General features: G+C 67.8%; 48 protein-coding genes (2 of these 48 running past the window's edge). 27 read left to right on the top strand and 21 right to left on the bottom strand.

The window, feature by feature from the left end; genetic code table 11:
* Window positions 1-392: the beginning of an N-6 DNA methylase gene (locus tag QMO76_RS01015; RefSeq protein ID WP_306359213.1), read on the bottom strand. Its footprint begins 1,642 nt before the window's first position; the window shows 392 of its 2,034 coding nt (coding positions 1-392); it begins with the start codon at window positions 390-392; the stop codon falls past the left edge of the window.
* A 156-nt stretch (window positions 393-548) separates the two neighbouring features.
* Between QMO76_RS01015 and QMO76_RS01010 the strand changes: the two genes are divergently transcribed.
* From QMO76_RS01010 to QMO76_RS00985, 6 genes are all read left to right on the top strand, one after another.
* Window positions 549-1,097 (top strand): hypothetical protein, encoded by a 549-nt coding sequence (locus QMO76_RS01010; protein ID WP_306359212.1) that lies wholly within the window; start codon window positions 549-551, stop codon window positions 1,095-1,097.
* A gap of 91 nt (window positions 1,098-1,188) precedes the next feature.
* On the top strand, window positions 1,189-1,908 hold the full coding sequence (locus QMO76_RS01005) for a DUF4352 domain-containing protein (RefSeq protein WP_306359211.1): 720 nt from the start codon (window positions 1,189-1,191) through the stop codon (window positions 1,906-1,908).
* Window positions 1,909-1,984: 76 nt separating this feature from the next.
* On the top strand, window positions 1,985-2,443 hold the full coding sequence (locus tag QMO76_RS01000; protein ID WP_306359210.1) for a hypothetical protein: 459 nt from the start codon (window positions 1,985-1,987) through the stop codon (window positions 2,441-2,443).
* A 49-nt stretch (window positions 2,444-2,492) separates the two neighbouring features.
* The gene (locus QMO76_RS00995) at window positions 2,493-3,758 is read left to right on the top strand and encodes a DNA sulfur modification protein DndB (RefSeq protein ID WP_306359209.1); all 1,266 of its coding nucleotides are present in this window, start codon (window positions 2,493-2,495) and stop codon (window positions 3,756-3,758) included.
* A gap of 207 nt (window positions 3,759-3,965) precedes the next feature.
* The gene (locus tag QMO76_RS00990; protein ID WP_306359208.1) at window positions 3,966-4,487 is read left to right on the top strand and encodes a DUF4365 domain-containing protein; all 522 of its coding nucleotides are present in this window, start codon (window positions 3,966-3,968) and stop codon (window positions 4,485-4,487) included.
* 296 nt (window positions 4,488-4,783) lie between these two features.
* The gene (locus tag QMO76_RS00985; protein ID WP_306359207.1) at window positions 4,784-5,608 is read left to right on the top strand and encodes a hypothetical protein; all 825 of its coding nucleotides are present in this window, start codon (window positions 4,784-4,786) and stop codon (window positions 5,606-5,608) included.
* On the opposite strand, the gene drmC is transcribed toward QMO76_RS00985, so the two are convergent.
* From drmC to drmD, 5 genes are read right to left on the bottom strand one after another with little or no spacing between them, the layout of a single operon-like run.
* Window positions 5,605-6,354: a DISARM system phospholipase D-like protein DrmC gene (gene drmC, locus QMO76_RS00980; protein WP_306359206.1), complete on the bottom strand. Its 750-nt coding sequence runs from the start codon at window positions 6,352-6,354 to the stop codon at window positions 5,605-5,607. The two genes, QMO76_RS00985 and drmC, sit on opposite strands and share 4 nt — an antisense overlap.
* Complete coding sequence (gene drmB / locus QMO76_RS00975; protein WP_306359205.1) at window positions 6,329-8,356, bottom strand: DUF1998 domain-containing protein; 2,028 nt, start codon at window positions 8,354-8,356, stop codon at window positions 6,329-6,331. The genes drmC and drmB overlap by 26 nt, the downstream gene beginning before the upstream one ends.
* The gene (gene drmA / locus QMO76_RS00970; protein ID WP_306359204.1) at window positions 8,353-12,021 is read right to left on the bottom strand and encodes a DISARM system helicase DrmA; all 3,669 of its coding nucleotides are present in this window, start codon (window positions 12,019-12,021) and stop codon (window positions 8,353-8,355) included. The genes drmB and drmA overlap by 4 nt, the downstream gene beginning before the upstream one ends.
* Before the next feature lie 53 nt (window positions 12,022-12,074).
* Complete coding sequence (locus tag QMO76_RS00965) at window positions 12,075-16,109, bottom strand: Eco57I restriction-modification methylase domain-containing protein (RefSeq protein WP_306359203.1); 4,035 nt, start codon at window positions 16,107-16,109, stop codon at window positions 12,075-12,077.
* Window positions 16,106-19,306, bottom strand: a complete 3,201-nt coding sequence (gene drmD, locus QMO76_RS00960) for a DISARM system SNF2-like helicase DrmD (protein ID WP_306359202.1) — start codon at window positions 19,304-19,306, stop codon at window positions 16,106-16,108. The genes QMO76_RS00965 and drmD overlap by 4 nt, the downstream gene beginning before the upstream one ends.
* Before the next feature lie 186 nt (window positions 19,307-19,492).
* Between drmD and QMO76_RS00955 the strand changes: the two genes are divergently transcribed.
* On the top strand, window positions 19,493-20,572 hold the full coding sequence (locus QMO76_RS00955; RefSeq protein ID WP_306359201.1) for an XRE family transcriptional regulator: 1,080 nt from the start codon (window positions 19,493-19,495) through the stop codon (window positions 20,570-20,572).
* Window positions 20,573-20,584: 12 nt separating this feature from the next.
* Window positions 20,585-22,813 carry a 3'-5' exonuclease gene (locus tag QMO76_RS00950; protein ID WP_306359200.1) on the top strand — a complete coding sequence of 743 codons (2,229 nt, stop codon included), beginning with the start codon at window positions 20,585-20,587 and terminating at the stop codon, window positions 22,811-22,813.
* A gap of 56 nt (window positions 22,814-22,869) precedes the next feature.
* On the opposite strand, the gene QMO76_RS00945 is transcribed toward QMO76_RS00950, so the two are convergent.
* Window positions 22,870-25,695, bottom strand: a complete 2,826-nt coding sequence (locus tag QMO76_RS00945) for a DUF262 domain-containing protein (RefSeq protein WP_306359199.1) — start codon at window positions 25,693-25,695, stop codon at window positions 22,870-22,872.
* A 266-nt stretch (window positions 25,696-25,961) separates the two neighbouring features.
* Here QMO76_RS00945 and QMO76_RS00940 point away from each other — a divergent pair, with 266 nt between their 5' ends.
* The gene (locus QMO76_RS00940; RefSeq protein WP_306359198.1) at window positions 25,962-26,291 is read left to right on the top strand and encodes a hypothetical protein; all 330 of its coding nucleotides are present in this window, start codon (window positions 25,962-25,964) and stop codon (window positions 26,289-26,291) included.
* Between the two features lie 187 nt (window positions 26,292-26,478).
* Here the strand turns inward: QMO76_RS00940 and QMO76_RS00935 are convergent, their stop codons facing one another.
* Window positions 26,479-26,688 (bottom strand): DUF397 domain-containing protein, encoded by a 210-nt coding sequence (locus QMO76_RS00935; protein WP_306359197.1) that lies wholly within the window; start codon window positions 26,686-26,688, stop codon window positions 26,479-26,481.
* On the bottom strand, window positions 26,685-27,575 hold the full coding sequence (locus tag QMO76_RS00930) for a helix-turn-helix transcriptional regulator (RefSeq protein WP_306359196.1): 891 nt from the start codon (window positions 27,573-27,575) through the stop codon (window positions 26,685-26,687). The genes QMO76_RS00935 and QMO76_RS00930 overlap by 4 nt, the downstream gene beginning before the upstream one ends.
* Window positions 27,576-28,127: 552 nt before the next feature.
* Between QMO76_RS00930 and QMO76_RS00925 the strand changes: the two genes are divergently transcribed.
* Window positions 28,128-28,301 carry a hypothetical protein gene (locus tag QMO76_RS00925; RefSeq protein ID WP_306359195.1) on the top strand — a complete coding sequence of 58 codons (174 nt, stop codon included), beginning with the start codon at window positions 28,128-28,130 and terminating at the stop codon, window positions 28,299-28,301.
* 106 nt (window positions 28,302-28,407) lie between these two features.
* On the opposite strand, the gene QMO76_RS00920 is transcribed toward QMO76_RS00925, so the two are convergent.
* Window positions 28,408-28,617 (bottom strand): hypothetical protein, encoded by a 210-nt coding sequence (locus tag QMO76_RS00920; RefSeq protein ID WP_306359194.1) that lies wholly within the window; start codon window positions 28,615-28,617, stop codon window positions 28,408-28,410.
* A 262-nt stretch (window positions 28,618-28,879) separates the two neighbouring features.
* Here QMO76_RS00920 and QMO76_RS00915 point away from each other — a divergent pair, with 262 nt between their 5' ends.
* Window positions 28,880-29,452, top strand: a complete 573-nt coding sequence (locus QMO76_RS00915) for a DUF6461 domain-containing protein (protein WP_306359193.1) — start codon at window positions 28,880-28,882, stop codon at window positions 29,450-29,452.
* 22 nt (window positions 29,453-29,474) lie between these two features.
* On the opposite strand, the gene QMO76_RS00910 is transcribed toward QMO76_RS00915, so the two are convergent.
* Window positions 29,475-29,984, bottom strand: a complete 510-nt coding sequence (locus QMO76_RS00910) for a hypothetical protein (RefSeq protein WP_306359192.1) — start codon at window positions 29,982-29,984, stop codon at window positions 29,475-29,477.
* Window positions 29,985-30,307: 323 nt separating this feature from the next.
* Between QMO76_RS00910 and QMO76_RS00905 the strand changes: the two genes are divergently transcribed.
* Entirely contained in the window at window positions 30,308-30,646 is a 339-nt protein-coding gene (locus QMO76_RS00905; protein WP_306359191.1) for a helix-turn-helix domain-containing protein, read from the top strand.
* A gap of 15 nt (window positions 30,647-30,661) precedes the next feature.
* Here QMO76_RS00905 and QMO76_RS00900 read toward each other — a convergent pair whose 3' ends face one another.
* Window positions 30,662-32,074, bottom strand: a complete 1,413-nt coding sequence (locus tag QMO76_RS00900) for a hypothetical protein (RefSeq protein ID WP_306359190.1) — start codon at window positions 32,072-32,074, stop codon at window positions 30,662-30,664.
* Between the two features lie 329 nt (window positions 32,075-32,403).
* Between QMO76_RS00900 and QMO76_RS00895 the strand changes: the two genes are divergently transcribed.
* Window positions 32,404-33,237, top strand: a complete 834-nt coding sequence (locus QMO76_RS00895; protein WP_306359189.1) for an SDR family oxidoreductase — start codon at window positions 32,404-32,406, stop codon at window positions 33,235-33,237.
* 258 nt (window positions 33,238-33,495) lie between these two features.
* Here the strand turns inward: QMO76_RS00895 and aztD are convergent, their stop codons facing one another.
* From aztD to aztB, 3 genes are read right to left on the bottom strand one after another with little or no spacing between them, the layout of a single operon-like run.
* Window positions 33,496-34,665 carry a zinc metallochaperone AztD gene (gene aztD / locus QMO76_RS00890; protein WP_306359188.1) on the bottom strand — a complete coding sequence of 390 codons (1,170 nt, stop codon included), beginning with the start codon at window positions 34,663-34,665 and terminating at the stop codon, window positions 33,496-33,498.
* Window positions 34,666-34,710: 45 nt separating this feature from the next.
* The gene (gene aztC, locus QMO76_RS00885) at window positions 34,711-35,613 is read right to left on the bottom strand and encodes a zinc ABC transporter substrate-binding protein AztC (RefSeq protein WP_306359187.1); all 903 of its coding nucleotides are present in this window, start codon (window positions 35,611-35,613) and stop codon (window positions 34,711-34,713) included.
* Entirely contained in the window at window positions 35,610-37,610 is a 2,001-nt protein-coding gene (aztB, locus tag QMO76_RS00880; RefSeq protein WP_306359186.1) for a zinc ABC transporter permease AztB, read from the bottom strand. The genes aztC and aztB overlap by 4 nt, the downstream gene beginning before the upstream one ends.
* Before the next feature lie 51 nt (window positions 37,611-37,661).
* Here aztB and aztA point away from each other — a divergent pair, with 51 nt between their 5' ends.
* Entirely contained in the window at window positions 37,662-38,378 is a 717-nt protein-coding gene (gene aztA, locus QMO76_RS00875; RefSeq protein ID WP_306359185.1) for a zinc ABC transporter ATP-binding protein AztA, read from the top strand.
* On the opposite strand, the gene QMO76_RS00870 is transcribed toward aztA, so the two are convergent.
* Window positions 38,356-39,387 carry a ParA family protein gene (locus tag QMO76_RS00870; protein ID WP_306359184.1) on the bottom strand — a complete coding sequence of 344 codons (1,032 nt, stop codon included), beginning with the start codon at window positions 39,385-39,387 and terminating at the stop codon, window positions 38,356-38,358. The two genes, aztA and QMO76_RS00870, sit on opposite strands and share 23 nt — an antisense overlap.
* A 145-nt stretch (window positions 39,388-39,532) precedes the next feature.
* Here QMO76_RS00870 and QMO76_RS00865 point away from each other — a divergent pair, with 145 nt between their 5' ends.
* Entirely contained in the window at window positions 39,533-40,204 is a 672-nt protein-coding gene (locus tag QMO76_RS00865) for an alpha/beta hydrolase (protein ID WP_306359183.1), read from the top strand.
* Between the two features lie 292 nt (window positions 40,205-40,496).
* On the opposite strand, the gene QMO76_RS00860 is transcribed toward QMO76_RS00865, so the two are convergent.
* A complete protein-coding gene (locus QMO76_RS00860) occupies window positions 40,497-41,126 on the bottom strand; it encodes a GNAT family N-acetyltransferase (RefSeq protein ID WP_306359182.1) in 630 nt (209 codons plus the stop codon).
* A 93-nt stretch (window positions 41,127-41,219) separates the two neighbouring features.
* Between QMO76_RS00860 and QMO76_RS00855 the strand changes: the two genes are divergently transcribed.
* Window positions 41,220-42,041 (top strand): TetR/AcrR family transcriptional regulator, encoded by an 822-nt coding sequence (locus tag QMO76_RS00855; protein ID WP_306359643.1) that lies wholly within the window; start codon window positions 41,220-41,222, stop codon window positions 42,039-42,041.
* Here the strand turns inward: QMO76_RS00855 and QMO76_RS00850 are convergent.
* Complete coding sequence (locus QMO76_RS00850; RefSeq protein WP_306359181.1) at window positions 42,038-42,601, bottom strand: RNA 2'-phosphotransferase; 564 nt, start codon at window positions 42,599-42,601, stop codon at window positions 42,038-42,040. The genes QMO76_RS00855 and QMO76_RS00850 overlap by 4 nt on opposite strands.
* Before the next feature lie 341 nt (window positions 42,602-42,942).
* On the opposite strand from QMO76_RS00850, the gene QMO76_RS00845 reads away from it, so the two are divergent.
* Window positions 42,943-44,445, top strand: a complete 1,503-nt coding sequence (locus tag QMO76_RS00845) for a leucyl aminopeptidase (protein WP_306359180.1) — start codon at window positions 42,943-42,945, stop codon at window positions 44,443-44,445.
* A gap of 142 nt (window positions 44,446-44,587) precedes the next feature.
* Window positions 44,588-45,070, top strand: a complete 483-nt coding sequence (locus QMO76_RS00840) for a co-chaperone YbbN (protein ID WP_306359179.1) — start codon at window positions 44,588-44,590, stop codon at window positions 45,068-45,070.
* A 4-nt stretch (window positions 45,071-45,074) separates the two neighbouring features.
* Here QMO76_RS00840 and QMO76_RS00835 read toward each other — a convergent pair whose 3' ends face one another.
* Window positions 45,075-45,398, bottom strand: coding sequence for an oxidoreductase (locus tag QMO76_RS00835; RefSeq protein ID WP_306359178.1), 324 nt, complete (start codon window positions 45,396-45,398; stop codon window positions 45,075-45,077).
* A 548-nt stretch (window positions 45,399-45,946) separates the two neighbouring features.
* Between QMO76_RS00835 and sucB the strand changes: the two genes are divergently transcribed.
* The 8 genes from sucB to QMO76_RS00795 all read left to right on the top strand — a co-directional run bounded on the left by sucB (window position 45,947) and on the right by QMO76_RS00795 (window position 55,242).
* Entirely contained in the window at window positions 45,947-47,302 is a 1,356-nt protein-coding gene (sucB, locus tag QMO76_RS00830; protein ID WP_306359177.1) for a 2-oxoglutarate dehydrogenase, E2 component, dihydrolipoamide succinyltransferase, read from the top strand.
* 2 nt (window positions 47,303-47,304) lie between these two features.
* A complete protein-coding gene (locus QMO76_RS00825; RefSeq protein ID WP_306359176.1) occupies window positions 47,305-48,198 on the top strand; it encodes a TIGR01777 family oxidoreductase in 894 nt (297 codons plus the stop codon).
* 134 nt (window positions 48,199-48,332) lie between these two features.
* On the top strand, window positions 48,333-48,500 hold the full coding sequence (locus QMO76_RS00820) for a hypothetical protein (RefSeq protein WP_306359175.1): 168 nt from the start codon (window positions 48,333-48,335) through the stop codon (window positions 48,498-48,500).
* Between the two features lie 88 nt (window positions 48,501-48,588).
* Window positions 48,589-49,101 (top strand): GNAT family N-acetyltransferase, encoded by a 513-nt coding sequence (locus QMO76_RS00815; RefSeq protein ID WP_306359642.1) that lies wholly within the window; start codon window positions 48,589-48,591, stop codon window positions 49,099-49,101.
* Window positions 49,098-49,910 (top strand): lipoyl(octanoyl) transferase LipB, encoded by an 813-nt coding sequence (gene lipB, locus QMO76_RS00810; RefSeq protein ID WP_306359174.1) that lies wholly within the window; start codon window positions 49,098-49,100, stop codon window positions 49,908-49,910. Before QMO76_RS00815 ends, lipB begins: the two co-directional genes overlap by 4 nt.
* Before the next feature lie 43 nt (window positions 49,911-49,953).
* Window positions 49,954-51,066: a lipoyl synthase gene (lipA, locus tag QMO76_RS00805; RefSeq protein ID WP_372341864.1), complete on the top strand. Its 1,113-nt coding sequence runs from the start codon at window positions 49,954-49,956 to the stop codon at window positions 51,064-51,066.
* 156 nt (window positions 51,067-51,222) lie between these two features.
* Window positions 51,223-53,424 carry an elongation factor G-like protein EF-G2 gene (locus tag QMO76_RS00800; RefSeq protein WP_306359173.1) on the top strand — a complete coding sequence of 734 codons (2,202 nt, stop codon included), beginning with the start codon at window positions 51,223-51,225 and terminating at the stop codon, window positions 53,422-53,424.
* A 330-nt stretch (window positions 53,425-53,754) separates the two neighbouring features.
* Window positions 53,755-55,242 (top strand): alpha/beta hydrolase, encoded by a 1,488-nt coding sequence (locus QMO76_RS00795; protein ID WP_306359172.1) that lies wholly within the window; start codon window positions 53,755-53,757, stop codon window positions 55,240-55,242.
* Between the two features lie 34 nt (window positions 55,243-55,276).
* Here QMO76_RS00795 and QMO76_RS00790 read toward each other — a convergent pair whose 3' ends face one another.
* Both QMO76_RS00790 and QMO76_RS00785 read right to left on the bottom strand, forming a co-directional pair.
* On the bottom strand, window positions 55,277-55,921 hold the full coding sequence (locus QMO76_RS00790; RefSeq protein ID WP_306359171.1) for a response regulator transcription factor: 645 nt from the start codon (window positions 55,919-55,921) through the stop codon (window positions 55,277-55,279).
* Between the two features lie 80 nt (window positions 55,922-56,001).
* Complete coding sequence (locus QMO76_RS00785) at window positions 56,002-57,240, bottom strand: sensor histidine kinase (protein ID WP_306359640.1); 1,239 nt, start codon at window positions 57,238-57,240, stop codon at window positions 56,002-56,004.
* A 328-nt stretch (window positions 57,241-57,568) separates the two neighbouring features.
* Here QMO76_RS00785 and QMO76_RS00780 point away from each other — a divergent pair, with 328 nt between their 5' ends.
* Window positions 57,569-57,671 carry the start of a DUF4191 domain-containing protein gene (locus QMO76_RS00780; RefSeq protein WP_306359170.1) on the top strand. 641 nt of this gene lie beyond the right edge of the window, so only the first 103 of its 744 coding nucleotides appear in the window; the start codon lies at window positions 57,569-57,571; its stop codon lies off the right edge, out of view.

The raw sequence follows: 57,671 nt of genomic DNA, 5'->3' as shown, positions 1-57,671 counted from the left end.
GCGGTGGCACGCTCCATGACCCCTGCGGCCGCCGCCAGGAGGTCGGCCGGGCCGGCGGCCCCACCGCTGCCGCCGACGTCCCCGTCGGCCGCTGTCCGCCAGCTGCCGTCGACCCGACGCAATGCCGCCAGCAGTCGCGCCACCGCGTCCGGCGTGGCCGCCGTCCGCAGCAGGGTGCGCAATTCGGTCGTCGGCGCTACGGCCATCTCGACCCCGTGGTCGTCCAGCCATTCCCGCACCTGGTGCAGGTCGAAGGCGGGACGTGCCTCGGTCCCCCCGATCGGAGCGGGGAAGTCGGCATGTCGCCGACGCCAGTTGCTGACCGTGGCCCGAGTGACACCGGCCAGCCTGGCGATCTCCGCGGCACTCACCACGGATTCGAGCTTCGACATGTCCCTCCTCTCGTGTACGTTCCACCACCCTGCGGCATGTCGAAGCGAAAATCAATCCAGGAAATTCCTGTAGACAATGTTTTCACTCTCATCTACAGTTTTCCACCATCGAGGCACCGATCGATTCACCAACAGGTTCACAGCTCGGAGATCGTCATGACCAAACATCGCCGCGCGGCCCGTCGCGGACGTCGTCGGGAGTACCGGTTCGCGGTACGCAGCGGCGCGGAGCTACGACAGCGACCCGTCCGCGTTCCGACTACCCGCTGCGCCGTCGGCAAGCGCCGGTACTTCCTGCGGATGGATGCCGAACTGGTGCTGGCCGGTATCGATCACACCGATCCCGCACGGCGAGAACGGCGCTCGTATCGATGTCAGGTCTGCGACGGCTGGCACCTGACCAGCTGGACGGTCGAGCAGTTCAGCGCCCGCCGGATGGTCGCGCAGGGGGCGACCATCCGGCGGCGGACGGCGACGGCATCGGCTCGGCCCCGCGCACTCCTCGACCTCTCGTCGATCACCGTCGATCCGACGGGGGTGCCGACCCCGGCGGAAGTGGCGCGGCGCACCGCACCGTCGGCCAGGGCTGCCGTGTCCGCCCCGACCGCGCCCGGGACACCGTGTCCCAGCTCATCGCACACCAGTGCACGGGCTCGGTTCCGCGTCATGGTGCGCCATCTGGTCCGGCGCATCCGCCGGATCTGAAACCACCGACGGCGGCGACCGCCGCGACGACCACCGACAGATTCACCCCCGCCGATGCCGCGCGCATCGCGAACCCGAGACGAAGGATCCCATGAACCACCCGCAGCAGCCGTACCAGCAGCCTCCTGTCCCACCGCGGCAACCCCACGTCCCACAGCAGCACTACCAGCGGGTCCCGGTCCCACCGCCCGGCTACCCCGCGCCGCCCGGGAAGTCGAACACCCTCAAGATCATCCTCATTGTTCTCGCGGGCATCGTGGTGCTCTGCGGTATCGGCGGGGTTCTGAACAGCACCGGCGACAAGGCAGCGGAGAACGGCTCCCCCGGTGACACGCCCGCCGCGGCCCCCGATCCGGGCGACGCACCCGCCGCGGCGCCTGAGCCCGGCATTGTCCCCGACGCCGGGCACCCTGCGCCCGGCCTCAACGTCCCCGTCCGCGACGGCAAGTTCGAATTCATCGTCACCGATGTCCGTTCCGGCATCACGGAGGTAGGCGACAACCCGTTCACGCGCAAGCAGGCGCAGGGTGCGTTCACCATCGTCTCGCTGTCGGTTCGCAACATCTCCGACGTGCCCGACAGCTTCGCCCCCGGCAGCCAGGATCTCTACGACACCGAGAATCGCAAGTTCGACAACGATTCCATGGCCGCCATGAACCTCCAGGCTGAAACAAGCCTGTACGCGAGGATCAACCCGGGCAACTCGATCACCGCCCAGCTGGTCTACGACCTGCCCGCGGGCTCCGTCCCCGACCACATCGTCCTACACGACTCGATGTTCTCCGGCGGCGTGAAAGTTTCGCTGCGCTAGCGGTTCACGTTCGCCTCCGCCCAGCTCGCCGGGTCCGCGCCGATCGCGGCCCGGCAACCGACCTCAGGCCAGAATCATGCAGACATTCCCTCGCTTCATCGCATCCGCGGCGTCCACCGCCGTCGTACTCGGCTGCCTCACCGCGTGCACGTCCGCCACAACGACCGCACCGACTCCCACCACCCCCAGGACCCAGGTCTCGACCAGTCGACAAGCGCCGCCGACACCAACGGTCGCCTACGACGTCCCCACCCACGCGAGCATCGAGCCCGAGCTGACCATCACCGACAAGCAGTGCTTCGGCTCGGCGGGCTGCAACTTCGAATACGAACTCGCCATCGCCGCGATCGGACCCGCGAACTTCGACCCCGCCGAGCGGTACCGGGTCACCATCGTCATCGACGAGGGCACCTCGTGGGAGCGCATCCACTCGCTGGAATTGACGGGCACCCGAACCGACGTGGTGACGGGACGCGTCAGCAGCGACACGCACAGCACGCCGGTAGCCGCGATACAGCGGATCACCCCGCTCTGAACACGTCGCCGAACCCATTCCAGTTGCCGAACCGATTCCAGGAGATCCCATGACCATCGCCATCAACCCCCAACTGCTGTCCAAGCCCCAGGATTCCAGCACCTATCTCGCATTGAAGACCACGCAGGGCGGCCGCTCGGTGTACTCGACCCGCGTCCCGCTCCTCGACCTCCCGACCATCCTGCCGGTTCCCGACCCCAATAATGTGGACAAGGACAACCGCAAGGTGGATCGCCTGCACGCCAAGCACTTCGGCGAATACCTCGACGCCAAACAGGACTGGGTCGCGCCCGCGCTGCTGGCCCGCGACGGCGGCGGCTGCGTCTTCCAGCCCGCCGACGACGAGGGCCGGGTCGGCTACCTGACGGTGCCGTGGGCCATCGGCGGCATCGCCACCCTGCGCACCATCGACGGACAGCACCGGGTGCTGGGCGTCTCGATCGAGAAGCAGCGCATCACCGACGCCATCTCCGGCATCGACCGGGAGCTGGCGCGGAAGGTCAGCGTCGACAAGGCCGCTCGCCTGCAGTCCGAGCGCGACAAACTCGTGCAGCAGATGAACCGGCTCAAGCGCGAGTACGTCGGCGTCGACATCTACGTCGAGCCCGATCCGATCAAGGCGCAGCAGATGTTCGTCGATGTCGCCGACAACGCCAAGGGCATCAGCAGCGCCGTCCGCGCCCGCTTCGACAATGACAAGGTCGCCAACCGCACGCTGTCCGATGTCATCGACCACCCGCTGTTGAAGGGCCGGGTGGACGCCGAACAGGACCGCATGACAGTGAAGAACCCGAACCTGTTGGGCGCCAAGCACGTCGCCGACATCACCCGGGCCGTCATCGCCGGACCCGGTCGCAGCATCAGCAAGAAGGCCGAGCAAACGCTCACCGACGGCGCGGTCATCGAGAAGGTCAGGGATTTCCTCGACGTCATCTCCATGGCGTTCACCGATCTCGCCGCCATGGCCGAACAGGACGCCGACACCGAACGCGCCACCGGCGAACCAACCCAGGCCCAGCGTCTGCGCCGTACCTCTCTGCTCGGCTCGGTGGGCATGCTGCGGGTCCTCGGCGGGGTGTTCCGCGAACTGCGCTCCGGCGACAATCCCGTCGAACTAGACGACATCACCGAGTTCTTCAAACGCCTCGACCCGCACATGTCCGCACCCGTCACCGAAGCCAGCCTGTGGCGCACCAGCGACGCCCACGCCGACTTCGAACCCCAGGCCGCCGCGCCGATCATGCGCACCCAGAACATCGTGCACCTGGTGGAGGTGATCACCCGGTGGTACCGGAGGCCACCGAGCGGGCTGTGAGCGGAGGTACGCGATAGATCCGGGTGGGAATCCGCCGGTCTCGCGCGTCGGCGTCGAGACCGCCGGATTCAGCTCTCCGCTCGGTCGCATGAACGCGAACACCGCGCGTGGCTGCCGTCCAAAACGCGACCGGCGGTTTCTCACAATGCCGCGTCCCGCTCGCCTAATGCAGGCAAGAGATCTTGATTGTGGGGTGGAGGCGGTGTCATGACTGACCAACGGTTCCGGGACAGCAATCCGCACCAAGGTCACTATGACGAGGCCTTCGTGTATGCCCTCGCGGCTGCCGCCGGGCTGCAGGTCGCGAAGTTCGATCCCGACTTCTCCGGCGTCGATCTGCACCTGAAACTACCCGGTGCGACCAATGGCAATTTCCCTTGCGTGGAGATGCAGGTGAAGAGTTGGTCGCAACCTGTGAGACGGAACGGGCACTTTCGCTACGACCGCCTCAACGAGAGACAGTTCAATGCGCTCGCCGGGGCGCAACGCGTCCCGCGCTTTCTGGTCCTGGTGATCGTGCCTCCAGCGGCCAGCGACTACACGGTCGCGGCACCTGCTCGACTGACGCTCGCGCATGCCGCCTACTGGCAGGATCTGTCCGGCGAAGAGCCGATCGCGAACCCGAGTCGCGACCGGTATACGAGAGTACTCGTCCCCGAGACCAACCTGCTGACCGTTACATCGCTGCTGAAGCTCGTCCACTCCGCCGGGGCGGTGATCAAGCCATGAAGAACCTGCCTGCCGACATCGATCCCGGCGCACTGAGCGGCTACCTCGCCAGCCACGGTTGGCGACTCGAGGGAAGGTGGCGCGGGGCGAACGTGTGGGAATCGAACGGTGATCAGCTGCTCGTCCCGACGGAACTGGAGTACCCGGATGACGAGGCGCTGCTTCGCACTGCGGTACGAACGCTGGCGGAACGCGAGAACCGGCAGGACTACGAAGTCCTGCTCGACATCGCCGAACCGGCGATGGACGTGCCATCGTTTCGACTGCACCCCGGCACCACCACCGGCACCATCCCCATGCCGCTGGCGCTCAAAGCGATGCAGGGAATACACGATCTGCTGAAGACCTCCGCGCTGAGCGTGGAACGCGGTCCCCATCTGCATTTCACGGGGCGCTCGCCGCAGGTTGAGCAATCCCTCGAACGGGTCCGAATCGGCACGACGCGGCCCGGCAGCTACATATTCGACGCACGGGTGCCGATCGAACCACCCGCTCGACTGACGATCGACGCGTTGCCGAGTCCCTTGTCCGGCCGAGCGGTGATGACACGCCTCTACACATCGACCGCGGCGGTACACGCCGCCGCCGATCACACCGCCCAGGGTCAGATCGACTACGGTCCCTTCGTCGAAGCGAGCGGTGTGGGCGTCTCGTCGAACCTGTGCGCGGCCATCGGCCGCCTGGCGGGCGGCATCACAAAGTGTCGGCCGTTCGACATCAGCTTCGCGTGGGCCCGCACGCGGCAGATCGATTTTCCCACGGAAGCAATGGTTTTCACGGAGGCAATGGTGCGGACCGTGATCAAGGCCGGGACGGTGCTGGAGCGGGTGTCCAAGTCCGGACAGGCGGCCGTCACGGGTACCATCGACACTTTGACCACCACCGGTGAACTGGATAAACGAGCTCGCGTTCGCGGCATGGTGGTGATGGAACGGATCGGCACCGCCGATGACCCGGCGACCAGCCACGGTATCGTGTGGGTGACCCTGACCTCCCAGCAGTACGACCAGGCGATCGACGCCCACCGCCGCGGCAGGCCGATCGAAGCGCGCGGGACCCTGGACCCGGACAGCCGACGTCTCGAAATACGACCGTTCCCGGATGGATTCAGAATCCGCTAACCCGTGTCATCCGTTCCCGGGTCGACACGCTCGTAGATGTGGTTCTCGACCTGGAAGAATTCGTTCTCGACGATTTCCGTCAGGTTCGGATTGTCGAGAAACAAGCCCAGCTCCACATTGTAATTCTCGGCGCTCCGGGAGAAATTGGCACTGGTCACCAACAGGAAACGATGGTCTATCGCAAGGAACTTGGCGTGGTTGCGGACGTAGGAGCCGTCATATTCCTTCGTGCGGTACACCGCCGCAGGGCTCAATCGCGCGGCGACTTCGGCGGTGGTCGGCGTCGACGTCCGAGGACCCTCGGCGGCCTGTGCGTCGAGGTACACGCGCACCGCGACACCCGGTCGCTGCGACGCCCGCTGCAATGCGCCCCACAGTGCCGAGGAGCGCTGGAAGTTGAAGGTGGAGCACACGACCGATCGACGAGCGCCGTCGACCACCCGGCGCACTTCGCTGGTGAGCCGTCCACTGCGCGCCAGACCTCCCGGCAGTGTCCACAGCGGGTCGGCGACCGGGCGGGCCGAGCGCGCACCCTGGATGGCGCGCAGCACGGCGACCGCGTGCTCGGAGCCTATCTCGGTGATCAGCTGCCGAATTCGCGCTCTGTGCGCGGAGTCGACCGCCCGCAGCGCCGTCGAGAGTATTCCGCCCGCAGCCAGCCGGTCCGCGATGTCGGCTGCCTCGGTTCCGGTCAGCAGCGCGCCGAGCCGTAGCGCCGGGTCATCCGATCCGGCCGAAGAACCCACGACTGCTCCCGGGTAGATCAATGAGAAATCTGCGATCGAGGAACCGGTTCGCACGCTCGCACGAGGTTTCCGACGCCATGACGCAACAGTGGCAGGCCGCGCCGTGCAAGAAGTCCTCCGGGGCCTGCGGTGTGCGCGTGGCACAGATGGGATCGGAGGAGCAACGGGTGGCACGGTGTAGGGCACGGGTGACCACCTCGTACAGGCGTTCCGGGCGGCTCAGTTCGACCAGTCCGCCGAGCGTGCCGTCACTGTCGGAAGCGGTGGTGCAGATCAGCAGCCCCGCGCTGGGCGCGCGACCGTCGGAGGCCCGCCAGGCATACAGTCGCTCGCTGAGGCTGGCGGCGTTGTACCCGCAGGTCATCGCCATTTCCCGGATGAGAACATGGGCGAGGGTGTGCACGAGCCAGTACCGTGGCGGTCGAAGTCGGCTGTCCGGGTCGACAGTCGCCGCGGTTTCGGAGAATCGCCGGTTGAAATTGAGCCGATGCGCGGCCCTATGAGCTTGCCACAGCGGGTCTTTCAGCATGCGCCGTTCCCATGCGGACACGCTGGCCTCGTCGAGCTGGAGGAATATCCCTTCACCGCGGTCTTCGGTGGCTACGGTCCAGTCCGGCGTCGTCTTGCGCGCCAGGGGCACGAGTCGGCCCGGCAGGTCGTCGACGCGTTCGATGTCGTCGACGCGGGTGAATCCTACGAGGGCGTTCACCTTCCGCAGCGATTCGACGGCGAGGACGCGGGACAGGGCGGCGGGCAGGTCCGGATGCCGTTCGCGCCGCGAGATCGTCAGATTGCTGCGGGGTTCCTCGTGCCGGTCCCCGATCGGATCCTTGATCAGATGTTCCCACTCCGGAAGGAGCAGGTCGATCGGATCCCAGGTCCGCTGCTGATCGTCGCCGTCCTCCTGGGGCGGTTTCAGCGCGAGTTCGATGATCTGCTTCAGTTGCTGATCATCGAACTCGGCGACGTCGACATCCTCACCGTGTAGCGCCTTACGCACGAGTCCGATGGGTGATTGCGCGTAGTCGGCCAGCTCGGGGCCGAACGCGCCGCGGACGCGGCTGGCGACCTCCTCGTAATGCGCGGACTCCGATTCCGGCATGACGATGACGGACTGCGTGGCCGGGAACCAGAGGTTGGACGCGCCGACAAGGATGAGCCGGACGGTGTTCTCGCACGGATAGAACGCGTCCAGGTGGGGGTGCCGCCCACGACACTTCGGCAACTTCGCTTCGGCCGCTTCGCCCTGCGCCTCGTTCATACCGCGTTTGCGGTCGCAGGATTCACAGCGGATCGTCGCCACCGCGCCTTTGCCTGCGGAGCGGTCGGTCATGGTCAGGCGGGGGTTATCCGGCGCTTCCGAACACCGCCGACCTCGATGCACCCACTGCACGTAGGGGAATTCGTCGACGTGGCCGTCCGCGCACGCGAGCAGATAGCGCGCGGGCACGGCGGGGCGTGGTCCCGGTTTGCGCTCACCGCGGCGACCTTTGCACTTGGTGTGCTCGAAGCGCGCCAGATCGGTGCGGAAGGGGTGGGTGTTGACATAGTCGAAATGGCTGAGCGGGGCCAGCATGTCACATCCGGTGCAGCGCAGCCACTGCGGGAAGACGCGCGCGGGCACGCCGAGGTCCTCGCCCTCCTTCGAGAAGTTCGTGTTGGTCGGCTGCCAGGGGAAGGGCCGCAGTTCGATATCCCGGTTGGCCCCCTTGATCAGCCTGCGCACGGCGTCGCGCAGCCGGGGCGCGTGAATGGTCGGATGCCCCCTGCGGCGCAACCAGATTCGATCCCAGTCGTCGAGACCCGTGGGCATGACCGTCATATTGGGCATGTCCATGACCGAGCCCGGACCGTAGGTGTACAGCAGCGAGGACGGTCGGGCGGAGCCCACTTTTGCGCGATTCTTGAGAATGCCTTTCTCCGCGGCGCTCTCGATATCGCCGAGCGGATCGACGGTCTGAGTGGGATCGTGGACAGGTTCCATCGCTGGCGCGTCGGTCACGGCTTCTCCCCTTCGTGCGCTTCGGGCATATCCCATTTCGGCGCTCCCGGCGGTGCGATGTACACCAGGTTCTCCTTGATGGGACTCACCAGCAGGTTGATCTCCGGCTGCACCTCACGCATGGAGTTGGCGACCACGAACGGCGGCATATCGCGGCGGTCGCGGTCGCGGGCATTCTCGGCGCTGATGAGCAGTGCGCCCGTGCCGTCGCTGTTTCCGGAATAGCTGAGCACTTTGGACTGGGCAGCGAGTTCGGCGCGGCGTTTGAGCCAATGATCGAGCCGGTTGCCCAGCCGGGTGCGCGCCCGTCCGGCGTCGTCTTCGCCGGATGCCCGCAGCATCCGGTCCACGAGCTGGTCGATGAGCTGTTCGACGAACTTGTTCTCGGTGTCGATGCGCCCCGCGCCCTTGTCCGCTGACAGCCCGGACACCCGGTCGGCCTGCCGGACGCGGGCGGCGCTCACCAGCACCCCGTCGAGGCCTCGTTCCAGCGAGGTCACCGAGTACGGGGTCACCGACAACGCCTCGACCTGCGCGTAGAAGGTCTCGTGATAGTGCCGGAACTGTTCGAAATGCGCCAGGTCCCTGGGGCGTGCCCAGTTGCCCAGGGTGACGACCAGGCCCGGTCGGCTGGAGTCTCGCCCCACTCGGGAGGACGCCTGGATGTATTCGGCGGTGTTCTTGGGCTGGCCGACCACGAGCATGAGCCCGAGCCGGGTCACGTCGACGCCGACCTGCAGCATGGAAGTGGCCAGCACCGCGTCGTAGGGACGAACCTCGCGCTTTTCGGTGGGTTTCGCACCGGTGGCGTCGAAGGCCGGATCGAACGGCACCGCCATCTGGTCCAGGATCTTGGCGATATCGGCACCGGCGACCCGGGAGGTGAGTTCCACGGTGTTCAGCGTCCCGAAGTCGGTGCCGTACCGGCGGGGCAGCGCCGACCACGGGCGGGACTTGCGCAGCAGGGTCTCGATATCGTCGCCGAGATATCGTGCCATACCGGCCAATTCACGGGTGGCGCTGAAATAGCCCACCAAGGTCAGATAGGGGTCGGCGGCGACACCGTGCCGGTTGAGCAGCAATTGCCCCGCGGCCATGAGCACTTCGGCGACGCGGATCTCGGCGGTGGTGACACGCACCCCGGTGGTGCTGATACCGAGATACCGGCGGCCCGGGTTCTCCTCGGAGATCGGCACCTCCCGCGAGAAGAAGGTGTCGCCGACATCGAGCACCTGCGGCGGGAAGATGGTCACGTCCCGGCCGTAGAGCTTGTGCACCTGGTCGGCAGCCTTGAAGGCGGTCGCGGTGGAGGCGACGAGCAGCGGGCGCACCGGCCGCCCGTCGGCGGTCCGCCAACTGGACACGACATCGATTGCCGACTCGAACAGGCCCACCGTGGTGCCGAGCGCGCCGGTGATGAGGTGCAGCTCGTCTTGGATGATCAGGTCCGGTGGCCGCAGCCGCCCCACCGGCCGCCGCCCCGCCGCCGGGTGATCCTTGCCCTTCGCGCCGTGTTTGCTGCCGTCCTTGACGGTGCAGCCCTTGTAATCCGGGTGCACGTAGCCGTGGCGATCGCACTTCTCGGCGACGTAGCCGAACAGTGACGCCGCCTCCCCTTCACGTGCCAGCCGAGCGAACTTGTCGACGGTCGCGATGACGAAGGACGGCGCGAGCCGGTAGATCTCCTCATCCACGGTGAGCACCGGCAGACCGTCGTCGACCTCACCGCCCTCGGAGAATGGGCAGTCGCCGAGGTCGTCGCTGCAATAGACCCGAATCCGCGCGTCGACGGCGTCGGGTTTCACGTCCGCGCCGCGAATCTTGTTGCCGCACCAGGGGCATCGTTGGATCTGCAACACGGTCAGCCGGTGACCGCGGCCTTCATTGACCTTCTTCAGCTCGTCCTCGGCGTCCTTGAACCACTTCGGACTGACCGCGGACCCCACCCACAGCCCGATCCGGAACGGCTCGGTGCCCCAGAGCTTCTCGTCCGCGCGCCGCTCGACCTCGGCCGCGCACACCAGGGCGGTGGCGCGCTGGAACTGCTGCGCGGTGAGCAGCCGCAGCGTGTACCGCATGAGCACGGCCACACCGGCACCGCCGTCGAGGGGACCGTCCTCGCTGCTGACGACGCCCTGCCGACGGCGGATCGCGAACGTGTAAGCGGCCAAACCCAAGTACGCCTCGGTCTTGCCGCCACCGGTGGGGAAGAACAGCAACTGCGCGGACGCCAAGCCGCTGTTGGTCGTCGAACCCGAACGGCGTTGCGCCGCCGGATCGGTGAGCATGGGCAGCTGCATGAGGATGAACGCCAGCTGGAAGGTGCGCCACGAATGCGCCTTCGCCCCTTTGTAGATAGGCGAACCCTCATCCTGGAGCAGCGCGTGCCGCACCTGGTCGATGCTCGAATCCGGTTCCTGCGCACGGTGCGCCGCCACCTGGCTCTGAATGCGCTGGGCGGCCATGACGCGATTCATGAACCGGAAGCAACGCAGCGCTTCCGGATCGGAGAGCAGGTGCTCCAATCCCTCGGCGAGCTGCTGCTGCACCAGCCGCGCCTCGGCGATCGCCTCGTAGGCTTCCGCCCGCAAATGTTCCGGCAGTTCCCGCTGCACGCGCTCCTGCTGCGTGTCGAGCCACTGCCGGTACTCGATGACGATCGGCTCCAGCCCCGCCCGCAACTCGTCCGGTTCCGCCTCGGCGAGTGCGACCATATCCAGCATGGCCGCGACCTCGCCCGTCGTGGTCTGCGGGGTCTCGCTGACCGGCAGCCAGGTCGTCCACACCCGCCGCGCGCGCCGCTGCTTCGGCGCGACCTCCCAGTCCACCGAACAGGTTCGCCCGACCGCGAATTCGAGCCGGTCCCGGTATTGCAGGTTGAGCCGCCGCCGATCGTCGTCCGGCTCGTACCGGACGTCAATGAGCGGATCGTTCACCGGGAGGAACACATCCGCGCCCTCGGCCTCGACCGACAGCTTGGTCTGATACATCCACGCATCGGTCGGGATGTGCCGCCCGGTCTCCCGGTCATTGCACAGCGCCACGTCGATCAGCCGCCGTCCGGACGGGTCGTCATAGCGATCCACCCGCAGTATGACCGCGTCCCGCAGGTGCACGTCGGTCGTCTGCCCGTGCACCAGGTCGGCCACCCGAATGGTCACCGGGATCTCGATCGGAGTGCGCTGGAACACCGGCGCTTTGGCCGGGTCCAGCGCCCCGGACTCGTCCTTGACCCGCTTGTACATCCCCCACGACGCGGTCACGGTGAAGGCGTCCAGATCGTCCGGGATCTGAAATCGCAGCCCCATGGAGGCGGGAATGACGAGACCGCGCTTCTGCGGCGCATCCTCCGACTCGCTCGGCCCCGCCGCGTCCTCGTCGCCGCCCACACCGGTCTCGTCCACCGCCGTGACCGGAACGCCGCGACCGAGTGTCGCATCGGCATCGTCGCCGACGTCGGTATCGGGCTCGCCGGTGTCGGCGTCATCGGGCGTACCGCGCTCGGTAATGCGTTCGGGTGCGATCCGGCCGATGAGGTAGGCCTGATCCGGTGTGGTGCGGAGGACTTCGTTCGGCCCGCCCAACGGGCCGAGCAGCTCCCGCTCGAGGATCTCGACCAGATTCTCGCGGGCGGGCCAGGATCGGCCGTTCGGCGCGTGCGTCAAGGGGTATACAGCGCCAGCATCAGAAGTACGCGAGGCTCCCTGGGTGGAACCGTTCACTCGTCCTCCTCCGCGTCGGCGTCAGCAATCAGGGCGTCGCCTTGAATGGCGGCACGGCGATGGTTCTCCTCAAGCAGGCGATCCAGGATTTCTGCGCGAGCTGCCGGACTGACCGTCCAACGTTGCATTTGGCGATAGGAGTGAAACCCGTGATCTAGAGAAACGTCATCCCAACCATAGGCGGCCATTGCGACATGATCGAGCTCCTCGTGAAGGCGCCGCAACAACCTAACGTCGGGGTCTGCTGCGCCCGAAGCCTCCGGGTCGTTCACAAGATTGTATAGCTTGGTCAACCCGAGTTCTCTGCGCTGCATTATCTCGCTGCGTACTACATGCAGGTTATGACCAGCCGACATCAACTGCCCACTGGGTCGGGGGCGGGGAAATGTCTCGAACACATCAGAGGGCGTATACCGAATGTCAGTGCGCATTGTAGATCCATAGGTAATAGCCCAAAGCTGATGTAAGCACGAGGAAAGAATCGCAAGATCAGCGTAGGACTCTACAGCGAATACACCGAGCGAATTACCGAAGACCTGACCATTCGACACACGCATCGGCATCACCGTACTGCTCGTCAAAGCTATACATAGCACCGTCTCAAGATTGGAAATAGCCTCTCGCATCAGTGGGCGAGGCCGCTCAAATACCCACCAGGGAGTTCTACTCAACGCCCCCCTATTGGTCACCCTCACTGGTTTCACTCGTTCCACAACACGACAAAAGGCCTGCGGATAATTTCGTATATCTTCCTCAGCAAGACCATAGAAGTCGATGACCCACCGTGTTGCGGACGCAGTGGGTTGAGAATTCAGATCCGCACCGCCCAGAAAAGGGAATAGCACCTCTTTCAGGGAATTATCGCTAGCAATCCAAGACTGAGCGGTAGACGCATCGACAACGAACCCCGCCCCGTTAGGCTTACATCCTTCGAAACAAATCCTTCGGTTTTCAGTCAACCTAGACGGGATACCGCCAACCCTTCCAACCGACTCAAGCAGCGTCGATATTTTACGAACCGGAACCCCATCTGCGACAATCGGAGCACTGGGATCAACGTCTCTCCAGGTTCCCCAAACGGCGGCGTATTCAATACTAGCACTCGATGAAGGCCACTTCCTGCTCTGAATTGACCTCGTAATAGTAAGACCAGATTCGACCAATGTTTCCAATCCGACTTCACGTGTTCGCAGTTGCGCAATCGTATTGGTTGCAATAAGGCCAATAATGCCTATTCCCCTAACGATTTCATGCGCGCGAACGAAAAAGTAGGCGACGAAGTCAGCGTTGCCTCGCTTACCGCCGGCCACTGCGTTCACGATAAAGTCACGAATATTGGTTCCCATCACCCCGGATATTTCGGATCCCGCGATAAAAGGAGGGTTTCCTATTACAGCATCAAACCCGCCGCGTTCCATTACATCCGGCACCTCGAGTACCCAGTGCAGCGGCGTCCAGCACGCATAGTCGGTCAGCACAGTGGGCGTAAGCCCCGCACCGATGACGCGATCGAGCATCCCAGTATCGGGGTCGCGCCCATCCTGTGGAAACGCATATTCTACAGCGACTCTCAGATTCTCATACGCCTCGTTGAGTGCCTTCCCTGGCTTCCCCCCGTGCATTAGTCCCGCCGCGACAACCCCATCGGCGATCGCCCGCAGCCGCGCCGTCAACTCCTGGTAGTGCCGCCACTGCCGCCGCTTGGTCGTCACCGACCGTTGCGGGTCGCTGTTGTCGACCTCGGAGGCGAGGTTGCGGCGCAGGATGGATGCCCGGTGCAGGATGTCGTCGATCTCGGCTCCGGACTGGTTGAACAGGTCGTCCTGCGCCGCCGTGTTCGGGTAGATGTGCAGGCTCTTGAGCTGGCGCACGTCGGTGAGGCCGAGCAGCGAATTGCCGTGCAGCACTTTGTCGTCCACGAAGGAGAACGGCAGTTTGGGGTCGAGGGAGACCAGCCAGAGCGACAGCTTGCACATCTCGACGGCCATGGGGTTGATGTCCGCGCCGTAGAGGCAGTGGGCGACCACCTCGCGGATGGCGTGCAGGTGCAGGTCGTGGGCGGGGCCGGTCACACCGTAGAACTCGCGGCGGGATTCAACCAGTCGGGCGGCCAGGAAGCGCGCGGCGGCGACGAGGAATGCGCCGGAGCCGCAGGCGATGTCGGCGACCTTGAGTTCGAGGATGAGTTCGGGCGCGATGAGCCGCCAGGAGTCGCGGTCGGCGGTCTGGTGCGGGCCTGGCGAGTAGACGAGCGGTTCGAGGGCGTGTTTGACGACTTCCTCGGCTAGGGAGCGCGGGGTGTAGTGCGCGCCCGCCGATGACCGCGAGGGCGTTTCGACGACGATCACTCCGCCCTCGGCCACCACGAATGGCCGGTTGCGCAGATCGCGGCGGATGATGCCGATGAAGGGGCGCAGGCGCTCGCGGAGCGCTTCGTCGCTCGTGGCGTTGCGGACCGCGTTCTCGGCGTCCTCGATCTCGCCGGTGGTGCGGATCGCCTTGGCGAGCGCGGTTTTGGTGGGCAGCTTGGCGGCGGGCTGACTGTCCTTGGCCCAAGCGACGATTTCCTCGGCGAGTGTGGCGGGGTCCGGATTGGCGGCGGCGAGGGCTTCCAGCTCCCGCAGGGTGATTTCCGGCTCGACGCCCTTGGGCCCGATGAGGCCGACGGTGACTTCTTCCACGGGCGCGCACGAGTAGCCGAGCAGGCCCTCGTAGATGTAGCCGATCTGCTCGACGTCGACGTCGCGGAAGGAGATGCGGCGGGCGTCCTGGCCCTTCGGAGCGGCGATCTGGACCGCGCGCAGCACCTCGAGCATGACGCGGTCGCTGACGCGCACCGCGAGGGTGCCGGCTTCGGTGCGGGCGGTGAGGAATTCGAAGCGGTCCGGGTCGAACAGGGACCCGCCGTAGGACGGGATGCGGATGTCCTCGAAGGACGCGCCCCGATACAGGGCCTCCGAGGTGGCGAGCAGGCGGTGCCAGGTGAGGTAGGTGCTGTCGAGGACCTCGGTGCTCTCCTCCCGCGCTCGCTGGTCGAGGACGTCGAGACGGTCGGTGATGCCGTACCCGGCGGTGAACAGGCCGCTCTGCGGCAGCAGGTTGCGTTCCTCGGCGAACAGCAGGAACACCACCCGCATCATGACGGTGACGGCGGCCTCGTACACCTGCGAGCGCTGGGCGGGCAAGGGGTCCGGTTCGCCGCGAGTGCCGGCTTCCAGGGAGGCTTCCGACAGCGCCTGCACCAGCAGTTCGACCGCCTGCTTGACCTGGGTGCCGAGCGCCTCGGTGATCTCCTCGGCGGCAGCGACGGACTCGCCGAACAGTTCGGTGAGCCGGTTCTCCGCCTTGCCGCCGACCAGGTACTTGCGGTTGAGGATCTCGACGAAGGCGTTGCGGGTGAACGGTTCCTCGATCCAGGTCTGCGCGTCCACCACACCGGAGGCGACCATGGTGTCCTTGCGGGCGGACACCACCGCCCACCAACGGCCGTCGGTGACCACGCCGATGCCGACACCGGCGGAACGCAACAGTTCTTCCATGCGGTCGATGGGGCTGGCCGCCCAGCCGTCGTCGAGCGGATCTCGCAGCGAGTCGACGGGATCGACTAGCAGCACCAGTGCGCCGGTGAGTTCACGGTGCACCAGTGCGCCGGTGGCGCGTACGGTGACAACGCCGTTCGGGGACTTCACCTCCGCGACTGAGGTGGTGTACATCGGTCCCCAGCCGATCACCTCGCGCAGGATGGTATCGACCCATTTATTACGAGCGACCAGGTAGCGATCACCCGTCTCAGCATCCTCGCGGTGGGAATCCCATTCCTCCCAAGCCTTTTCGAATGCAGGCTTGGCGTCCCGCAGGGTCTCGAGGGCGTCCGCGTTCATCGGCGGCATACCGGTCGGCCACACCCGCTTCAGCACGGGGATCGACAGGAACGGTCCCTCGGTGTCGACCAGCTCCAGCCACGCCCGGTGCATGTCGGTGACCGACCGGGTGGCGGCGCGGGCGCGAGACTTCCTGGTGGCTGTGGTCATCGGGTCAGAGCTCCGGGCTGGGCGTCGGCGGGGGTCAGGGCGAAGACCACGGCGGCGGCGGATACGTGCGGTTTGATGTCGGCGTACCGCTCACCGATGGAGTCGATTTCGCGCTGTTCCTCGTCGTCGAGGTTGTCGAGTCGGTCTTGCATGGCGTTGATGTCGTTGCGCAACTGGCGGCGCATGTCCTCGGTGAACAGCTGCATCTCCAGCTCGGCCCGCTGCTCGGTGAGCTTCTTCAGCGAATCGCGCAGGTTGAGGCGGAACGCGGCGTAGATCTCGTGCACGCGAGCGACATCGGAGTCATGGCGGGAGCGCAGCAGGTCCTTGACCCGTTCCTGACGAGTCTCGGCGCGCCGCGTCATGGCGTTCAAGAGCCGGGTGTGCAGTCGGGAACCCGCTTCGTTCCAGCGCTCGGTCAGCACCGCGCGCACGTCTTCGCTCGCGAGGGTGAGATTCTCGTTGTCGAGTGTGCGGTCGAGGAGTTCTTCGACCTTGGCCTCCGCCATATCGTTGCCTCGGATGCGAATGCCGGTGAGGAACACCTCCTCGTGCAGGCGCACCCCGCCGCGCCCGACCAGCACCAGCCGCGACACGGCCGCCACACACGACTGCGGCAGATCGTCCACCACCACGGCGGTCACCCGGTTCACCGGAGACTGGAATCCGAACAGCGCGCTGCGCAGCAGGCGCGCCGAACGCTGGATGAGCGCGTGCCCGAGATGGATGTGCACCAGGTCGTCCCGGCCACGAGCCGCTTCGTCGTCGAAGGTGATCGGCCGCCACACCCCGGGCTCCAGCCGGGTGTCCAGGCCACGCAGCGCGGGCTGCCAGGCCGGACTCAAGGCGGGAACCCGGAAGACGGCGGCGTCGGTGTCCTGGTCGCCGTATTCGATGAGCGCGGGCTGGGCGTTCAGTTCCAGCGCGGTGTCGACGACGCGGCGCATATTCGCCGGGGTCAGATGCATGCGCGTCTTGTTGACGGCGTGATCGCGCGCGAGCTCGGTCAGTTCGCGACTCAGTTCCCGTTGTCCGGCAAGCGTTTTGGTGATGACCGCATTGCCGTCCTCGGGCGTCTCCTTCTTCTTGCCGCCGCGGCGCTTGGCCACGGTCGGGCTGAAATGTTCCTGGATCTCCTCGTCGATCACCTGATTCGCCGAGCCGAGGTCACGGTGCACATTGCCGACCTTCTCGGCGATGCGGCGCATGAAGTCCTGGTCCGCGGCGAACGTGCTGGAGGTGCGCTCGGGCACGAAGTGGAAGATCTGGGGTGTCTCGGTCTGCCCGTAGCGGTCGATGCGGCCGATGCGCTGCTCGAGCCGTGATGGGTTGAACGGGATGTCGAAGTTCACCAGGCGGTGGCAGTGCGTCTGTAGGTCGATGCCTTCGCCTGCCGAGTCGGTGGCGAGCAGGACGCGTACCGGTTCCTTGCTCGGGTCGGCGGTGAAGCGGGCTCGAATGAGTTCCCGCTCCTCGGTATCGGTGGAACCCTGGATCACCTCGAGCCGGTCCCGGTATCCGCGCTGATTCAGCACGTCCTCGATCCATGCCAGGGTCGCGGCGTACTCGGTGAAGACGACCACGCGCTCATTGGTCCAGTTCTTGCCGTCCGGGCGGCAGACGCTGTCGAGGAAGTCGAGCAGGGCCTGCAGACGCGAATCCGGCTTGTACTCATGCCGACGGCCCCATTCGACCAGGGCCTTGATCTCCGCCCCGGTTGCGGCGGACAGCGGATCGGAGCCCTTGCTGCGTCGCAACGTGGTGAACTCCGGCTGCTCGGGCGCGCCCTCCTCCTCGTCGGACTGGCCGCTGCCCAGCACCTCCTGGTAGTACTCGGCGTCGTCTTCGTCCATATTTGGCAGGCGACCGGTCACCTGTGACTGTTCGTACAGCTCCATGGTGAGCGCGAAGGCCCAGGGGCTCGACAGGAAGCGCTTCTTCAACAGCATGGCGACGATGTCGCCGGAGCGTGCCCGGTTGTTCTTGCGGGCGCTCTCCCGCAGGATGCGGTCCAGGAGCGTGAACTTCTCCTGTTCCTCCTCGCTCGGCGTGAACACGATCTTCTTCAGCTCACGAGCCTTGAAGCCCTTGTCCTTGATGTCGGTCTTGAGTCGGCGCACGGCGACGTCCTTGAGCGCCTGTTCGTCGAGGTTCGCACCGCGGGTGAAGCGGCGGCCGTCGATCATCTCCAGCAGCGCCGTGAAGGACTCCGGGTAGCCGTTGTGCGGCGTCGCCGACAGGAACAGCCGATGCTCACACCGCTGCGCCAGTGCTCGGGTGGCGAGGGTGCGCTGACTGTCCACCGCGTAGCCGCGCTTGCCGCCGATCGCCGCAGGCCCGGCGGGCGCGACATGATGCGCCTCGTCGACCACCAGTGCGTCGAACGCGTACCGGCGGGCGGAGTTCGCATCCCCCGCATCGGCGTACACCTCACGCAGGAGACGCTGCGCGCGCAGTGTCGGCAGCCACGACATGCTGACGATGACCCGGGGGAACAATCGGAACGGGTTGGCGTTGAGCCCGTGCGTGCGTCGCACCCGCGCCAGCAACTCGCGGTTGACGATCACGAAATCCAGGCCGAACTTCTCCCGCATCTCGTCCTGCCATTTCAGGGCCAGGCTCGGCGGACACACCACGACCACCGACCGGGCGCGGTGGCGCAGCAGGAGTTCCTGAATGACCAGTCCGGCTTCGATGGTCTTGCCGAGACCGACATCATCTGCCAGCAGCAGGTTGGTCCGCGGTGACCGCAGCGCGCGGCGCAGCGGTTCCAGCTGGAATGCTTCGACATTCGCGCCGCTGCGGAACGGTGACTGATAGGAGTCGTCGTCGGCCGAAGTGACCGCACCCCAGCGGACAGCGTCCACGAACGCCGCGAGACGGTTCGGGTCGTCGAAGCCGACGGTGGAGATCGTCTCCGGCAACCCCTGATCCGGTGCGACCGTATGGCCGACCTCGAGCTCCCAGACGACGGCGAGTTCTTCCCCCAGGCGATCCTCGTCGAGCGATTGCAGCGAGACGACGTGCGTCAGGCCGGGCTCCCCCTCGTCGGCCGGGCTGCGCGGCAGCCCCTGCACCGCCACGTCGGCCACGGCCCAGGTCGAACCGCGAACGGTGACGACCTGACCCGGTGACGGCACCTCCGGGTGCGCCCGCCGCGGCGCAGCGCCCGATTCCCACTCCCTTGTGATCGTCATAGCGATCCCCGCACCCCTCTCAATCTAGGCCGTCTACCTCGATTCGAAGCGGCGGCATGCCAATCCTCGCGAAGGTTTGCGATTTTCGCAATCGCACATAGATTCGATCCAGGCGCCTCGTGGTAGCGCATCAGAGCAACGCGGTCGACCGTTGCGATATTCGCAAGCCCTGCTACGTTACGTCATGTGTCCGACACCGCCCACCGCGTTCGCGCATTGATCCAGGCTTCCGGCCTGAGCCAGCGCGATTTCGCGAACCGGGTGGGACTCGACGACTCGAAACTGTCGAAATCGCTCACCGGCGTGCGCCGCTTCTCCTCCGACGACCTGACCCGCATCGCGCAGCTGTGCGAGGTGACGGTCGACTGGCTCGTCACCGGCATCGAGCAGCCGGTCACCATGGCGGCCCGCACGACCGGCGGCAGCGCCGAGCATGCGATCAGAACAGCTCAGCGATACATCGGCATCCGCGGCGAGATCGCCGCTCTCGGCTATCCGCAACCATGGCAACCGATCTCGGTCGACACCACCGGCACCTACCGAGAGCAGGGCACCAGGTTGGCCGCAGCGGCGACGGCACGACTGTCGGCGGCGGGACGGTCGATCGTCGAACCGAACCTCGCCGGATTGGTCGAGACGTGCTTCGGGGCCGATGTCACGGCCATCGACCTCGGTACCGGCTTCGATGGCCTCGCCACGTCCGCCGCCCACGCCAAACTGATCGTGCTCGCGACCGGCACGGTGCCCGCCCGACAGCGGTTCACGCTGGCGCACGAACTCGGTCACCTGCTCGCTGGCGATGACCAGGACATGCACATCGACACCGACATCTACGCTCGCACGCGATCCCCCAGCGAAATGCGCGCCAACGCTTTCGCTTCGGCATTCCTCATGCCCGAAGATCTGCTGCGTGAAACATGCACGACGAGCCTGACTCCGGAAGGGTTCGCGAACCTTTCCTATGAACTCCAAGTCACCCCCTCGGCGTTGGCATTCCGGCTACTCGGACTCAGATTGATCGATGCTGGCACCTGTGACCGTTACAAGACGATCACCGCGGCCAAGGCAGCCGGAATGATAGGCCGTAGTAGCGAATTCGCACATCGTGTCACCGAAGCCCGACGGCTGCGCCCGCCCGGACTACTGGTGCGAGATTCCTACGCCGCCTACGAATCCGGCGCCGCTACGCTACGTCCCTACGCCGATCTTCTCGAAGCGGATGTCGACGAGTTGCGGCAAGCTCTGGAGTTGGAACGCGATGCCTGAAGGGGGCCTGGGATGCCGTACGTTGTGATGGGAACCCACAACAAGTCGATGCCGAGGCTCGACGGGTCGCTCAAGAGCAAGGTGTTCGATTTCCTGCAGAAGATCCAAACCAACGACACCACACCGGGATTGCATATCGAACCGATCAGGAACTCGGTCGATCCCCGAGTCCGAACCGGGCGGGTCGACCTACAGTTCCGCGCAGTGCTGTTCCGGGTGGACAGTTCAGCCGGGGAGAGGTACTACGTCTATCTGGGCACTTGGCCGCACGACGAGGCGATAGCCATGGCGGCCAAGTCGACGCTGCGGGTCAACCCCGTGAACAATGTGCTGGAAGCCATTCTCGGGGAACCGGATGGGAAGCCCGATCGCCGCCGGGCTTCCGTTGTGCACGACCACACCGGGCAGATCGGCAAGATCATCCGAAATGACGCAGTCCCTTACCTCGCCGAGGTCGGCTTCACGTTGGCGGACCTCACCGATCGGTTGGGGCTGCCGACCGACCTCGCCGAACGCGCGCTCGCGGCGGCCGACGACTACGTACTCAACGAAATCGCGGCCGACGTCGGCGGCTGGCAGGGCAGTGCGCTACTCGAACTGGCCTGCGGCACCGGCATCGACGACATTCGGGACAAACTCGGATTCACCGCGAAGCCACTCGACCTCACCCTCGGCGAGGATGACCGGATCGTCGACGCGCTCGACAGCGCGGCGTCGCGGATGCAGTTCACGCTCATCGACAGCAATGAGGAGCTGCGCCGCGTACTCGAGGGCGGCGATTTCGCGGCCTGGCGCACCTTCCTGCATCCCGAGCAGCGCACCTACGTCGAACGGGATTTCGGTGGCCCGTTCCGGCTGTCCGGCGGAGCGGGGACCGGCAAGACAGTCGTGACGATCCATCGAGCGAGAATGCTGGCCGCACGCGACCCGAATGCGCGCATCATTCTGACCACATACAACAAGACCCTCGCCCTCGGGCTCGAGGCGGACCTGCGAGCGCTCGATCCCGACGTGCGGATCGCGCGGCGGCTGGGCGAGCCCGGCGTGTATGTGGCGGGCATCGACAAGCTCGCCGGGGCCGTGCTGCACATCGCCACCGATCTGGGCGCGGCTCTCCGCACGGTACTCGGCCCGGGCGACTTCGCTGTAACGGGGCAGCGCACGCACACGGATCAGGTGTGGCGAGCGGTCGCCAAGTCGGTGAAGAGCGGTCTGGAGCCGCGTCTGGCCAATCCTGGTTTTCTCGAGAACGAGTATGTCTCCGTCATCCTCGCCAATCAGGTGACGAATGCCGAGCAGTACGCGAAGGTCGCGCGTGCCGGCCGCGGTGTCCGGCTCAGCCGGTCCCAGCGGCTGTCGGTATGGACGCTGGTGGAAGCGTTCCGCAAGACGAGCCGCCGGGACGGGAGCCTCAGCTTTCCCGAGGTCCTGGCGGTGGCGGCCGAGTACCTGCGGCAGCGCGCCGGCTCGGACCATCCGTTTCTCGCCGACCATGTTCTCGTGGACGAGGCCCAGGATCTGCATGCCACGCATTGGGCGCTACTGCGGGCCCTGGTCGCCGAAGGCCCCAATGACCTGTTCATAGCGGAGGATTCGCATCAGCGAATCTACGGGCAACCCGTGGTGCTGTCCCGGTTCGGAATCAAGATCGTCGGCCGATCCCGCAGGCTGACGCTGAACTATCGGACCACGGCGCAGAATCTGCACTTCGCGGTGAACGTCCTCACCGGCGGTGAGTACCACGACCTCGAGCAGGGCGAGGAATCCACCCATGGCTACCGATCCGCCCGGCTGGGACCGAATCCCCAGCTGGTCGAGTGCGAAACGCCCACCGAGGAGTTCGATCGCGTCACCGACCTGGTGTGGACGTGGCTCGACGAGGGCGCCGAGCCGAACACCGTCGCCGTGCTGACTCGGAGCCAGCACGATCGCGACCGGTTCGTCGCGGCCCTCCTCGAGCGCGACATCGCCGCGCAAGCACTCGACCGCGCTCCGGCACGGCCCGGTGCCGTACAGGTGCTCACCATGCATCGGTCCAAGGGCATGGAATTCTCACGCGTCATTCTCGCCGGAGTCAGCGAACGGCACATGCCCGCGGCCGATATCCTGCGCGGCGTTCCCGAGGAGGAGCGCGACGAGGCGCTGCTCCGGGAGCGTTCACTGCTGTACGTCGCCGCCAGCCGGGCGCGCGATGAATTGGTGGTCACCTGGAACGGGAAGAAGTCCGAACTGCTGAACTGAGGTGAGGGTGCCGCATGCCGCGGCACCGAATGCTCGGGTGACGCTCGGCCGCGCGACTACCGCGTCAGCAGGCTCACCACATGTTCGGGTACCGCGCCCTCCACACCGACGACCTGATACCCCTCAGCGGCCAGCCCTGCGTCACGGTCGGCGTCCGCACCCTCGACCAGCACCACCCGGTGTTCCGGCCACACCGCCTCCACCGGCCAATGATGCACTCCCAGTTCGATTCCGAATTCGGGTGCGCCGATTCCGCGCTGCTCAACAGCGGTCAGCAGCGCGACCACCGCTGGCGACAGCAGATCCGGATTCGCGTTCCACGGACCCGGTGCGACGGAGGCACCGGGCAGGACGCCGAGCGCGACATCACGGAACCAGAGCAGCGCAGCGCACAATAGCTTGTGCTCGGTCGGCTCGATGATCGCCGTCAGTGCGATACCGGGGCGCAGAGTCAGTTTGCCCTCCGGGATGTCGACGCCGGGCAGATCATTGAGGCGAATCCGGAACTCGTGCCGTAATTCGGTGTCGGTGAACGGTTCTCGCCCCGCGAGGTGCTGGAACACCACTTCGAGCTTCCCCGGACCGCCACTGCCGGGATAGATGACCACCGGCCAGATCGGTTCGGCGGATTCCCTTTCCAACATGAGGAAGCAGCTGGTGGACTTGGCCCCGGAACCGAAATCGAGGTGGCCGCCGACGGATTCCCAGAACTCGAGGAGGGAATGCACGGAGTCCACGACCGCCGCCGGATTGTTGTCCTGGAGTTGCGATTCGAACCGATCACGACGCTCGCCCGCGACCGCGGTCGTGACCTTCGGCAACGCAGCACCCTCCGAGTCGGTCATACCGAGCAGATCAGCGAGATCACGGGTGGACAGACGCTGGCTCGCCGCGGCCACGTCCGCGGCGCTCACGCTGATGCCGTCGGCCCGCAGCGCCGCCACGATGTCGCCCGGGTCCAGCCCCTCCGACCAACGCGACCCCGCTGCGACCCTACCGGTGTGATCGAGCACGCGGTGCGCGTTGGGGACCGCACGCGTCAGCTGCTGGCCGACCTCGACCGGGCTGGAGCCGAGCAGTGCCGCGAGGTCGGCGAGGGACGTCCACGTGCCCGTCGGCAACACGGTCAATGCGCGATGCAGCACACTCCAGTCACGGGCGACCTCGGCTCGGCCGGTGGGCGCGATCGGCCCGGGCCACAGCTTGATCGCCTGGTCGGCGAGTTCGGCGGCGCGCGCGGCAATCTCCCTCGCACCCCACCGTGAGGTCGCGGCGATCCGGCGATTCATCTCCAGGTGGCTGCCCGCCAGCAGGTCCTGCTTGCGCTGGAACGGATGATTCGACAGCCGCGAATTCTCGGCGGTGAGCGTCAGGTTGCCCAGCGTGTGCACGAGGCGCTCATGCAGCTCCTGCGCGGTTTCACCGGTGTCGGTGTCGGCCGCCAACATCTCGAGCCACTCGTCCCCGGGCTGCTGGGGCAGCACGTGTTCGATGGTCAGTTTCGAATTCGTGAAGTCCACCGGTTCCGGATGCTCATAGCTTTCCTCGAGGCGTTGCAGCACCAACCGTCGCTGCTCCCACTTTCCCTGCCAGAAGAAGGGTTTGGTGGCGATGGCCTCCCGCAGCTCGGCATCGGTCGACCAGTAGCGGCGGGGACCCGACAGCGCGTGTCGCAATCCGTCGACCACCGACATGCCTTCGGGGAGCTGCCCCGGCAGTTCTTGGAAGATGCGGTTCAACCCCTGCGTCGGGCGCTGGCAGATCATACGGCGGATCAGGAAGGACTCGATGTAGGACAGCGCACGCGCCAGCTCGGCCGAGGAGATCTCCCCGGTTTCGCGTTTGTCCAGCAACATCATCAATACGGGATGCGTGGTCGCGGCCTGCCACTGGTCGATGCGGCGCAGCGAGCGACGCACCTCGAGGTCCGGCTCGCGCTCCGGCTCGGCAATGCGCCGGAACTGCTGTGCTCGGCGATGCAGCTCCCGCACATACGCTTCGATATCCGCTTCGGACTCCCCGTCGCGAATGAAGCGCCGCTGCTGTGCCGAATACATGTCTTGGCGGCGCACCCGCACGCCGCCGTCGAGCACCAGTTGCAGCCACATCAAGTGCTCCAACTGCTCATTGGTCAGGCTGCGCTGCAACGGAAGCCAATAGGTCTGGTAGACGTACTCACCGCGGGTCGGCAACCGCATGAACAGGTAGTTGCGCAGCAGGTCGGCCTGCGACAGCTTCAGTCCAGTGTTGTTGAGCGACTCGAAGATTCGATGAACATTGTCATCCCGGTCGGCAACCACCTGAACCAGGGTCAGGCGCGTGGTGATCGCCTTCTCGATATGCGATACATCTCGCGGCTCCGCCGGATCCTCCGCGGCGGCGACGAGCGCCTGCCGGAAGAATCGGTACGCCGATCCGACTCGTTCCCCGCCACTGCCGCCATGGGTGTTGCGAATATGCTCGCCGTAGGCTCCACGGTCGGCCTGAGTCGGCAGCAACCGGAAGTATCCGTCCCCATCCTGAAACTTGTTGATCAGGTACTGCTCGTCGATTCGTTCCCGCTGTCGCGCATCGGTGGCCGCGACGTGGTCGCGAATCGCGGCCAGCGCCAGGCTCAATGTCGTCAACCGCTGTTGGCCGTCCACCACCAGCCAGCGCGCGAAGCTCGCATCGTTCAGCGGTGACGGCGCGAGCACCACCGACCCGCAGAAATGCGTCGTGCTGCGATCCCCCTCGGCCAAGAGGTCGGCCTGCTCACAGATGTCGTTCCACAGCTGCGCCAGCTGCTTGTCCGTCCACGAATACGTGCGCTGGTACAGCGGGATCTGAAACTGCTTCTCCCCCTGGACCAGTGCAGCGAATGTTGTCTCCGACGCCTTCATTCGCCCTTGTCCTCACCCTGATGTCGTTGTGCGGTGACAGTACCGGACGCGGTGATCCGGCCGGAGCCGGACGTGCGAACGGAATCGCCGACGGGGCCGTCGGCCGCCCCGAACCCTGCATCAAGACACGAGCGGAAGTCAAATCTGAAAATTATGATTGACATTGTTTTCACAGTCCGCCTAGTGTTGGGCGGCACCAGCGGACACCGACTCGGTTCTCGGCACCGCGTTTCCCGATCAGATTGCATCACAGAAAGATTCGGCACATGATGCGCAGCACTCTCACCCTCGTCACCGCGGCAGCGGCGGCCGTACTGATCACCGCCGGCACCGCACACGCCACCCCGCGCACATGGCTCAATGAGGGCACCCAGGTCGTCGGCGAGGACGTGCTTGCCGGTCTCTACAGCACTACCGGGCCGGGCCCCGACGACTACGGATATTGCTTCATCGAGTGGCTCCCGTACAAGGGCGCCACCTCGTCCGAACTCATCGACATCCAGGCATACGAAGGCCCGTCCTACGTGCGGCTCGACGAAGGCGATGTCATCACCGTCGACGGCTGCGACTGGATTCACGAGTCCTACACCCCCTGACCCGAGACCCCCTTGTCCCCGCACCCGATCGGGCGCATCATCCGGTGGTGCGATACTGCCGCGCGGCGGATGTCGCGACCGCCGCGTGTCTCCCCCTGTCCTTCATCACGTGAACGCCCAGGTCTGGCGTGTCAAGACCAAGATTGCCGTGCTGGGCGACGACTGGACAGGGTGCCTTCGCGATCTCTCACCCGGGCATATCGAACTCGCCCGACCGGACGGCCGCGGTGAAGTCGTCCCACTCGGGACCGCCGAATACCAGCACCGCACCGGCTATGTCCTTGCTGTCGCGCACCCCGACCGCACCCCCCGGAAGGTGCGCGGCCTCGACACAGTCGCCCTGCGGCTGGCTGTGGCTGCTCTTGAACCACCGCACTGCGGATGGGGTCTCACTCACGCCGAGTACTCCTTCGCGAAATCTAGAACCATGTGTCTGGTATCTCCCTCATCCAACGCCACCGCAGCGATGTCCGCCACCGCCGTCCGGTACTTCTCGATCATCTCGTCGTCCTCGAAGAACAGCGCGCCGGTGAAGACTTCGACGAAGGCGACCGGCGGCTCCTGTAATCCGCTGTGCCGCAGTGCGGGGAACTCGAACAGGGTGAACTGTCCGACCACCAGGCCGATGTAGCCGTCGGCGGCACGCGGTACCACCCGGATGGTCACGTTCGGCGACTGCCCGATATCGGCCAGGTGCCTGAGCTGTTCGGCCATCACCGCCGGACCGCCTACCCGGTGCCGCAGTACCGCTTCGGACAGAAACACATTCATCTCGAACTCATGGTCTTCCAGGAGACGCATCCGCCTCCGAATGCCGAGTTCGATCTCCCGCTCTACGTCGAGGGCGGAACGCCCCGGCTCCTTCACCAGGATCATCGACCTGCGGTAGCCGGGAGTCTGGAGCAGGCCGGGCAGCAGCGTCATCTGAAAAGTGGTCAACCGGGTACAGGCTTCTTCCAGATTCATGTAGTGGTCGAAATGGCTGCTCGTCACATCCTTGTACGCGCGCCACCACCCACCCCGCGGGTCGCCCTTGGCTGCCTTCACCTCATCGAACAGCGTCAGCACCTGATCAGCCGTTTCCTGTTCTGCCCCATAACATCTCAGCAGTTCCTTCACCTGCACTCCGCTGACCTTGACGGGTATCCCGTCCTCCATTCTGCCGATGACCTGTGGGGAAACATCAATGATCAATCCTGCGGCCAACTGCGTCTTCCCGGCCTGTATCCGCAGATCGTGCAGTATCCGGCCCAACGCTCTCCGGGGGATGGTGGAACCCGCCATATCGTTAGCCTCGCTATCCGGGTCACTCCGTTCTGGCGGCACCGTGCTGGCTGCCCAACGAGATACGGATCAACTTCGATGCGGAGCTTCCAGAATAGCCCGGGCGGGTGTCTACTCGAGGGTGTTCAGAAACCGGAAACCGCAGGCCCGGAGGCAAATCCGGCTGGCCTCAGCGGCCGATCCAGCGGGCTTGCTCAGCCATGGACCACCCCCCAACGACACCGAAAGCGGAGTTCGATCATGACGTCCGACCCACTTCCCACCTGGGTGACAATCGACGCGCACGTAGTCGAGTTGTCCGAGACCCGTGGAATCGTCTTGTCCCGCAGCAGGATCAATTCCATTACCGACACGACTATCGAACTTCGTTGCGGTACACGGTACCTGCTGCGAACCATGCAACCCGCCGACCGCCCCGAAGAAGTGGTCTTCAGCCGTCCGAACTCCTTCATCCCGGGAATCAGGACCCGCCTGGCCTCCCCAGACCACCCCGAAGCGCGGCACTGACCACGGCGGCGGTCCATCACCCGAACCACCGAAAGGCCGAACCCCATGGAATACGTCTCCCCCAGGGCACTGGCCCTGGCCGGATGCGACTACGACGGCGCGATGAACCATCTCGACGCGGCCGAGGCGTGCGCGCTGCACCGCGCATGCCATCCCGACGAATGCCGCACCCTGCGCGCGGCGCAGCGCATGCTCGGTGCACCCATCGAACCTCGATAACGGGCCGCCGCGACCGGTGAGCACCACTCCCAATCCCGAATCCGAAAGAGGGACACCATGATCGCATACTGGCTGCCTTTCCTGATCGGTGCGACCATCGGCGGCGTCATGACTTGGCTCGTCCCACGCTCACGGCCCGCTTCTCGCCCCATCCGGCCGTGGACCGGACCGTCGCCGCGATAGCCGCCCGCCTGGAGCGCGCTTGGGCCAAGAGCTTGCCGTTGGGGGAGTTCGGATCAGTGGGGACACCCTCGAGCGTGGCATTGATGTACTTGATCCGGGCGTCCGCTGCGGCATCGACGGCGAGTTGTGCCATAGAGGGTCCGGTCGGTGCGCCGTTGAGCACCTGAGTTGCGAAGCGGTGCTTCGGTGCCCGACGGGCCGCGGAGATCAGACTACTTGAAGATCCCACACGGGTGGTCGACCGCCACTCGCGGCCACACTCGAGGTCCCCGGGCGTAACGTCGACATCGATTGCCAGCGATTAACCCACCGGGCGTCGAACCCGACGGCCCGGCAATCCACGCCGCGTTGTCGCAGCGCGTTGCTCGGATGCAGATGAACGGTGAGGAGACCGCATGGCTGACTCGTGGGATCAGCAGGATTTCGAATGGGTCGAGATCGAGGATCGGTTCCCGTTGGGCATGTGCCTGACGCTGGTGTCGTCCACCGAAGTCTCTGCCATCCTCGATGGGTTCCACACGGTGCGGCCGCGAGGTGCCCGCATGCCTGCGGACGCGGACTTCGACGAGTGGATGTCGTCGATGTTCTCCGATGCCACGGCGGGAATGCGGTTCGCCGGGCAAAACGGTGAATGGACGTGGGTGCTCGAAGAAGTCGGCATCGCAGGCGGTACACCACCTTTGCCGCAACGTCTTTCGGGCACTTACGGCCGGGCGGTCAGTGTGCTGTGGACGGTGAATCTGGATTCGCGATTCGTCTACGCGAGGCACGGGGATGTGCTGCGCGACTTCGAGTTGGGGCGGGAGGCCGAACCCGGCGGCGAGGGGCTGGAAGGCTACCTCGATGAGGAGGACGGGCTCGATTGGGAGCAGTGGATGTCGGCTGGCCTGTGTCTACAGGCCAGGGTCACTGGTGTCGTCGCGCTGCCGAACGGAGCCGTCGACGCTCTGATCACCGAGACCGCCTGAGCAAGCTGGGCGTTCCGCTCGCTCACGAACAACTGTCGAGTGCCGCGTCGCGGGCCGCGCGGTAGCGGTCGTCGGCGGCGATGAATACCTCGGGCGAGGTCGAGCCGACGGCCAGCTTGTTCAGTTCGGAGGCGAAGTCTTTTGCGGCACTGGCGTATTCCGACATGGCCGCGTTGAGGACGGCGGGAATCGAGGGGTTGTCGCGCAAGGCGTCGGTGACCGTGGTGGCGGCGGAGGATAGGGCGGCGCCAGCGTCGCGGGCCTTGGTTCGGGCTGCTGCACGGTCCTGCTGGGCCTCCAGCTCACGGCTCAAGGAGCTGAGCTTGAGTTTGACATCGACCGCTGAGGTGAAGAAGCCCGCGCAGACGGCGGCTTTGGCCGAGCGGACCTGGGCGGAGGTGGCCGCGGCGGCGGAGCTGGACACGGAGGAGACGTAGGCGGCGCGGTCGGTTTCATTGGCTACTGCCTCGCCGTGGATAGTGCGGGCGCAACCTGCCGCGATCAGGCCGACCGCTACGGCGGTCAAGGCCAAGCCCTGCCCGAGTGTACGCGCGTTCATCAACACTCCCCCTCGTCGTCCGCAAGTCGAACAACCCTACGGCAGCAGAGAGCACGCCGAACCAACCTGTGAGCAGTGTCGCGTCAGGGGTTGCCGTGACGTCGAGCGCCAGCTGGGATTGACCTCAAAGTACAATAACGCGGCAGTTAACTGCGCAAGCTCAGCCACGACTTTTCTCCGTGCATGGAAAGGTGTTGGCAGGGCATCGAATTGTCCTCGACTACGGTGAAACCGACGAAGGCCATTCGGGCGGTCCGCAACGGCAAGCACTTCAGTTGCCCGGTACAGGAGGACATATGGCGCTGGAGATTCCGGACGTACTCGAGGAGTCCTGTGCCACTCGCCAGGCGTTGGAACGACTCGCGTCCAAATGGCGGATTCTGGTGATCTACGCCCTGTTGGATGGGCCGCGGCGGCATGCGGAGCTGCGGCGGCGGTTGCCGGGGGTTACGCAGAAGGTGTTGACGGAGACGTTGCGGGGGATGGAGGCGGATGGGCTGGTGGTGCGGCGGGTGCACAAGGATCGGGCGCCGCAGCATGTGGAGTATGCGTTGAGTGAGATGGGGAAGTCGTTGGAGACGCCGTTGGCGGCTATTTGCGCTTGGGCGGTGGAGCAGGCGGAGTCGGCGGGGTAGCCGACTCCGCGGCGGTCAGGCGGGTGCGAAGCACAGAGTGAGGCCGTTGGCGACGCTCGATTTCTGAGTCATGCGGGCGGCGTAGGGGCCGGGGCATTCGGCGTCGTCGGAGTCGTGGCGCGAGGTCACGCGGTACCGCGCGGCCGGGTCGGAGCAGTCGATCGTCGCCGCGCGGGCATCGGTGTTCGCGTCGGGCAGGACGACGCAGTCGCCGGGCGTGGCGTAGCCGACATCGGCCGGGTCGGCGGGTCCAACGCAGAGAGCGACGACCAAGTCCGTCTTGTCGTTGTAACCCATGTAGAAGCCGGTGGCACCGACAACACCGAGGCACTGCGGCGCAGTGGGTTTGGTGTACACGACGCGATCGGTGAGGACGCGGGTGGCGGCGGTGGGTGCGTCACAGGCGACGACGCCGAACATATCGCCGTCGAGACAGTCGCCGGTCTCGGCGATGTTGATCGAGGTGGGGTCGGTGGCGCGGGCACAGAGGACAAGGGCACGGCCGCCCAAAGAGGAATGGGCGTAGGCATATCGGGCTCTGGGGACACCGCGGCAAGCCTGGGCGGTGACGGGGATGCCGGGGTGGAGTTCGGTGGCGAGCACCTCGGCGATGCCCGACTCGGGGGCGCAGGTGACACGGGTGATCGTCGCCCCCGCATCGACGACCGTCACACAGTCGCCGACCTCGACAGAGCCCGGGTCGGCCGTATTGGCTCGAGTGGGGGCCAGGCACAGCACGGTATCCGGATCCGAACCTTCGGCGGCGCGGTCGAGAACGGCGCGGGTGGCGTCCTTGTGCTTCATGCACGCGGATTCCACCGGGTAGACCACGCTTTCGCGCGCGACGATGCGATAGGTAGCGTTGAGTTGCCCGCAGGCGTACTCGACGGGGTTGTCCTGGTCGAGTACCGAGACGCAGTCATCGACGGCCAGGGCGATGGGCTCGGGGCGGGTGAGCACGTAGGTAGCCGAGATGGCGGCCGCGACGAGGACGACGGTGGCGACGAGGGCCGCCCAGATCCAGCGACGCGACCGTGGGGACGGCGTGCCGTTCGGCGCGGGCGGGTAGTGCGGCAGACCGGAATTCGCCGCCTCGGGCGGCGCACCCCAGGGAGCGCCCGGTTGCGGGAACGCCGAATTCGCGTCGTGCGGCTGATATCCGAACTGCTCGGCAGGCGATGCGAACGGTGCGTGCACGCCCTGCGGAGGGTGACCGACCGGCCCGGTGGGCGGCGGGGCGGCCGGGTGCGGTGCGGGCGGCGGGGCGAGCGGGTGTGGTGCGGGCGGGGACTGCGGGATATCCGAGGACGGGGCACCGGACGCCGCAGCCGGACGAGGCCAGACGTTCTGCACCTCCGTCGGATTCTCGTCGAATGGCGATACGGCGGGCGGAATGCCGGTGCCGGATGGTCGGTCGTCGTTGTTCATGGTCGGATGACCCCTCCCCGGGAATGAATGAACGCGGTGCGTCGCGGATCGAAATACGGCTGGCGCGCGTGAACCAGGCGACACGATGTCGCCCGGCGCGCCGGTCATGCGGCTGTGCGGATTCCCTCCCCTGATCCGGATGCCTTTCGGAGTCAAACCGCCTTGCGCACCGGTGTATTCATTCCTGTAATGCTGCGATGAGCCTAGCGTCCGCGTCGAGAACTACGCCACCCATATCGAATGCCGGGACCATCGTGTGGATTTGACCTCAAGTCGACTCGAGGTTTTAGCGTCGTCGGCAGTTGCTCGTCGGCAGAAGGAGTTGGGTCGTGATTCTCGTTACGGGAGCCACCGGCGGTATCGGCGGCGCGTTGCTGTCGGAACTGCGCGAGGCGGGATCGGGGCCGGTGCGCGGACTCACGCGCGACCTGGCCCGAACGTCGTTTCCGGCGGGCGTCGAGGCGGTGGAAGGCGATCTCGCCGAGCCGGTTTCACTGAAACCAGCACTGGAGGGCGTGCGGGCCATGCTCTACCTGTCGCGGTTCGGACCGGATCGGGAGATTCTCCAGGCGGCGCGGCAGGCGGGCGTGCGGCACGTGGTGCTGGTGTCGTCGATTACGGTGCTCACCCATCCGTGGCTGGGGCCCGCCGCAGAGAACGCGGCCGTGGAGCGAATGGTCGAGGACAGTGGAATGGACTGGACCGTGCTGCGCCCCACCCAGTTCGCGTCCAACACCCTCCTGTGGGCGGACGCCATTCGCGCCGGACAACCGGTCGAGGTGCCGTTCGCCGATATCGGGCTGCCCGCCATTCACCCCGCCGATATCGCGGCGGTGGCGCGGGTCGCGCTCACCGATCCCGCGCATCGGGGGCGGGCCTACGCGTTGACCGGTCCGGCCCGGATATCACCGCGCGAGCAGGTGGCGGCGATCGCGGCGGAGCTCGACCGGGAGATCGAGGTCGTCGAGATCAGCCGGGAGCGGGCACGGGCGCGCATGGTGGAGGTTTTCGGCGCGGAGTCGGCGGACGCGGTGCTGGATGTGACCGGCGGGGATGTCAATGACGAGCTGCTGCGGGTGCGCGATACGGTCCAGCGGCTCACCGGGACCGCCGGGCGGACCTACCGCCGGTGGGTCGCGGAGAACGCCGAGGCTTTCCGCTGATCTCGCGGGGTCGCGGCGATGCTGTGGGGTCGCGATGTGGCGCGCGGCCGCGACGACGCGAGGCCGCGACAGCACGAGACCGCGAAACCGCGACAGCACGAGACCGCGACGGACGAGACCGCGGTGGAGCAATCGCCGATTGCTGGACGCAGACTCTGCCCGGCACACGACACCCGCTCTGTCGCAGAGAGTTCGAGGCCACCGCGACGGGCCGTGCCGGGCTCGAGCAGCCCGGCACGGCGATGGGGAACAGCCGGATCAGTGGTCGTGGCCGCCGACCACGCCGCTGAGTTCGTTCGGGGTGCCGTCCAGGGTCACCGAGGCCGCGATGGCGCCCGCGGTCAGGTCGATGCGGTGGATCCGCTGGGTGGCCGGGTCGCTGACGTAGACGTCGTCATCGCGGACGAAGATGGTCGGGCGGGGCTGCTGCCACTCCAGCGGCTCCTCCCACGGGTCGATCACGTCGAAGCTGCGGGTCACCGTCGCGGCGACCGGGTCGATGACGTGGATCTTGCCGTCGGTGCCGAGGACCAGGCCCTCGCCCTGGGGGCCGCGGGCCAGCGAACGGAAGGTGTAGCTGGTGCCGAGCGGGACCAGCTTCAGGCTGGCGTCACGGGTGTCGACGAGTGAGACCTGCTGCGGGCGTTCGAGTTCGGCGTCCTTGTCCTGCTTGTAGTCGCCGAGGGTGATCGGGGAGGCGTCGGAGCCCGCCTGGTTGCCGATGCGGCCGTACGGGGTGGGGCTGGTGACCTTGGTGATGACGCCGTCGCGGTAGATCAGGACGCCGGTCTGGCAGCCGATGACCACGGCCTCCCCCGCGGTGGTGGATTCGCCGTGCACGCCGGGGCAGTCCTCGTTGCGGGCGATCTCCTTGCGGTCGGCATCGAGAACCACGATGCCGGTGCGCTTTTCCTCGGTACCGAGGGTGGTGACCAGTTCTCCGTTGGACAGTTCGATGGCGACGCCGTGGTGGGGCGCGGCGGAGGTGTAGCTCTCGGTGTCGGGCTTGCCCCGCTCCAGGTCGTGCGGGTCGAAGATGGTGACCTCGCCGGTGCCGTCGGTGAACAGGACGGTGCGGTCGGCGTGGCGGACCACGTGGCCGGGTTTCGCGCCGGGGAAGGTGATGTCGGTGAATTCGCCCCGCACGGCGTCGAGGACTCCGAAGCCCTCCTTGGTGGACACCATGACGTGGGTGTCGTCGCCCGCCGGGTTGATGCGGTTGAAGCCGTCCAGCTTCACGTCGGCGCCGACTGTCAGGGTTTCCCCGTCGAGCAGGTAGATGCCGCCGTCGTAGGTGACCGCGAGGGGGTTCGCGATCTCCGGCCGGGCGGACTCCGACTCCTCGGTGCCACAGCCGCTCAGGGCCACCGCCGAGGCCAGCAGGCCGGACAGGACGGCCGCCGACGCGGCTCTACTGCGGGTACTCATGGTTCGTGCTCCTCATCATGGTTGGTGCGCAACGTTTGTCGACGATCAGCGCGGGGTGAGACCGGTGACGATGGCCTCGGTGTTGGCGCGCATCATGTCGAGGTAGGTGTCGGCTCCCCCGCCGGGCGGGGTGAGCGATTCGGTGTGCAGGGCGACGACTTGCACCCGCACACCCGCCTGTTCGGCGAGAACTCGGGCCAGCCGGTCCGGCTGGGAGGAGTCGGCGAAGATGGTCGGCACCGCGGCCGTGCGGACGGCGGTGGCGAGATCGGCCAGGTCGGAGGCGCTCGGGGAGGCCAGCGCGGTACCGCTCGGAATGATCGCGCCGATCACCTCGAACCCGAAACGCTGTGCCAGATAGCCGAATACGTGATGGTTGGTGACCAGGCGACGGCGTTCGGGCGGCAGCGAGGCGAAGCGGTCCGTCATCCAGGCGTCCAGGGCCTCGATCTCGGCGCGGTAGCGGTCGACATTCGCCCGGATCTTCGCGGTGTCGATGCCGGGCAGCGCGAGCAGGCTGTCGCCGATCACGTCGACGGCGGTGCGGACGCGGGCCGGGTCGGTCCAGAAGTGCGGGTCGGGGCCGTCGCCGGTGCGGTAGTCGATCGGGTTCACCCGGTCGCCGACGGAAAGGGTTGGGACACCGGACTCTTCGGCGGCGGTGACGTGCCGCTCCACGCCTTCTTCCAGTCCGAGGCCGTTGTGGATCAGCAGGGCGGCGTGATCGATTCCGGCGGCCTGCTGGGCGGAGATGCCGAACTGGTGCGGATCCGCGCCGGGCGGCATGAGGACGGTGACCTCGGCCGCGTCACCCACCAGCTCCCGGGTGATATCGCCGAGGATGTTCGTGGTGACGACCACCTCCAGGCCGTCCGCGTCGCGGGTGCCGCAGCCGGGCAGCAGCAGGAGGAGCGCGCAGGCCAGCAGGGTGCTCAACAGGGATCTCATCGGCCGGTCTCCACCATGTGGTCGGGGGTGATGTCGAGCGGGAAGGTGCGGGCGCGGCGGAGGTCGTCGCGGTAGTCGATCTCGTGGATCGCCTTGGCGGCGGGGTCGTTGACGTAGGCGCGATTGGTGTCGACCTCGATGACCGGTGCGGCATCACTCGTGATCGGTCCGGAGAGCAGTTGCGCCCGTGCGGTTTCCGCTCCGGTATCGGGGTCGTAGGCGTGCAGGACGCCGTCACCGGTCAGGCCGAGGATCGCGCTCCCGACACCCGCGGTATTGGCGGCCAGCACCGGCCCGGATTCGATGAGATGCCAACTCCGGGCGGCGATGTCGAGCACCCAGATGCCGCGCTCCCCGGCGATCGCGGTGAGGGTGGTGGCCCCCGCGCGGTGGGTGAAGCGGGTGGCGCGCTCGGCGGCGGGCACCGGCTGCGGGTACGGGATCTCGACCGCGGAGAATCGGCCCGCATCGGCGGATACGAGCAGAGCGCCGTCCGCACAACCGAAAACGACTCCCCGGCGGGTGACGGCCGTACCGCTCGGCGCTGAGCATTGCCCTGCGAGCGGCGTGATCTCCCCACCCTCGCGGGCACGGACCTCCACGCGTCCGGCGGATACGGTCACGAGGTGCTCGGCGTACGGGATGGCGAGCCCGTCCACGCTGCCGCGCTCGGCGATGACGCCGGAGTCCAGTTCCGCACGGTCGAACAGCAGTGTCCGCGACGCCCCGAGCAGCGCGGTAATGGCCGTATCACTGTGCGCGGCGACCGCGCCACCGTGCGGCACCTCGCCGATATCCCGGAAAGCCGCGCGGTAGTAGTGCACGTGATCGCCGTGGTCGACGGTCCAGCCGCCGCCGTCCAGCACGCGCGTGGTGTCGGCGGTGACGGGGAAGCCGAAGCGGTCGTCTCCCACCAGGCCGACGATCCCGGGCATCCGGTCGAATTCGGTGATCTCCTCGGTGATCAGATCGATCACCCGCAGCTCACCGTCGGAGCCCGCGACCACCAGCCGCGACTGCGCCGAGTCCATCTCCTCGGCACCCTCGACATACCCGTGCGGCACCTCGGCGGGCGGTTCCGGTTCACCGGGCGCTGCGCACCCGACCAGCACCATCGACAGCGCCGCCAGCAGCACCAGGGCGTTCGCGTTCGGGACGGGCAGTCGAATGGCGCGCGCCGACAACGTGATCCGCAATCGGGAGGCCGCGGCCGACAGGAAGAACAGCCCCACCGCGATCGCGGCGATGGTGGCTCCGGCCGCCGTGCCGGCATGCCAGGACACCAGCAATCCGACGAAGGTGGCGAGGCCGCCGAATGCCACCGCCAGGGCCATGATCACCGGAATCCGGTGCGACCAATAGGTGGCCGCCGCCGGGGGCGCGATGAGCAGGCCGAAGACCAGCAGCGTGCCCACGACGTGGAAGGACGCCACGATGGCGAGGGTGAGCAGGCCGAGCAGCGCCGCCTGCGCCCAGCGTGGACGCAGCCCGAGGGTGTGCGCCGTGCGCGGGTCGAAGGCCAGCGCCACGAACGCGCGGTGCCCCAGCACCGCGATCACCAGTGAGAGTCCCAGCGCCACGGCGAGATACACGAGGTCGACCTCACGGATGGCCAGCACATCGCCGAACAGCAGCGCGGTCACGTCCACGGCGAAGGACTGCGACCGCGACACGATGATCACGCCCACCGAGAGCATCCCCGCGAACAACAGCCCGATGGCGGTATCGGCCGCGAACCGGGTATTGCGGCCCAGTGCCGTCACGCCCGCCGCCATCGCCCCGGCGCTCAATGCCGCGCCCAGCACCAGGTTGCCGCCCAGCAGCGTGGCGATCGCCACGCCCGGCAGCAAACCGTGGGCCATGGCCTCGCCCAGAAAGGCCATGCCGCGCACCACGACCCAGGTTCCGGCGAGCGCGCAGATGCCGGAAACGAGCAGCCCGCCCCACAGTGCTCTCTGCACGAAGGACACCTCGAACGGGGCGAACAGCCATTCCATGACACGGCACCTTATTATGGAAATGATTTTCAGTACAAGTTAGGTGATGAAGTGAAGGATCGCGACAGCCCGGCGGTGCGGCTGCGAGGGCTAACCGCTGGTTATCGATCCCGGGCGGTGCTGCACGAGGTCACGGCCGATATCCCGGCCGGTCGGGTGACCGCGCTGGTGGGACCCAACGGATCGGGGAAATCCACCCTGCTCGGCGTCTTGGCCGGAGTGATCACCCCCTCGGCGGGCACCGTCGAACGCACCGGCAGCCGCCGACCCGCGCTCGTCGTCCAGCAGGGCAGCGTGCCCTCGACCCTCCCGATCACGGTGCGCGAGACCGTGGCCATGGGCCGCTGGGCACATCGCGGACCGTGGCGGCGGCTCACCTCCGGCGATCGGCGCGTCGTGGCCGACTGTCTGGACCGGATGGGCATCGCCCACCTCGCCGCGCGGCGGCTCACCGACCTCTCGGGCGGTCAGCGGCAACGCGCGCTACTAGCGCGCGCCTTGGCGCAGCAGGCGGACGTGCTGCTGCTCGACGAGCCCGCAGTCGGATTGGATATCGAAGCACAGCAACAGATCTCGCGCACGATCCGGGAAACCGCCGCGTCCGGGATCACCGTCGTGCATGCCACGCACGACCGCGCCGAGGCACTCGGCGCGGATCACTGCCTGCTGATGCGCGACGGCGGACTCGCTGACTCCGGAGCGCCGGAACGGGTGCTGGCGATGGACACGGCGTCCGAACCGTCCGCTACCGCCCCCACGCCAGCTTGATCCGGGTGGTGGACAGGAAATCGTCGGTCAGCTCCCGCAGCGCCAGGAACTGTCCCCCGGTCCCGTATTTCTGCCGCAGACTGCCGAAATCGAGGTACTCCGCCGCCGCCGCGATCTGATTCGATTCCGGAATCCGCGTCGGGAACAGGCGCGGCAGACTCCGATCCCGGCGCAGGTCGTCCAGTATGCGCTGATGCACGGCCGAGGAGCGCCGATACTTGGTGACCACCACGCCCAACTCCTCGATGGGAGCGCCCCACCGCGCCGACAGCTGCCGGATTCTGGCCTGTACCGCCGGAATGCCGTAGGTCGACATGAAATCCGGAATGGTCGGGACGAGATAGCCGTCGGCGATGCGCAGGCCGTTCTGGGTGACCAGGCCCAGACTCGGCGGGCAGTCGATCAGCACGTAGTCGTAGTCGAACAACACGCCGCTGAGCGCGTCGGCCAGCACCGCGGTCGGATCCACCGCCGTGACGTGGGTCAGATCATCCTGGAGCGCAATGAGTTTCAGGGAGGAAGGCAGCAGATCCACCGACGTCACGGTGCGCATGGCGGAGACGCGGGGCTGCACCAGCCCGGCCGCGTCGCGGGGGCGGTAGCCCTCCACCACATCACCGAACACCGACGCCAGGGTGTCCGCGCCTCGATCCAGTTCGGCCGCCCGGCGTTCGCCGACCATCATGGTGGTGAGATTGCGCTGCGGATCGAGGTCGACGAGCAGCACCCGCTTGCCGAACTCGGCGGACAGGATCTCCGCCAGGGCCGCGGTGGTGGTCGTCTTGCCCACCCCGCCCTTCAGATTGAAGGTGGCGACCACGTAGGGGCGGCTGCGGCCCGGCACCGGGTTCTGCTCCCAGATGCGTTGCGGGCGTTCGAAGTGCAGGATACGGCCGCTCTTGTCGGGCCACGCCCAGTCGAAACCGCCGGCTTCGGCGAATCCCACCGAGCGCGCACGCTCCCCGGACACCACCTCACCGCGCAACTCCACCAGTTCGAAACCCTTCATCCCATGACCGCCGCGACGATCCGGTTCAGCCTAGTAACCCGGGCCCCCGGCGGCCGGTTACGACACCGGCGGGTTGGAACATCATGCTCTCTATCGTGAGCCAGAACACAAATGAGGATGACCTCAGATCTGCCACAATGCCTCGGTGCGTTATTTCGAGGGTGTGAGCGGCCTGGTGCATTACCGGAGGTGGCCGGTCGAAAACCCCAGGGCGGTAGTCGTTCTGCTGCACGGGCTGGGCCAGCAGAGCGCCGACTACCACCGCTTCTGCCGCTCGGCCAACCGCTCCGGTATCGACGTGTGGGGCATCGACCACATCGGGCACGGCCTGAGCGAAGGCGACAGCGAGGCCATGCCGCCCATCGACGACCTCGCGGCCAATGCGGTGCGGCTCACCGCACTGGCGCGCACCGAACACCCCGAGCTACCGCTGATCATGGTCGGGCATTCCCTCGGAGCCGGTACCGCGCTCATCGCCATGCAGGACCATGGTGCCGTGGTCGACTCGGTGTCGGCCGTGGTGCTGCTGGGATCGCCGGAAAGGGCCGCGATCCTCGACGTTCCGGCCCCGCGGGTGCCCACCCTGGTGCTGCACGGCTCCGACGATCGGCGGGCGCCGATCGCCCCGATCCGGCGGTGGTGCGCGGAGCGGCCGGGCACCCGCATGCGCGAATTCCTCGATGCCGGACACGATCTGCTGCACGAGCCCGGATATCGCGCGGTCACCGAGGCGATTCTGGAATTCGTCCAGGACGCGGTGCGCCGGACCTCGATGCCTGCCCGACGCGTGCCGGGGTTGCCCGCTGTCGCCGTGTGAAGGCAGCCGACCCCGGCCGCTGCCGCCTACATTGCGAATGCCGACCCGGTCCGGCCCGCGCCGACATAGCCCGCTGCCGCCACGCGGTGATGCCGCCCCCGCCGGACATCGCCCACTGCCGCCACGCTGTCGCCGCCCTGCCGGACATCGCCCACTGCCGCCACGCTGTCATCCCGCCCCGCCGGACATCGCCCGACGCCGCCACACCACGCTGGCGAAAGTGCCCCGGTCGCAGTGACCGGGTCGGAAGCCTGTTCCGGCGGCTGGCGAGTGCCTGTGCGGACCGCCGGTCTCAGCCGCGGAACCACATGGGCCGCAGGGTGGGACCGTTCTCCGGCAATTCGATGAGGTCGCCCTCGAGCGCGAACCCGCAGCGCGCGTACAGGCGCGCCGAGCGTTCGGTGCTGGCCTCCAGGTAAGCGGGGACGCCCGCCTCGGAGGCCGCCTCGGCCCGCTCGGTGACGATGGCGGCCCCCGCGCCCTTGCCGCGGTGCTGCGGCAGCGTCACGATGACCTGTAGGTAGCGGTGCGGGAATTCGGTCGGGTGGCTCTGCTCCAGCAGGCCCGACAGCGCCCGCAAACGCCGGAAGGGCGGCAGCGGAGCCTGTTCGTACAGCTCACGCATCTGCTCGGCTTCGCGCTGTACGCGCTCCCGGCCGGTGACGGTCTGCCACAGCGAGACCGCCCAGATCTCGTCCCCGGCCCCGGCGACCCACACCTCGTCCTCGCGCATGGTGCGCTCGATCATCTCCGGCGCGTACTGCGCGCGGAACTGCCGGGAGAGCTCCGGATGCCCCGCCATGATCCAGCTGAACACCACTTCGTCGGCGGTCGCCTCGGCGAAGACCGCCGCCACCCTGTCGAGTTCGTCCAGGCCCGCGCGGCGAACCGTCGGCGTCGTAACCATCTCCGTCGTACCCATCTCTGCGACCTCCCGATCCGAACGGTGTCTTCGAGGGCCAAGGTATGGCGATGCCGACCGGGTTACGACAATTTCGTCACACTGGATGTCGTGATGAAACCAGAGACGCCGGAGTGTGCGGTGTGCGGCGAGACGATCACACATCCGCCCCGGGGACGCCGCCGCCGGTACTGCTCACGGTCGTGTCAGGCGCGGGCCTACCGGGCCCGGTCGCGGCCCGTCGCGCCACCGCGTCGCACCCCGCCGCGACGGCTCACCACCGTCGCCGTGGTGCGCGCGGCCGTGGAACTCGCCGATCGGGAGGGCCTGGAGGGGCTGTCCATGCGCCGCCTCGCCACCGAACTGGGCGTGGCGACCGCCAGCCTGTACCGCCACTTCCCCGACCGCGACACCCTGCTCGCGGAGATGGCGGAATTGACGCTCGCCGAAACCCCGCCGCCCCCAGCCGATCTCACCGGCTGGCGGGACGGGCTCGGCTACGAGGCGCTCGGCGAATGGCAGCTCTACCGCCGCCACCCCTGGATGCTGCCCGTGCTCGCGCAGACCCGCCCACCGCTGGGGCCGGCCCTGCTCGATTCCCTGGAGCGCGCCTTCACCGCCCTGTACCGGCCGGGTATGACGCGGGAGAGCATGCTCACCGTCTATCTGTCGGTATCCGGCCTGGTGCAGGGGCTGGCGCTGCTGCTCACCTCCGAGCGCGCCCCGCTCGGTCCGCAGACCACCGCCGAGGACGTGGTGGAGATGGTCACCCCCGAATCCCACCCGATGCTCCTGCACTACTTCGAAAGCGATGCCGGGGGCCTCGATCTGGACCTCGACCGACTGCTCCGGGATTGCCTCACACTGCTGTTCGAGGGCATCGCCGCCCGGCACTACCCCACCGAACACGCGCGCGGCGGAGCATCCAACCGCTAGGACGCGGCGGTCGAGTCCGCGAAGTCCAGGTATCGGGGTGGGACCTCGGCCACCAGCCAGACACCATTGCCGGTGACGAAGAACTCGTGGCCGTCGCGGTGCATATCCGCCGCCGCCACGGTGAGGACGGCCGGGCTGCCGTGCCGTGTGCCCACGGTGCGGGCGGTGGCCGGATCGGCGGACAGGTGCACGGCATGGCGGCGCATGGGGAGCAGACCCCGCGACCGGATCAGTGGGAGGTTCGATCGGGCGGTGCCGTGGTACAGCCGCGCGGGCGGCGCGGCCGGGGCGTAGCCGAGATCCACCGGAACGGAGTGCCCCTGCCGCGCCCGGATCCGGGTGCCGCTCGCGTCGAATTCGAAGCGCCGCTTGCTGTTCTGCTCGACGACGAGGTCGAGCTGAGCGCGCGTGAAACCTTTGCCGTGCGCGGCCGCCTGTCGTAGCAGCGCCGCGACGGGCACCCAGCCCGCCGCGTCCAGGTCCAAGCCGATGGCCTCGGGGTGATGCCGAAGCCAGTTCGACAGCCGCTTGGACGCTTTCACTATGTCCCTGTCGTTCATGGTCCCGATCACGGTCGCATACCGAGCGGCGCGGCACCAGGCAATAATGCCGTGCCGCGCAGCCCCGAACTACCCGCCGGAACCCGGTGCCGGGTCGTCGGACAGCGGCTGCTCGGTGTAAACCGCGGCGGTCGATACGGTGCGGGAAGCGTTGCCGCCCGAGGGTCGTGTGCCCGTGGGCTCGGTGCCGGGTGACGCCATTGTCGACAGACAATCGTTCAGTCGCGCCTGATCCGAAAAGTCCCATGCGAGGTGTTACGTTACCCGTCCGCAATTCGACAGCAATCCGAACCGTCGCGCCCGGCACGCCGGTCCACGCGGCGCGCAGTAACGTGGCAGCCATGACAGCTGTTGCAGATCGTTCGCTCGGACCGGAGTTGGTACGCACCGTAAGCATCGGCGAGGCCGATGTCCTCGTCATCGGACTCACGAGTTCCGACGACGGACCCGCGATCGCCCCGGCGGACGCGTTCGGCGACGTACTCGATGCCGACACGCGCGCGACTCTGCTGGCCGCGCTGACCGCGGTCGGAGCCAAGGGCAAGGCCGAGGAGCTGACCCGGGTGCCCGCGCCCGCCGGACTGGGCACCGACAGTGTGCTGGCGGTCGGGCTCGGCGCGCTCGACAAGGTCGACGCGGAGCAGATCCGCAAGTCGGCCGGTGTCGCCGGGCGGGCGCTGAGCGGGGTCGGCACCGCCGTCACCACGCTGTCCGGGCTGGACCTGGGCGCGGCGGCCGAGGGCTTCTACCTGGGCGCGTACACGTTCACGCCGTACAAGGGGAAGTCCGCGCCGAAGCCGGAGGAGATCCCCGTCAAGCGGGTCGAATTCCTGGTGCCCGATCCGGGATTCGGCGAGGAGGCGCTGCAGCGCGCCCAGGCCGTGGCCGAGGCCGTCGCCACCGCACGGGATTTCGTCAACACCCCGCCCAACGACCTGTTCCCCGCCGAATTCGCCGACCGCGCCGCGGAATTGGCCAAGGCCGCCGGACTCCAGGTGGAGATCCTCGACGAGCAGGCCCTGGCCGACGGCGGGTACGGCGGCATTCTCGGCGTCGGCAAGGGCTCCTCGCGACCACCGCGGCTGCTCCGCATCACCTACGCGGGCGGCGACAAGAAGGTCGCGCTGGTCGGCAAGGGCATCACCTTCGACACCGGCGGCATCTCCATCAAGCCCGCGCAGAACATGGAGAACATGACCTCCGATATGGCGGGCGCGGCGGCGGTCATCGCCACCACCCTGCTCGCCGCGCGGCTGAGCCTGCCGGTCACCGTCACCGCGACCGTGCCCATGGCCGAGAACATGCCCTCGGCAACCGCCCAGCGACCGGGCGATGTGCTCACCCAGTACGGCGGCACCACCGTCGAGGTGATCAATACCGATGCCGAGGGTCGGCTCATCCTGGCCGACGCCATGGTGCGCGCCGGTGAGGACGAGCCGGACTACCTCATCGACGTCGCCACCCTCACCGGGGCGCAGATGGTGGCCCTGGGCACCCGCACCCCGGGTGTCATGGGCACCGAGGAGTTCCGCGACCGGGTGGCCCGCCTGTCCCAGCGCGTCGGCGAGAACGGCTGGCCCATGCCGCTGCCCGCCGAACTGCGCGCCGACCTCAACTCCAAGATCGCGGACCTGGCCAATGTCACCAACCATCGCTGGGGCGGCATGCTCTCGGCCGGACTCTTCCTGAAGGAGTTCGTGGCGGACGGGTTGCAGTGGGCACACGTCGATATCGCCGGACCGTCGTACAACACCGGCGGGCCCTTCGGATACACCCCGAAGGGCGGCACGGGCGTCCCGGTGCGCACCCTCATCGCGACCATCGAGGACATCGCCGCGGAATAGCCGCATCCGCGCGGTGGGGTCCAACGACCCCACCGCGCACGGGCAAACCGGCTGTCGGACGGTCGATTACGGCCGTGCAATAATCCGGACCGATGCAGTCGACGGGCGGCTCCACGGTCCGGGCCGTTCGGGAGGGACCTCAATGGCCACACGCGCGCTCACCCAGCAGGACTTCCGCCAGGTGGTGGCGAGCAATCACATAGTGCTGGTGGACTTCTGGGCCGACTGGTGCGGATGGTGCGAACGCTTCGCACCCGTCTACGACGCGTCCTCGGTGACCCATCCGCAGATCGTGCACGGCACCGTCAACGGGGAGACCGAACCCACGCTGGCCGCCATGGCCGAACTCACCGGCTACCCGACCATCATGGCCTTCCGCGAGGGGCTGCCGGTCTACAAGCACGCGGGCTACCTGACCGCCGCGCAGCTGGAAGACGTGGTGCAGCAGGTCCAGTGGATGGATATGGACGAGTTCCGGCGGCAGGCGGCCGAACAGCTCCGACAGCAGCAGGCCGCGCAACAGCAGGCCCCCGCCGCCGAGACCGCGGCGGCCCCGGTCGCCCCCCGCGCCGGCATCGCAGGCGGGCCGCCGCAATACGGCTGGCCGGGCCTGCGCACGCGGTGAACCTTCAGTCGTCCGCGAGCATGGCGCGCCGCCGCTCGATGCGGCGGCGGGCGTCGTAGTCGCGCATCCGCTGCGGGTACCCGACCTTGCGCACGTCGTAGACGGGAATGCCGAGTTCGTCCGACAGCCGGTGCGCGCCGCGCTCCCCCACCACCCGGCGGGTCCATTCGCCGTCGTGGGCCACCAGCGCCACCGACACGTCCGTCACCGTCGTCCGCGGTTCCACGAACGCCTCCACACCCCGGTGGGTGCGCGTCCACTCCCGCAGATAGGCGAAGTCCGCCGTGCGCGCACGGCCGCCACCCCGCAGCCGATCCAGGAATCCCATCCGGCATCCTCCTCTCCGGAACCTGGAAACGGGAGCCTGGAAACTCTCCCGTCCACTATCGATACTGCCAGCACAACGCCAGGTGGGACCGACTCCACAGCGAATACACAGCCGCGACTCAGGCGCGTGGGAACGGCACACCCCCCGAAACCGACTCGTCCACGCCGAAGTTGAGGCGAACCGGCAAGCGCGCGGCGTCGGCCCTGTCGGGAACATTCCCAGGTAGTGGGAAGAGTGGAGATCGAATTCTCGTATCACAGCGCCCGCGCGCGGTGAGTTGTGACACGCGCGATCGGCTATCACCGCTGCTCGCCGCGTCGCCGTGCCCGCTCACGGCGGCGTCGTCCGTCCCGCGAGGCGGACGCAACGGCCGCCCTGTGACACGCCGCACGCGCGGTAGTGCAAGGATGGGTATCCGGAACAACAACCTACGGATCTCCGGGGCCACAGAATTGGCTGTGGCTGTACGGGACCCCGCGACCCGCGGTGGAGACCCGCCGAGAGAACGAACTGTTTAACCCGACGAGCAGTCAGAGGAGTCAACGGACATGGCCTTCTCCGTCCAGATGCCGGCTCTTGGTGAGAGCGTCACCGAGGGCACTGTGACCAGGTGGCTGAAGCAGGAAGGAGACACGGTCGAGGTCGACGAGCCGCTGCTCGAGGTCTCCACCGACAAGGTCGACACCGAGATCCCGTCGCCCGTCGCGGGCACCCTGCTGGAGATCACCGCGCAGGAAGACGACGTGGTCAACGTCGGCGGTCAGCTCGGCGTGATCGGCAGCGGCGCACCGGCTTCCGCGCCCGCCCCGGCCCCGTCCCCGTCTCCCGCCCCGGCCCCCGAGCCGAAGCCGGAACCCGCTCCGCAGCCCGCCGCCGAGGCACCGAAGCCCGCGCCCGAGCCCGAGCAGAAGCCCGCCCCGGTCCCCGCCGGTGCGACCCCGGCCGAGGAGCCCTCCGGCAACGGCGGCGGACCCTACGTCACCCCGCTGGTGCGCAAGCTCGCCGCCGAGCACGGCGTCGACCTGGCCTCGGTGAACGGCTCCGGTGTCGGCGGCCGCATCCGCAAGCAGGATGTGCTCGCCGCCGCCGAGGCCAAGAAGGCCCCCGCCCCGGCCGCCGCCCCGTCGGCCCCCGCTGCCGCCGCGCCCGCCGCCACCGCGGCCCCGCGTCCGCAGCTGGCCCACCTTCCGGGCACCACCCAGAAGGCCAACCGCATCCGGCAGATCACCGCCACCAAGACCCTGGAGTCGCTGCGGACCACCGCGCAGCTCACCCAGGTGCACGAGGCCGATCTCACCAAGATCGCGGCGCTGCGGGCCAAGGCCAAGAACTCCTTCCAGCAGCGTGAGGGCGTCAAGCTCACGTTCCTGCCGTTCTTCGCCAAGGCCGCCATCGAGGCGCTGGGCGTGCACCCGAACGTGAACGCCTCCTACGACCAGGAGAAGAAGGAGATCACCTACCACTCGGTGGTCAACCTCGGCATCGCGGTCGACACCGAGCAGGGTCTGCTGTCCCCGGTCATCCACAATGCCAACGACCTGTCCCTCGCAGGACTGGCCCGGGCCATCGCCGATATCGCCAACCGGGCGCGCAATGGCGGCCTCAAGCCGGACGAGCTGTCCGGCGGCACCTTCACCATCACCAATATCGGTTCGCAGGGTGCGCTGTTCGACACCCCGATCCTGGTACCGCCGCAGGCCGCCATGCTCGGCACCGGTGCGATCGTCAAGCGCCCCATGGTGATCAGCGACAACGGCAGTGAGGCCATCGGCATCCGCTCCATGGCGTACCTGCCGCTGACCTACGACCACCGGCTCATCGACGGCGCCGACGCCGGCCGCTTCCTCACCACCATCCGGCACCGGCTGGAAGAGGCGGCCTTCGAGGGCGATCTCGGCCTGTAGCCATGAAGGTCGTGGTGGCCGGGTCCTCCGGGCTGATCGGGACGGCACTGGTCGCGGCACTGCGCCGCGACGGACACGAGGTGGCGCGCCTCGTGCGCCGTCCCGTGCGCGCCCGCGACGAGTTCTCCTGGGACCCGGCCCGCGCCGACCTGGACCAGCGCGCGCTGCGCGATGCCGACGCCGTGGTGAACCTCTGCGGCGCGAGCATCGGGCGGCGGCGCTGGACCGGCAGCTTCAAACAGGAACTGCGCGACAGCCGCATCATCCCCACCGATGTGCTGGCCTCGGCGGTCGCCACCGCCGGGGTGCCGACGCTGGTGAACGCCAGCGCCATCGGCTACTACGGCATGGACACCGGCGACCGCGTGCTCACCGAGAGCGACCCCGCCGGAACGGGATTCCTGTCGGCGCTGTGCCGGGACTGGGAGGCCGCGACGCAACCGGCCGTCGCGGCCGGAGCGCGCACCGTGCTGCTGCGCAGTGCGGTGGTGATGTCCGCGCACGGCGGCATGCTCGGCATGCTGCGGCCGCTGTACTCCCTCGGACTGGGCGGCCGCATCGGCAACGGCCGCCAGTACATGCCCTGGATCTCGCTCGACGACGAGATCGGCGGCATCGTGCACGCCCTCACCCAGCCGGCCGTCTCCGGCCCGGTCAACATGGTCGGGCCGGCACCGGTCACCAATGCCGAGTTCAACCGGGCCCTGGGCCGCGCGCTGCACCGGCCCGCCCCGTTCGTCGTGCCCGCCTTCGCACTGCGCCTGGCCCTCGGCGAATTCGCCGACGAGGCCGTGCTGCACGGCCAGCGCGCGATTCCCGCCGTGCTCGAGGCGAGCGGCTACACCTTCACCCACCCCACCATCGGCGCGGCGCTCGCCGCCGTCAGCGACCGCTGACCCTGGCCGGTGCCACCACTGGGGCGTGCCCCGTTTCGCACGGCTATAGCCCGGGTAACCCGCCAGTAGCTACCATGGATAACCCCACGTAAGACCCGTTGCTGTTAGTAAGCGGGCCGCCGAGCGAGACGGGCGTGACCGCCATGTTCAAAACCATCGATGTCAAGTTGATCGCCGGCGAATTGGTTCTCACTCTCGCCATCCTCACCGCCGGGTATTCGATTCCGGACTTCGACAACCCGTTCCGATGCGTGCCGCATCTGGGCGACACCACCGAATTCCTCGCCTGCCTGGACCGATAACCGGGCGAGATCGGCGTCACAGCACGGCGCTGGCTACCGTGGACGGGTGAGCGACGCCCCATCCCCCACCGTGCTCGCACCGGCCGACCTGCTGGTGCGCGACGCACGCCCGAGCGATCTGCCGGAAATCCTGGCGATCCACAACCACGCCATCGCCGAGACCACGGCCATCTGGGACACCGAACCCGCCGATCTCGACGAGCGCGCGGCCTGGTTCCGGACCCGCACCGCTGCGGGATGCCCCATCCTGGTCGCCGAGATCGACGGCTCGGTCGCCGGATACGCCAGTTACGGGCAGTTCCGGCCCAAGTCGGGCTACCGCTTCTCCGTGGAGAACTCGGTGTACGTCTCCGACCGGTTCCACCGGCGCGGCGTGGCCACCGCACTCATGGGCGAACTGCTGGCGCGGGCGCGACGGGGCGGCGTGCACGCCGTGATCGCCGCCATCGAATCCGGCAACACCACCTCCATCGCCCTGCACGAGAAGTTCGGATTCGCGATCGTCGGACAACTGCCCGAGGTCGGGCACAAATTCGGCCGCTGGATGGATCTGACACTCATGCAACTCGTGCTCGGCGATGGCGTAACGTCACAGGCGTGAGCGAGCGCACCACCCCCGCCCCGAGCACCCCCGCCGCAACCTCGGCCACCGGCGTCTCGGCCCGCTACGACAGCACGCCGCTGCTGGTCGAGGATCTGGGCCTGATCGACTACACCCTCGCCTGGGACCGCCAGCGCGCGATCGCCGCCGAACGCGCCGAGGGCATCGGCCGGGACCGGCTGCTGCTGCTCGAACATCCGTCGGTCTTCACCGCGGGACGCCGCACCGAACCCGAGGACATGCCGATCGACGGCAGCCCGGTGATCGAGGTGGACCGGGGCGGCAAGATCACCTGGCACGGGCCCGGCCAGCTGGTCGGCTACCCGATCGTGCGCCTGGCCGAACCCGTCGACGTGGTCGCCTACGTGCGGCGGCTCGAGGAGGCCATCATCCACGTGTGCGGGCAGCTGGGACTGCACGCCGGTCGCGTGGCGGGGCGCTCGGGTGTGTGGGTGCCCGCCAACGACTTCCAGCCCGAACGCAAGATCTCCGCCATCGGGGTGCGGGTGCAGCGCGGCGTCACCCTGCACGGGGTGTCGTTCAACTGCAACTCGGCGCTGGACGGTTTCCAGACGATAGTGCCGTGCGGAATCCGCGATGCCGGGGTGACCACGCTGACCCGGGAACTGGGGCGCGAGGTGACCGTGGCCGAGGTGCGGCCGCTGGTGGCCGACGCCATCGCGCGGGCCCTCGATGGGGAGCTGCCGGTGAGCGAGCACATCGTCGCCCGCGACACCACCGAGGCGGCGGCCCGGCCGAACCCGAAGTCGACCTCCGCACCGGCCGGTCCGGCGAAAGTCGAGGCCTGAGGGCCCTCCACGGGCCGAAGATCACGAGCGTAGAGTCGAAGAAGTGACCTCCGTCGACACCCCGACATCGAACAACCCGACCGCAGCTGACCCTGCAGCGGGCTCCGCGGCACCCTCCGCGGATACGCGGGCTTCCGCCTCCGAGCGCGTCGCTCCGCCCGCCGGCCGGAAACTCCTGCGCATCGAGGCCCGCAACGCCGAGACGCCGATCGAGCGCAAACCCAAGTGGATTCGCACCCGCGCCACCATGGGTCCGGAGTACTCCGAGCTCAAGGGGCTGGTGAAACGCGAAGGGCTGCACACGGTCTGTGAGGAAGCGGGCTGTCCCAACATCTTCGAGTGCTGGGAAGACCGCGAGGCCACCTTCCTGATCGGCGGCGACCAGTGCACCCGCCGCTGCGACTTCTGCCAGATCGACACCGGCAAGCCCAAGGCCCTGGACCGCGACGAACCGCGCCGCGTGGCCGAGAGCGTGCAGGCCATGGGGCTGCGCTACTCGACCGTCACCGGTGTGGCCCGCGACGACCTGGACGACGGCGGCGCGTGGCTGTACGCCGAAACCGTGCGCGCCATCAAGCGGCTCAACCCGCACACCGGCGTGGAACTGCTCATCCCCGACTTCAACGCCGACCCGGATCAGCTGGCCGAGGTGTTCTCCAGCCGCCCCGAGGTGCTCGCCCACAATGTGGAGACGGTGCCGCGCGTGTTCAAGCGCATCCGCCCCGCCTTCCGCTACGAGCGCTCCCTGGCCGTCATCACCGCCGCGCGCGAGGCCGGGCTGGTCACCAAGTCCAACCTCATCCTGGGCATGGGCGAGACCCCGGAAGAGGTCACCCAGGCCATGCGGGACCTGCACGAGGCGGGCTGCGACATCCTCACCATCACCCAGTATCTGCGCCCCTCGCCGCGCCACCATCCGGTGGACCGCTGGGTCAAGCCGGAGGAGTTCGTCGAGCACTCCCGCACGGCCGAGGAGATCGGCTTCGCCGGCGTCATGGCCGGGCCGCTGGTCCGCTCCTCCTACCGTGCGGGGCGGCTCTACGCCCAGGCCATGAAGCACCACGGCCGTGAGATCGCGCCGGAGATGGCGCATCTTGCCGAGGAGGGCACCGCCTCCCAGGAGGCCACCTCGGTGCTGGCGCGCTTCGGTTCCTGACCGCGGCACAGCGAACGAATCGACGATGGCCGAGACGGTGTCCGGGCCATCGTTCGCATCCAACGCACGATGGCGTATCCGCCGATTCGTGGACGCGATCCGCTCCCTGGTGGGAAGCTCGAAGTACCGCACGTGGCGACCAGGGGAGCGAGCCAGATGGTCGAGAAGACGAGTGCGTCGGCAGGCGCGAACGGCAGGGCAGTGACGGCCGACCGGCCGGAGGACATACGCAATGTGGTGCTGGTAGGGCACAGCGGGTCCGGGAAGACCACGCTGGTGGAGGCGCTGGCGGTGGCCACGGGGGCGGTGCCCAGATGCGGTCGCGTCGAGGACGGGACCGCGGTCTCCGACTACGACGACATCGAACAGCGACAACACCGCTCGGTGCAGCTGTCGGTGGTGCCGATGGGGTGGGGGCAATACAAGATCAACCTATTGGACACCCCCGGCTACGCGGATTTCGTCGGGGAACTGAGGGCCGGTCTGCGCGCGGCGGACGCGGCCCTTTTCGTACTCTCCGCCGCCGCCGGGGTGGAGGGGGTGAGCGGGCCGACGCTGGCACTGTGGGAGGAATGCGCCAGAGTGGGCATGCCGCGCGTCATCGTGCTCACCCACCTCGACACCGCGCGCGCGGATTTCGACGAGATGACCGAGACCTGCCGTGCCATCCTCGGCGACGGAGCCTCGGAATCCATACTGCCGCTGCATCTCCCGGTCTACGGCGAGAAGGCCGCCGACGGCCACCGCCCGGTGCTGGGGCTGATCGACCTGCTCTCCCAGCACGTCTACGACTACTCCGCCGGTGCGCACACCGAAACCCCGGCCACCCCGGAGCAATTGGCGCAGCTCGAGGAGGCGCGCAACCGGCTCATCGAGGGCATCATCGCCGAGAGCGAGGACGAGACCCTCATGGACCGCTACATCGGCGGCGAGGACATCGATCTCGACACCCTGGAGGCCGATCTCGAAAAGGCGGTCGCACGAGGCAGTTTCCATCCCGTCCTGATCGCCGCGCCGCCACCGGAGGGGGCACGGCAGGGCCTGGGCACCATGGAGATCCTGGAACTCGTCACCCGCGGATTCCCCACGCCCGCCGAACATCCCGTGTCGGCGACCGGCACCACCGGCGGCACGCCCGAGCCGCTGGTGTGCGATCCGAAGGGGCCCTTGGCCGCCGAGGTGATCCGCACCTCCTCCGACCCGTATGTCGGCCGGATGTCGCTGGTGCGGGTGTTCTCCGGCACGCTGCGCGCCGACGACACCGTGCACGTGTGCGGGCACGGACCGTCCGAGACCGCCAACCACGACGCCGATGAGCGGGTGGGGGCCGTCTCCGCGCCGTTCGGCAAGCAGCAGCGTCCGCTCGGTCAGGCCATCGCGGGCGATATCGCCTGTGTCACCAAGCTGTCGCGCGCCGAAACCGGCGACACGCTTTCGGCCAAGGACACGCCGCTGCTCATCGAGCCCTGGGCCATGCCGGATCCGCTGCTGCCGGTGGCCATCGCGGCGCATTCCAAGGCCGACGAGGACAAGCTCTCCCAGGGTCTGAGCCGGCTGGTGGCCGAGGATCCGACGGTGCGGCTGGAACAGAATCCCGACACCCGGCAGCTGGTGCTGTGGTGTCTGGGCGAGGCGCACCGCGAGGTGGCGCTCGAGCGCCTGCGCACCCGGTTCGGGGTGCAGGTCGATGTGGTCGAACACAAGGTCGCGCTGCGGGAGACGTTCGCCGGCGCCGCCACCGGCCGCGGTCGGCATGTGAAGCAGTCGGGCGGACACGGCCAGTACGCCATCTGCGAGATCGAGGTGCAGCCGCTGCCGGAGGGGTCCGGTATCGAATTCGTGGACAAGGTGGTCGGCGGCGTCGTGCCGCGGCAGTTCATACCCTCGGTGGAGAAGGGGGTGCGGGCGCAGGCCGCGCGCGGGGTGGTGGCCGGATACCCGCTGGTCGACGTGCGCGTGACCTTGTACGACGGCAAGGCGCACTCCGTCGACTCCTCCGACGCGGCCTTCCAGACCGCGGGGGCGCTCGCCCTGCGCGAGGCCGCCGCCGCGGCCCGCATCAGCCTGCTCGAGCCCATAGCCGAAGTGCTGGTGGTGGTTTCGGACGACTATGTGGGACCGGTGCTCGGCGACCTGTCGAGCCGCCGCGGCCGGGTGCTCGGCACCGAGCCGATCGGGCGCGGCGGCCGCACCGCGGTCAAGGCCGAGGTCCCCGAACTCGAACTGAGCCGCTACGCCATCGATCTGCGCTCGCTGGCCCGCGGCGCGGCCGACTTCACCCGCCGCTACGTCCGGCACGAGCCTATGCCCGCCCAGCTCGCGGAGGGGTTGCGCGACCGGACCACGGCACACACCTGACGGTCGGCACACGGCCGGAGTCCCGGGCCGTGGCGACGGGGCCACCGTCGCGGCAGTAGTGCTGGCACCACCGCAGCAGTGGTGTCCGCCGGAGCTCGGATTCGGGTGTTCACCGCAATGCCGGGACAGCCGTGGCTTCCCTAGCCTCGACCGGGTAGGCGGGAACGTCTGATCCCGCTCCCCGATCAGGAGGAATCCATTGCGCAGTAGGGCAGGTCGACATCACACCGGATTTCCGGGCGCACAGGCCGTGATCGGCGAACCAGCTGTCCACCACCGGGAGCAGGCCGACGCGGTGGCACTCGCCGACGAGCCAACGGTGTGTGCGGCATGACCTTCGGAAAATGGCTCGCCGCGGCATGTATGGTGCTGCCGTTCGGGCTCGGCTGCGCCACCACGGCTGCCACCGACAACGAGCTGGACCGGTACCACGGACAGCGGCTGGAGTGGAAGTCCTGCGACGAGCAGCGCCTCGACGAGGCCGGGGCGCAATGCGCCGACGTCACGGTCCCGCTCGATTACACGGAGCCGGACGGGTCGACCACGACCGTCGCCATCTCGCGCATCGCCGCCGATCCGGCGCGGCAATACGGTGTCATGCTGTCGAATCCGGGCGGGCCGGGCGGGAGCGGCCTGGACTTCATGGTGGATGTGGCGGCGGCCATGACGCCCGAGGTGAAGGCGAGCTACGACCTGATCGGCATGGATCCGCGCGGGGTCGGGCGTTCCGCGCCGGTCCGGTGCGACTGGCCGCGCGGGATCGGGCTCCAGGCCGCGGGGCCGGACGCGGCGAGCTTCGCGGAATCCGTGGCAGCACAGGCGGAACTGGCCGTCCGCTGCGCCACGGCCGAGGGAGAACGGTTGCGGCACATCACCACCCGCAATACCGCGCGCGATATGGATGTGATCCGCGCGGTGCTGGGGGTCGAGCGGATCAACTACTTCGGCACCTCGTACGGCACCTATCTGGGCGCGGTGTACACCCAGCTGTTCCCGGAGCGCGTGGACCGGATGGTGCTGGACAGCGCGGTCGATCCGGAACGCTACGGTCCGGTGGACATGGTGCGGGATATGGGCCCGGCCAATGAGGCGGCGCTGGATCTGTGGGCGGACTGGACCGCCGGACACGACGGCGACTACCACCTCGGGAGCAGCCGCGAAGAGGTGCGCGCGAGCGTGCTGGAGCTACTGCGACGGTCGGGTGAGCAGCCGATCCGGATCGGCGACTTCGCGGTGAGCGCGCACGAACTGCCGTTGGTGCTGTTCACCGGTCTCGACGACCCGCGGCAGTACGCGATGGTCGCCGAACAGGTGGCCCAACTGCGGGACGCGGCCGACGGCCTGCCGGTGGCGATCACGCCGGAATTGAACGAGGCCCTCGCGGTCATGCTTTCCGCTGAGCCGGAGGACAGTTCGGCGCAGATGGCGATCATGTGCGGGGATGCGGACGCACCGCGCGATCCACTCTGGTACTGGAACAACCTCGAGCGGTCGCGGACCACGGCGCCGGTGTTCGGGTCGTTCACCGACAATGTCACGCCCTGCGCCTTCTGGGCCGCGCCCGCGGAACCGCGCACGGTGGTGGACAACTCGGTTCCCGCCCTCATCGTGCAGTCGACCGGCGACACCCGCACGACCTACGCCAATGCGGAGGGCATGCACCGGGCACTGTCGGCGTCACGACTGGTGACGCTGCGGGATGTGCCGATTCACTGGATCTTCGGCCGCTATCCGAACACCTGCGTCGACAACGCGGTGAACACGTACCTCCGCGACGGCACCCTGCCGGAGTCGGATATCACCTGCGCCGCCGACTGAGGTCGAGGCCCGAAACCCGCTCGGGTTTCGGGCTTCACGCATTGAGATAGGCGAGCACCGCCAGCACGCGCCGATGCCCCGACTCGTCGGCCGCCAATCCGAGCTTGGCGAAGATGCTCCGAATATGTTTCAGCACAGCGCCTTCGCTGACCACCAGGCGTCCGGCGATGGCGGCATTGTCGTGGCCCTCCGCCATGAGCGCCAGCACCTCGCGTTCGCGGGCGGTGAGCGCAGCCAGCGGGTCATCGGCCTTGCGGCGCACCAGTAGTTGGGATATCACCTCGGGATCCATGGCGGTGCCGCCGTCGGCCACCCGGCGCAGGGAGTCCAGGAAGCGGTCGACCTTGCCGACGCGTTCCTTCAGCAGGTAGCCGACGCCGCCCGCACCGTCACCGAGCAGTTCGGCGGCGTAACTGTCCTCCACGTACGCCGAGAGCACCAGCACCGGCAGCCCGGGGTGAATCTCGCGGGCCCGCACCGCCGCCCGCAGACCGTCGTCGGTGAAGGTCGGCGGCAGCCGCACATCCATCACCACGGCGTCGGGCCGCTCCCCCGCGACCGCGGTCAGGAAATCGTCGGCATTGTCGGCGGCCGCGATCACCTCGATCCCGGCGGTGTTCAGCAGCAGGACGAGCCCCTCCCGCAGCAGGGCATCGTCCTCGGCGATCATGACGCGCACAGCGACTCCACCCCGCACACCCTACTGAGGCCGCGGCGGCTCGTAACCCCGGCGGTCCGGCGTGATCACGCCGCCGACGGTCACAACCGCGACGGCAGGTCCACCCGCAGCACCGTCGGCCCACCGGCGGGACTGGTCAGGGTCATGCGGCCGTCGAGTGCTTCGGCGCGACGGCGGATGCCCGCCAAGCCGCCGCCCTCGACCTCCCGGGCCGCACCGATGCCGTCGTCACACACCTGAACCGTGAGCAGATCCACGGCACCGGCGACGGAGACGCTGAGGGAACGCGCACCGGAATGTTTGGTCGCATTGGTAATGGCTTCCGCCACAACAAAATAGGCGGCCGCCTCCACCGCTACGGGCCAGCGGCCGGTGGCGGTGACCCGCAGCGCGCACGGAATCGGGCTGCGGGCAGCGAGGCCGGAGACGGCGCTGGCCAGGCCGCGATCCGCCAGTACGGGCGGGTAGACGCTGCGCAGGACGTCGCGGAGTTCGGCGAGCGCGTCGGTCGCGGTGTCCTGGGCCTTCCGCATGAGCGCGCGGGATCGTGCGGGGTCGCGGTCGTGCAGTTGCTCGGCCAGCCCCAGCTGCATGATCACCGCGGCGATGCGGGCCTGCGCGCCGTCGTGCAGATCGCGTTCGATGCGGCGCAGTTCCGCGCCGTGGGCGTCGAGGGCGGCGGCGCGGGTGGCGGTCAGCTCGGCCACCCGGCCCGCGAGCGCGACATCGGGGGTGGGGGCGAGGAACCGGCGGGCGACACGGGCCTGCCCGCGGGCCATGGCGGGGACCAGCAGGGTCAGCGCGCCGATCGGAAGCGCGAAGGAGAGATTCAGCAGCGCGGTCGGCCAGGAGGTGACGGGTACGCCGAAGGTCGCGATCGACCCCGGCGGCAGCGCCTGCCAGTACAGCGGGATCAACAGCTGGTTCACCGCGCTCAGCGGCAGCGCGACGGCGAGGGCGGCCAGGGTGACGCCGGTGCCGGCGTGCACGCACAACCAGCCGATATCGCGCCGGTTCGCGGGATCGGTGAATACCGTGGCCACCCGCTGCCGCAGCGACTCGGCGAATGGCCGGTACGCCTCCGGAATCGGCTCCCCCAACCGCTCCCCCGCCCGGTCGCGCTCGAATCCGAGCAGCGGCCGGATGGTCCGCACCGCGTCGGGTAGCAAGGGGATTCCCACGCCCACCAGGCACAACGCACCCGCCGCCAGCAGCGCGACCAGCACGAAGATCGACAGCAGCGATGTCGCCCCGCCGATCACCAGATACCGCACCGCCGACGGCAGCGCTCGCACCCGGCCGACCAGCACACCCCACATCACCTGCCCACCGTAGGCGCGAGCGACGGCTCTCATCCCGTCGGGCCGCAGGTACCGAGCAGCACGACAAACCGGCGCGGCCGCACGACACACGGCAACCGCGTGACGCGGCGACCGGGTGACACCCCCGACCGAGTGGCACCGTGACCGGGTGGCACCGCGACCACGGGACGCGGCGACCGGGCCCGCGGAGCGGATTTCCGAGCCTGCCGGATCGGCCGTCGTGCCCGCCTTTTCCGAACGACGGCGGGGACGCCGCGGTGACGCCGCGCGAAACCTCGCGATCCCGGCGGGGATCGGCCGGTGCGCGGCCATTATCCTGGGTGGCATGGCAGCAGGTAAGGGCGGCAAGCCGTCGAAGGAAGCGAAGGCCGCGGCGAAGGCGGCGCGCAAGCAGGCGTCGAAGGAGCGGCGTCAGCAGCTCTGGCAGG

The sequence above is a fragment of the Nocardia sp. CC227C genome (assembly GCF_030767025.1).
Taxonomy (GTDB): Bacteria; Actinomycetota; Actinomycetes; order Mycobacteriales; family Mycobacteriaceae; genus Nocardia.
This window is presented reverse-complemented; position numbering and strand designations above follow the sequence as displayed.

Coding starts and splice junctions, on each gene's coding strand:
- QMO76_RS00945 (WP_306359199.1), bottom strand. CDS start 25,695: ATGAAGGCGTCGGAGACAACATTCGCTGCACTGGTCCAGGGGGAGAAG.
- QMO76_RS00905 (WP_306359191.1), top strand. CDS start 30,308: ATGGCGCTGGAGATTCCGGACGTACTCGAGGAGTCCTGTGCCACTCGC.
- aztC (WP_306359187.1), bottom strand. CDS start 35,613: ATGAGATCCCTGTTGAGCACCCTGCTGGCCTGCGCGCTCCTCCTGCTG.
- QMO76_RS00840 (WP_306359179.1), top strand. CDS start 44,588: ATGGCCACACGCGCGCTCACCCAGCAGGACTTCCGCCAGGTGGTGGCG.
- QMO76_RS00950 (WP_306359200.1), top strand. CDS start 20,585: ATGCCGTACGTTGTGATGGGAACCCACAACAAGTCGATGCCGAGGCTC.
- QMO76_RS00940 (WP_306359198.1), top strand. CDS start 25,962: ATGATGCGCAGCACTCTCACCCTCGTCACCGCGGCAGCGGCGGCCGTA.
- QMO76_RS00930 (WP_306359196.1), bottom strand. CDS start 27,575: ATGGCGGGTTCCACCATCCCCCGGAGAGCGTTGGGCCGGATACTGCAC.
- QMO76_RS00800 (WP_306359173.1), top strand. CDS start 51,223: ATGGTCGAGAAGACGAGTGCGTCGGCAGGCGCGAACGGCAGGGCAGTG.
- QMO76_RS00785 (WP_306359640.1), bottom strand. CDS start 57,240: ATGTGGGGTGTGCTGGTCGGCCGGGTGCGAGCGCTGCCGTCGGCGGTG.
- QMO76_RS00855 (WP_306359643.1), top strand. CDS start 41,220: ATGAAACCAGAGACGCCGGAGTGTGCGGTGTGCGGCGAGACGATCACA.
- QMO76_RS00900 (WP_306359190.1), bottom strand. CDS start 32,074: ATGAACAACGACGACCGACCATCCGGCACCGGCATTCCGCCCGCCGTA.
- QMO76_RS00965 (WP_306359203.1), bottom strand. CDS start 16,109: ATGACCACAGCCACCAGGAAGTCTCGCGCCCGCGCCGCCACCCGGTCG.
- QMO76_RS00860 (WP_306359182.1), bottom strand. CDS start 41,126: ATGGGTACGACGGAGATGGTTACGACGCCGACGGTTCGCCGCGCGGGC.
- QMO76_RS01010 (WP_306359212.1), top strand. CDS start 549: ATGACCAAACATCGCCGCGCGGCCCGTCGCGGACGTCGTCGGGAGTAC.
- QMO76_RS00995 (WP_306359209.1), top strand. CDS start 2,493: ATGACCATCGCCATCAACCCCCAACTGCTGTCCAAGCCCCAGGATTCC.
- QMO76_RS00990 (WP_306359208.1), top strand. CDS start 3,966: ATGACTGACCAACGGTTCCGGGACAGCAATCCGCACCAAGGTCACTAT.
- QMO76_RS00845 (WP_306359180.1), top strand. CDS start 42,943: ATGACAGCTGTTGCAGATCGTTCGCTCGGACCGGAGTTGGTACGCACC.
- QMO76_RS00850 (WP_306359181.1), bottom strand. CDS start 42,601: ATGAACGACAGGGACATAGTGAAAGCGTCCAAGCGGCTGTCGAACTGG.
- QMO76_RS00985 (WP_306359207.1), top strand. CDS start 4,784: ATGCCGCTGGCGCTCAAAGCGATGCAGGGAATACACGATCTGCTGAAG.
- QMO76_RS00795 (WP_306359172.1), top strand. CDS start 53,755: ATGACCTTCGGAAAATGGCTCGCCGCGGCATGTATGGTGCTGCCGTTC.
- QMO76_RS00835 (WP_306359178.1), bottom strand. CDS start 45,398: ATGGGATTCCTGGATCGGCTGCGGGGTGGCGGCCGTGCGCGCACGGCG.
- QMO76_RS01005 (WP_306359211.1), top strand. CDS start 1,189: ATGAACCACCCGCAGCAGCCGTACCAGCAGCCTCCTGTCCCACCGCGG.
- QMO76_RS00825 (WP_306359176.1), top strand. CDS start 47,305: ATGAAGGTCGTGGTGGCCGGGTCCTCCGGGCTGATCGGGACGGCACTG.
- QMO76_RS00870 (WP_306359184.1), bottom strand. CDS start 39,387: ATGAAGGGTTTCGAACTGGTGGAGTTGCGCGGTGAGGTGGTGTCCGGG.
- QMO76_RS00915 (WP_306359193.1), top strand. CDS start 28,880: ATGGCTGACTCGTGGGATCAGCAGGATTTCGAATGGGTCGAGATCGAG.
- QMO76_RS00920 (WP_306359194.1), bottom strand. CDS start 28,617: ATGGCACAACTCGCCGTCGATGCCGCAGCGGACGCCCGGATCAAGTAC.
- QMO76_RS00925 (WP_306359195.1), top strand. CDS start 28,128: ATGGAATACGTCTCCCCCAGGGCACTGGCCCTGGCCGGATGCGACTAC.
- QMO76_RS01000 (WP_306359210.1), top strand. CDS start 1,985: ATGCAGACATTCCCTCGCTTCATCGCATCCGCGGCGTCCACCGCCGTC.
- aztB (WP_306359186.1), bottom strand. CDS start 37,610: ATGGAATGGCTGTTCGCCCCGTTCGAGGTGTCCTTCGTGCAGAGAGCA.
- sucB (WP_306359177.1), top strand. CDS start 45,947: ATGGCCTTCTCCGTCCAGATGCCGGCTCTTGGTGAGAGCGTCACCGAG.
- drmD (WP_306359202.1), bottom strand. CDS start 19,306: ATGACGATCACAAGGGAGTGGGAATCGGGCGCTGCGCCGCGGCGGGCG.
- aztD (WP_306359188.1), bottom strand. CDS start 34,665: ATGAGTACCCGCAGTAGAGCCGCGTCGGCGGCCGTCCTGTCCGGCCTG.